Origin of the sequence: Paraburkholderia sp. ZP32-5 (genome assembly GCF_021390495.1) — a bacterium.
Classification (GTDB): Bacteria; Pseudomonadota; Gammaproteobacteria; order Burkholderiales; family Burkholderiaceae; genus Paraburkholderia.
The window spans coordinates 1-57,671 of record NZ_JAJEJP010000001.1 but is presented as its reverse complement, the minus strand read 5'-3'; the positions used below and the strand labels follow the sequence as shown (position 1 = coordinate 57,671).

The following is a 57,671-nucleotide window of genomic DNA, read 5'->3' as shown; positions in this document are numbered from 1 at the left end:
GAAGGGCTCCGGCGCGACATTCGTAATCTGCAGCTTGAACACGACCTGTTGAAGAAGGCGAATGAACTCCTAAAAAAAGACCAGGGCGTCAACCTGCCACTCCTGAGCAACCGGGAGAAGACGACGCTGGTTGACGCCCTGAGAGAAGAATACAGTCTGGCTGAACTGCTTGCGCGGTTGGACCTAGCGCGCAGCACCTATTTCTACCATCGGTCGCCCATACGGGTTGCCGACAAATATGCAGAAGTCCGTCGTACCGTTGCAGAGATCTTCGAGGACAATCACCGATCCTACGGCTATCGTCGGGTGCAGGCAGCGCTCGGCCGACAACGTGTGTTTCTATCGGAGAAAGTCGTGCGTCGCCTCATGAAACAAGGCGGCCTCCATGCAGCCAGGCCCAGGCGGCGCCGATACCGTTCTTATATCGGGGAGATTAGCCCTGCCCCTGATAACGTCATCAATCGCGATTTCCGTGCTGACGCGCCCAACGAAAAGTGGGTGACCGATATCTCCGAGTTCCAGATTCCTGCAGGTAAGGTATATCTGTCGCCCATGATCGACTGCTTCGATGGCATGGTAGTCAGCTGGTCGATTGGCACGAGCCCTGACGCAGAGCTCGTGAACACCATGTTAGATGCGGCTATTGAGACCGTGACTGAAGAAGATAAAACGCCGATCGTGCATTCCGATCGGGGTGGCCACTACCGTTGGCCTGGCTGGCTATCGCGGGTTGCAAAGGCTAAGCTGATTCGATCCATATCGCGGAAAGCCTGTTCCCCAGACAATGCAGCGTGTGAGGGATTCTTCGGCAGGCTGAAAACCGAGATGTTCTATCCAGGAGACTGGCGTTCGACAACCATCGCGGAGTTCGTTGAGGTACTGAACGCCTACGTCCGCTGGTACAACGAGAAACGGATCAAGGGCTCCCTTGGCTATCTCAGCCCCATCGAGTGCCGTGAAAGCCTGGGGCTAACGACGTAAACCAGTCCAAGAAAATAGCCGCATCCCCGATGGGTCAATTCTGCGTGGACATCAACAGTCTGGAACCTGGAGCCAGGCGAATGACGGTTTATCCGGGCCCGACATCGACAAGCGCACCGTCAACAAGTGCGTAAGTGGGCACGCTGGGCGAGGCGCTTGGCGTCGACGAGATGGCATGCCAGGGTAATATTTCGGCTCCCTATAATCCTTGGCGCCTGCTCGACATGTTCGATCTCCCGATTGGTAAGCTAGTGTCTGCGTACACACGGCTGGCAACTTTGGGTCAGTATATTGGGTCTCTTCAGCCAACCATGCACCTAGGCCTCGCGGAGCGAGAGTACGTCGACCTATTGCAGCTCACTCGCGATTTCAGTGCAGCCTCCGAGGCAGTTGGGCTGACCACCACAAGTGTGCCCGCACGCGATCTGATCTTAGAGCTAGAGAGAAATCCGCTTGAGCCTGACGGATTGCATCACTACCGAGGCTCCGATCAAGCTCGAGTGAAAGGCTACATCGATCGGATTGTGCATTGCTTCCAAGCCGAAGCCACTTTGAAAGTTGCGCTAATGCTTCCGCACGGAAAGGAAAAGTACTTCTCCCCGGAAAACCCGTTATTCGGGGATGAAGTTCATGAAAAATTTTGTAGCGCGCGATATGACATTGCGGAAGCCGGAAAATGCCTAGCAGTAGGCCGTAGCACGGCAACCGTGTTTCACTTGATGAGAGTTCTGGAAGTCGCTTTGCGATCCGTTTACAAGTGTTTAGGCATTGAGGTAGAGCTAGTGGGCAACGCTCGAAACTGGGGCATTGTGCTGAATCGCATAAGGGATGAAAGGCTGACGCGTGAAAGAGCGGGCTGGCCGGAGGGGGATTTCTTCCAATCGGTATATGCCAGACTGGATGCAATCAAGGACGCGTGGAGAAACCGTACGATGCACGTCGAGAGCGTCTATACCGAGGAAGAAGCAACGACCTTATTCGACAATACGCGCACGTTCATGCAAAAGCTCTCAGCAAGGATGGACGAGCACGGACTTCCTCTAGCGTAAATCCCGCTGCACATCCGATTTAGAGGTGGCGCGCGGGACTCGAGGCTACCGTGGGTAACGCGGAAACCGAGAGGATACGGCGTTGCTTATGCTGTAACCGGGCCCTTCTTGTGCCGACCTTCACTTAAGGGGTTGCCATGCTGGGCACAATGGCACAATCGCCCAGCGCTACACAGTGATGCGCTCACCTACAATCACTGAGTTGTCGTGAATCCGGCGTGCACAGTCCACTGACCATCCATGGATCGCGAGCGCCCGACGATCAAGCGCAACGATCATCTCGGACGTGGGCGCTATGCAAGAGCCATATCACGACCCATATCTGCCGTCGCCTTGCTTCGAAGCGGACCTTCTAGTCGCACGGAATCGGCGGCCTTGCTATTTGTCGCCCGAGTCTAGATTCTCTCAGGGTTCACACATCCGTATCTTGCCCCTGTTCCCAGTCTTTGCCGTGTTTCTCACGCGTTTTCTTCTCTATCGTCCCTGACAACTTCTTCATCGCGCTCAGAGATGCTTCGAAATAATCCTTCTTGACCTTTAGTCGAACGCCTATGTCTCCGCGTGACAACGCTCCAGCCTTTTTCTTGTAGAGATCATTCACCACCAAAGAATTGTGAACGATGAGATCTCTGGTCGCCTTGATTTCGAAGAACTGACGGAAAGACTCCTCAGGTATTTCTAGTTCAGATATCGCGTTGAAATAAGCGCAGTATTCCTTCGGCTCTGCATAGAAGATGGCTTGGATTCGCTGTTCGATTAGTCCCTCGTACAACCCTTCGAGATTTTCAGCGTCGATTACCATCTGCAATGGCACGGATTTGCTGGAGTCACCACCCTTCGGACCGCGTAGCAGCTTTTCCGGTGCCATCCGAAGGAACAAGCCGAGCACATCAACGAGGTAGAACTCGAAGCGCGATACAGCGGTCACAAGGAGATTTGCAAAAAGCTCTTCATTCGCGAAACGCTTGAGCAAGCTGCTCAACTCGGTGGCGTTTCGCCGCGCTATTGCAGGTCGCCCATGCTTTCCCGGCACGGAGAGTTTAATGTCTTCGTCAGGATCAATGAACTCACCTTTATGTTCCTCGGCCGCTGCCTTCAGCAGCGGCGATGTGCGAGAAGCGAAGATATGAAGGTCATTGACTTCTCGGAACAGTCGGATGTGACGCCGGTAGATTTCTTCGACTATCGTACGATTACCTTTTTTCGCCATTCCCAAGGCCCTGAAGCTATTTGAGGGAGTCCTGCTAGCGATTGTGGCCGATCTGGGTTGCGATGTCGAATTGCCACTCCTGGCCGAGGCAGTTAAAAACATCCAGACCGGCCGGCCAGTAGAGAACCCGAAGGAGCGCGTTTGCGTGGCGCCGAGGCGCTAAAGGATTTCCGGTGTGCTGAAGTATCCACGGTCTGCCAGCGCCTTGATCTTCCTCTTGCCCATGGCATCGCGCGTGGCCTTCGCCATCGGGCTCAACTGCGTCCGGTCACTGCCAATGTTCGTGACTTCATGGGTCAAGACGAGATGGTGTCGGGTAGCCGTCGTCCGAACGTCCAAACGATGCAACGGACGAACGGCGGTTCATGGCCCGGCCAGCGCCCGACGACCGAGCGCGACGATCGTCTCGGGCAGGCGCTCGATGCAAAAAGCATTAAGCGATCCTAGCTGCAAACCATACTGTGCCGGAATCGTGACATGCCGCGTCTGGGCACCCCATGTCGAGGGTTGGATGAGATTGGGAAGCACTGGGGCAAGCCGCAGCAAGTATTTGATTAACAAAGAATTTAAATCAACCAGTCCAGTCTCTTAATCCGTAGGTCGAGTGTTCGAGTCACTCACGCCCCACCAAAGAATTCAAGCACTTAGCCCAGTCCTCGTGACTGGGCTTTTTGCTTTCTGGATTCCGTGTAGCGCATGGTGTCGGCGTTTTGGGCCCGTATCGGTCAATGCCGATCCATCTTCTCGGCGGTTCCCGTGTAACCCGACGCAATCCGTTTTGCGACAAGTCCGTTCCGTCCATTAGCTTCGCGAGTCGAATTCCGCCATGAGCGGGATGTCATTGCCATCGCTAAGGACGGAAGGTGATGCGCCTGCATGTCGCGAGATTTCATCCACCGTATCAGGAAGTGCGCTCACGGTTGAAACCTCCAAACAGAACGGTTATGCTTCCTCCGTTCAACGTTCGAGCACCGCGCGCAAAAAACTTCGCGTGCGTGCCTCCATGGGATCTTTCAGCACCTGCGCGGGCGGACCGTCCTCGATAATCCTCCCGTTGTCGAACATCAGCACCCGATCCGCGATGTCCGCGGCAAACTGGATCTCGTGCGTAACCATCAGCATCGTCATGTCGCTCGCGTGTGCGAGTTCACGCACGATGCGTAACACTTCGCTGACCAGCTCCGGATCGAGCGCCGACGTCACTTCGTCGAACAGCATCACCTTCGGGCGTAACGCGAGCGAACGCGCAATCGCCACGCGTTGCTGCTGACCGCCGGATAACTGCGCCGGGCGCTTGCTCAGATGAGCTTTCAAACCAACCTGCGTGAGCAGATCGATCGCGCGCGCGTCGCTTTCGTCGCGCGACAGGCCGAGTACGTGCACGAGCGGCTCGCGCACGTTGGCTAGCGCCGTCATATGCGGAAACAGATTGAAGTGCTGGAACACGATGCCGATCCGGCGCCGCACACGCCGCGCCTGTCGCTCGCCCGCATCAACGAGCGCGCCGTTTGCGTCACGCGTATGCCAGAGGTGACTGCCGTCGATCTCGATGGTACCCGCATCCGGTTTGATCAGGCCGATGGCAAGACGCAGGATCGTCGTCTTGCCCGAACCGCTCGGCCCGATCAACGCGATTCTCTGGCGGGGTGCGACGCGCAGATCGATGGCGTCGAGAATGCGGCGCTCGCCGTAGCTCTTGGATACGCCGCTCATCGCGACGATCGCTTGATCCACGTTCACGTTCGTGCTCATGTTGGTATTCGCGCACGACGCATCGTGCGCCGCGGCCACTGCTTCAAGCATTGACATGACCGACCTCCAGCCGGCGAAGACCCTTCGCCGAAACGTAGCTGATGACGAAATACAGTGCGCCCGCAAGCGTCAGCGGCTCGACGTAGCGATACTGGATCGAACCGATGTTGGTCGCCTGCGCGAGCATTTCCATCACGGTGATGGTTGACAGCAGCGAGGTCTCCTTGAACATCGCGACGACCTGATTGCCGAGCACCGGCAGCACAGCGCGCATCGCCTGCGGCAGGATCACGCCGCTCCACACGCGGCGGATCGGCAGGCCGAGTGTCAACGCGGCCTCCCACTGACCGGGCGCGACGCCTTCGATCCCCGCGCGATACACCTCGGACGTGGACGCGCTGTAATAGACGCCGAGGCCCACGACACCCGTCACGAACGCCGACGTTGACACGCCCCATTTCGGCAGGACGTAGAACAGCACGTACAACTGCACCAGCAGCGGCGTGCCGCGCACGAACGACACGAATGCATTGACGATCAGCGTCAGCGGCGCGTGACGCGTCATCCGCAACAGTGTCAACGCGAGTCCGAGCACGAACGCGAGCGCCGAGCCGAGCAGTGTCGCCAGCACGGTCAGCCGGAAACCAACCAGCAACGCCGGCAGCGTCGACAATGCGAAGCTCCAGTTCCAGCCGATCGCATTCATGATTTCGCTCCGATCGCCCATTGCGGCACGTTCACGCGCGCGGACAGACGAAAGCCCTTCGACGGACGTTCGAAGCGCACATCGACGGTGGCCTCCAACTGCCTGGCGAGAGCGCTCAGCATCAATGCGAGCGCGTAGTAGATCACCATCACGACGCCGAACACGGCGGCCGATTCGCCGAGCGAAGTCGCGATCAGACTTGCGCGGAACGACAGATCCCGGATCGTCACCAGCGAGACCAGCGACGAGAACTTCAGCATCACGATCAGCGCATTGCCGAACGGCGGAATCATGACCGGCAGCGCTTGCGGCAGCGTCACGCGAAAGAAGCGATAGCACGGCGAGAAACCGAGCGTTAGCGACGCTTCACGCTGCCCGTCGGGCACGCTCGCGAAACCCGCGCGAAACACTTCCGACAGGTAACTGCCCTCGTTCAGGCCGAGCACCAGCACTCCCGCGACGAGCGCCGGCAGATCGATGCCGAAAAACGGCAGCACATAGAACGCCCAGAACAGTTGCACCAGCGAAGAACTGCCACGAAACAGTTCGATCACGAAGCCCGCCGGCCATCGCAACCACGCGTGCGGCGCGCTGCGCCCGAGCGCGAGTATGAGCGCGACCGCCAGCGCGAGCGCCATCGACAGCACGGTAACTTCCAGCGTCACCGGAATTCCCATCAACAGGAACGGCAGGTAATCGACCAGCGTTTTGCTTGCGTCCATCGGACTCTCCGTTTTCGGCGTATCGATACGTGGCTCAGATCGCGGCTGCACACAATTGCTCGACGGTCACGTCGCGCAATTCGGGCGGCGTGTCGAAGTCGAATCGCTTGAGGATCGTCGCGAGTTCGCCCGATGCTTTCATCGCGCGAAGCTGCGCGTTGTACGCCGTGTGCAGATCGGTGTCCTGCATGCGGAACGCGCACGATGCACCGCGTGCGGGCGCATCCTCGACCGGATAGGTGGTCTTCAGCTTCAGACTGCGCTGCTTCGACAGCGTGTTGACCGGGTTCAGCGACATGATCGCGAAACGCACGCGTCTGGCGAGCAGCGCGTCGATTTCGAGCGACTCGTTGCCGAACTGGCGCAGACGTTCGGCGGGAATGCCCGCGGCGAGCGCGGTTTTCAGATCGACGCCGCCAGCCAGCACGGCGATGTCATCGCTGCCCCTGGCAAGCTCGCTCAGGCGTTTGGGCATCGCACCGCTGTAGTCGTCGAGCGCGACGATCACGTCGCCGCCGAACACGATCGGATCGGCGAAACGCACCTGCTCGCAGCGCGCCTTCGAGATCGTCAGCGCCGCCGACGTGATGTCCCAGCGGCCCGCCATCATGCCGGGGATCAGCTCGCCGTAGGTCGCGACATAGCCTTCGACCTCCGGAATGCCGAGCCGCGTCATGATCGCTTTCGTGATGGTCGGTGCCACGCCGTTGAGCGAGCCGTCCGGACCGAGCGTCGAAAACGGATAGTCGACGGCGACGCCGACACGCACCTTCCCGGCGCTTTTCAGACGCGCGAGCAGCCCGTTGCCAGGCGTAATCGCCGTGCCTTGTGCGAACGCCGGCGCACACGCGATCGAAAGCGCGACCGATCCCGCTTGCTGCATAAAACATCGTCTGGTTGTCGATTTCATTGGATCCGTCCTGCCGTGAGAGTGGTTGAGCGCATCGCCGCGCGCGCGTGTGCGCCAGGCGATGCATCGGCGATGTTGTGGTCAGTCGGGCTACGCGTAATACCAGCGGCGCATCGCTTCATACGTGGTCGGCTGATAGAGCGCTGGACGTTCTGCGCTCACGCAGGTCGGCACACAGTCGATCAGCGCATCGCCGGACGGGCCGAAGAAGAACGGGATCGAGTAACGGTCGACGTCGTTGGTGTTGATCACGCGATGCTTGGTCGACAGATACTCGTTATTGGTCCAGTGAACGATCGTATTGCCGGTGTTGACGAGGAGCGTGCCCGGCACGATCTCGACGAGACGCCAGTGACCGGACGGCATGCGCACGGCCAGACCCGGCACGTTCGCCTGCGCGAGAAACGTCATCATGCTGTTGTCGGTGTGCGGCGCGATGCCGTACTGCTTTTCGCCGACCTCCTTTTGCGGCGGATAGTGCGACAACACCAGCGACGCGTGCGGCGTCGCGAACGCTTCGTCGAAGTAATCGGGCGGCAGGTCGAGGCCCTTTGACCACAGCGGCAGAAACTGCATCGCGAGCGCGAGAATGCGCGTGTGATAGTCCTGCACCGCCTCCTTGAATCCGGGCAGTTCGTCGGGCCAGACGTTGACCGGCGCGCCCGGCGCCGGGACGTTCGCGCCGCCCGAGCCGCCTTCGCGATTGACGGTGAAACGCGAATAGGTGTTCGGCTTCGCGCCGGTAATGATGTTGACGTTCGAATACGCGCGCGTTTCGCGCGGAGCCGGCTGATAGCCGGATTTCAGCGTGCCGACGTCGATGCACGGCAACGGGTCTTTCAGCGCGGCCGGTTGCGAATGAAATCGCCGCGAGGCGTCGAATACGCGGTCGATCACGTCTTGCGGAATGCCGTGCCCTTTCAAATAGAAGAAGCCGACCGTGCGCGAGATGTCGCGCAGATGCGCGGCGACATGTTCGAGGCCGTCGGGCGTGCCATCGAGATACGGCGCGAGATCGAGCGTCGGAATCTCTTCGGTCGAATCGGGGTGATCCATCAGATAGAGCGCTTCGGCGTCTTCCTTCATTTCGCCGCGTACGTCGATGGTTTGGGGATGATTCATGGCGAACTCCAGGTAGCAGATGATGGGGGTCAGGCAGAAGCGGCGCTTCGCGTGCGCGCGCTTGTCAGAAGCGATGTGTAATACCGAAGATCAGCGCGACCTGACTTGCTGACGACGACGGCGACGACTGGAAGAAGTCGCCGATCGTCGGTGTCGCGCGAATGATGCTGGTGCCGTTGGTGCCGAGCGTATTGCCGTTGGCGCGCTGATACGCCTCGAAGCCGTACAGCGTGGTGCGCTTGGACAGCGCGTACAACTGCGTCAGATGAAACTGGTGATACGACGCGGCATCGGTGATGCGGTTGGCTTCGGTGGCGCGCGTGTACGAGTAGCCCGCGGCGATGTCGAATGCGGCGCTCGCCTTCCAGTGCAGCACGACGCCTTCGGTATTGAAGATCGCCGTATCGCGGTAGTTCGAGCCGACGCCAGGGATGTACTGCACGTTCGAGTAGCTGAGGTTGACGTCCCAGTTCCTGTTGAAGCGGTATGTGCCGACCAGCGCGAAGCGGTTTTGCGCCTGCGCGGTCTGATAGCCGTTGGTCAGCGACGACACCAGCGTCTGACCGCCCGACGTCGCCGTCGAATCTGCGCCGAACGCACCGCCGCCCACCGTCGAGTTGTTCACGCGCAGAAAGCCTGCCGCCACGCCAACCGGTCCGGCCGCATATTGCAGCGCGCCGCTCCACGTCGATCCGCGGTTCACCGTCCCGGGAATGCCCGCCAGCGCGTACATGCCGCCGAACGTGAAGCCGTAGAGCTTCGGCGAGATATAAGCAATCGAGTTGTTGCTGCGCACCGTGAAATCGAATGCGTCGACGTCGCCCGGATGCATGCCGAGCCACTCGATCGGCGAATACGGAGCGAGCAGCGTAAAGTACGGCGTGTACTGGCGCCCGAAAGTCAGCAGCCCGTATTGCGCGCTATCGAAGCCGACGAACGCGCGCCGCCCGAACACGAGGCCGCCTTGGCCGAGCGTGCCGGTATTGACGTTGAAGCCGTTTTCGAGCTGGAATACCGCCTTCAGTCCGCCGCCGAGATCTTCCGTGCCGCGAAAACCGAAGCGGCTGCCCGACCATGCACCCGAATAGAGCTGTACGTTCGACTTGCCGCCGCTCGTCGTGCCGAGTTTGGTGCTGCTGCTCTGATACGCGATGGCGTCGTCGACGACTCCGTAAAGCGTGACGCTGCTTTGCGCCCAGACGGGCGCCGATGTCATCCACGAGATGCCGAATATCAGTGCGGTTTTCAGTTTGCGGTGTGCCATGTTGCGCCCTTCGTTTGTTGGAAAATGTCTGAAATCGATACGAATCGCCGCGCTGCTTTTTCACGTCGCTAATACGATTACCGCGCGCATCGACGACCGGTGCGCGAACGCGGACAAGCCGCGTCCATGCCGGCGTCATGGAGCTTTGTGAGGCTCCATACGCAGCAAGCGTTGCAATACACTCATGCCTGTTTCGCCAAGGATGGCGGCCTCGTCACTGGCGCTGTCCTGGGAACTGCCCGGTTAATCGATCGATTGAACGATCGATATTTATTGGAAATTTCCCGCCGATTTTTTGGAGATTTTCAACAGCGATCGCTGAATACCGAACGAGGCCCCTTGCGGGGCAATATTCTCAGCGAGCGACAACGTGATGTTTCTGGGTTCCCAAACCCGTAATCGCCATGTCGATCACATCGCCGCCGCGCAGGAAAACGGGCGGTTTCATGCCCATGCCAACCCCGGCGGGCGTGCCTGTGATGATTACGTCGCCCGCGTGCAGCGTCTGGAAACTGCTGACATAGCTGACGATCGTGCTCACAGGAAAAATCATGTCTTCCGTGTTGCCGTTCTGACGTTGCACACCGTTCACGCTGAGCGTCAACGCCAGATTTTTCGCATAGTCCACTTCGTCCGGCGTCACGAGCCACGGGCCGAGCGGCGTGAACGTATCGAAGCTCTTGCCCTTGCCCCACTGGCCGTTGCGTTCGAGCTGCCACGAACGTTCCGACACGTCGTTCACCAGGCAGAATCCGGCGATGGCCGAATGTGCTTCCTCCTGCGACAGGTTCGATGCAGTGCTGCCCATGACGATGGCAAGCTCCACTTCCCAGTCCGTCTTCTCCGACCGCGCGGGCAGAAGGAGGTCGTCGTTCGGGCCGGCAAGCGACGACGTCGCCTTGCTGAACACGACGGGCTCCGTCGGAATGGCCATGTTCGCTTCGCGGGCGTGATCCGTGTAGTTCAGACCGATCGCGGTGATACCGCGCACGTTCGACAACGGCACGCCGATACGCGTGTCGGCGGGCACTTCCGGCAACCGGGTCGCATCGAGTGCGCGCAGGAAATTCAGGCCGTCGGGCGACAGGATCGTGTCGTCGATTTCGCGAACGACAGGGTATAGCGAGCGCATCGCGCCGTTCGCGTCGATGATCCCTGGGCGTTCCTGCCCAGCCGGGCCGTATCGGAAAAGCTTCACATTCGTTCCTGTTTGAAATCGGATTCAGGCGCCAATCACGCCGTCAAAAGCAACATGGAGCGCCGCGCGCACTTTCGCGGTCTGCTCGAGCGACGGCGCGTGCGCGCATGCGTCGACCACGATCAGATTGCAGTGCGGAATCTTTTGCGCGAGCGTCGCCGACGTCGAGTCCGGCGGACATGCCATGTCGTTTCTGCCGTGCAGCAACGTGCACGGCACCTTGATCGCTGCGAGTTCCCGGTCGGTGAGCGTCCAGTCTCGGATCAGTTGTGTGGGGGTCGACAGCATCTGCGTGAAGTAATCGCCGTAATCGCCTTCGGACAGCGTTTTCCAGCGGCTTTCGATCTGCTCGTCCGGAATGGCGCCCACGTCGTGGATCAGGCTCGCGAGTCCGGCCTTGAGTTCTTCCGCGCTCTTCGGAAAGGTCCACAGGCGCTTCAGATGGTCGTTCAGTTCGAATGTCGTGCCCGCGGCGCCCGTCGTGAAGACGGCAGCGACGCGCGGGTCCGTCGCCGCCAACCGTAATGCGACGGCCGCCGACATCGAATGCCCGAACAGGTAGACCTTTTCGCCCGGCATCCTGGCCATCAACGCGCGCGCCTGGCGGACCCAGAAACTGAAGTCCGCAAAGGGTTTCTCGCGCTTTCGATCGGAACCGCCGAAGCCGATCCAGTCCATCGCGAACACGTGGAAGTGCTCGTTCAGGAAAGGAAGAAGCGGACGAAACGCGTTCATGATGGAGGCGCCGGGTCCGACGCCGTGCATCAACAACAAAGGCGGCTTTGTCGAGTTGCCCCCTTCGAATGCATTGACCTTATGAGCTTCGAAATCGAAGTCGAATTGCGTCAGCATGATGATGTCTTCCCTTGACGTCAGGCGATTGCCTTGCCTTCGCGGCGCAATTGCTTCCATTTCGCGATACTCGGCAGGAAGACGAGCGCGGCGGCCACCGCCAGAATCTGAGGGATGATCATGATGACCACGCAGGCGGTTTGCCAGTTCGTCACCGTCGAGACCCAGCCATGAATCGGCCCGGCAAACCCCGCAATGAGGTAGCCCATTGCGCCCGCAATGCCCGTGGCAATCGGCACGCGGTAATTCGGCACGCCGTCCTGCGCGAGGGTATAGCCCATGAAATAGACCGAGTTCACGCCGACGCCCACGACGAATGCGAGGAGTGTCGTCACCCACTGCCCCATCGGATGGAAAATCAGCAGGTACAGCGCGACGATGTCGGCGGTTCCGAGGATCAGCACGACCAGCCGGCGCCCGAACCTGTCCGCCAGGAGGCCGAAGACAGGCGATACCGCGCTCGTGAGGCCGAATCCGAGTCCGAATACCGCGCCGATGAAGAGCACGTCGCGGTGCTGGTGCTGCGCCATGATCGACGGCATGCCGCCAATGAAGTCCCACATCGTGAACAGATTCAACGCGTGAATCGCCAACCCCTTCCACAGCGACTTTCTGCTCAATACGTCCTTGAGCACCTCCGTCACGCTTTCGGACGGCAGATCGCTCTGCTGCTGCACGGTCTGCATCGGAGCCGATGAACGGGTTCGGTAAAGCAGAATCGTCATCACGCTGAAGATCACCACGCCGATAACGATGCTGACTGCGCCGAACACCGACAGGCCGAAGCGCCAGCCGGTATCCGCAGGCGCGGCCGCGAGTATCTGGCTGAATACCCACGGCCCCAGCATGGCGCCCGCGGCGTAGAAGAAGCCGAGGCACATGTTGACGAATGCGCGGCGCTCGGGCAAAGCGGAACCGGCAAACGAATAGACGCTGATGTTGAACATGCCCTCGAAGATGCCGAACAGGATCCGGTACGTGAGGGTGAGCGGGAAATTCAATGCGAGGTACGCCAGCACCAGGGACATGACACCCGTTCCCACGGTGCCGATCAGCATGATCGTATTCGTGCGGTACGTGATCCCGCGCTTTCCGTTCGTGTTGTTCCAGAAACCTGCAGGAATGCCAATGATGCCTTGCCCGACCAGAAAGATCGTCCCCAGCGTGCTCATCTCGATGACGCTAAACCCGAGAGAAACCGAGATGTTTTTCAACCCGATCGGGAATGCAGTTCTGTTGAACGTGTACAGCAGATACCCGAGGCCGACCGCGAGAAACTGAACCAGAAACAAGGTTCTGGGCAACTTCCCGTCATGGGAAACTGACTTCCCGCTCTCCACAAGAACTGCGCTCATGCTTTTTCTCCATCCTTGTCGTTTGCGCTGCGCGCATTCCGTTACGCGCAGCGGCTACCGTTGTTAAAACGGCTGCGTCAGCATCGGAAAACTGGCCTCGCAGTTGGTCAGTTCGACGCGCTTCTGGACGATGAGAAAGCTGTCTCCCCGAACCCGCAGCGTATGGATATAGTTGCCCCCGAACGTGCGACGCTCCGCACCGCGACGATCTTCCAGCATGATGAATTTCGAGCGAACCCTGTAATCTCCGGAGTCCGCCGCCCGTGACATCACGCGCAGACCGGAAAGCACGCGCACGCACGCCGAGGGCGGCTCCTGGCAGTGGATCATGCTGTGTTTCAGACGCTCGATGCGCGTCTTCATCGTGTGCCTGTCGTCGAAGTACAGCGACACGGTGTTGTTCCAGTCCTGCTGACCGGGCTGCGACGGCGCCCAGTACACGCCATCGTCGGCGTACAGTTCCTGCCATTCGTCGTAGCGTCGTTCGTCGAGCAGTGCGGCCTCGTCTTCAACGAAGGTACGCAGCTTGTCGAGCGTGGCGGCATCCAGCGTTGCGTTGTCCATTTAATCTCCTTGTTGCGAAAATTCTGTTCAGGCGCCCATCAGGTCTCGCCACGCAAAGTGCTTTGCGCGCTGCCCCACCTCGCTGGAACGTGCGCCGAACAGCACTCCGTTGCCTTCGTCCACTTCGCTGCCGATGCCGCGCGCCACGAGGATATATTCGCCACCCGTCTGCATGCCGCGCTGACAACGTTCGAACGCTTCCATGTCGTCCGTCTGGATGAACGACGACGCCGAGTGGGTGATGTTCACGAACCGGACGATATCCGTGGAGATCACTTCGGGCGCACCCTTCAATTTCACCGGCCAGATTTCGACCTCGGTTAAATCGACGGCAATCGGCTTGACCACACGCACCGACGTCTGCGCGATCAGTATGTCGAGCGTCGGAAAGAGCGTCAGGCTATGGCGGACGTTCTTCAGGATCTCGACGGTGCGCGCTTCGCCGTAAGCCGCCACCATCTGTGCGCGGTATTCGTCCCAGTGGCCACCCTTCTGCTCCTTGTCGAACAGCGACTGCTCGGAGCTATGGCCGTTTGCGTAACCGCGCACGCCAAGCTGCGACACGATTGCTTCGCCGTTTTCGGCGAAGAAAGGCGCCCTGCCGCCCTCGGCGCCCGCCCGGCGCTGGAACTGGCGACCATCCGGGCCCACCGTGGAACCGTGGCACGCCGCCGGGTGGTAGGTGTCGGCCATGTTGTCCATTTGCAGCTTCCAGTTGCCCTTGAAGTAGTAACGGTGGCAACCCGAACCGAACTCCACTTCGCCGACCGGCGAGCGATTCACGAGTTCGTCGATCCCGCCGCGTGCTTCGCCGAGGAAGTCCAGCAACGGCATCACCTCTTCGTTGAACGACGCGAAGACGAAACCGCGATACGACTCCACGCGCGGCACACGCAACATGCCCGACTCGGGTTCTTCCAGGCACTGCTGCGGAAAGTCCTGCTTCATCGGCACGCCGGCCAGATCGCCATTCAGGCGGAAACCCCAGCCGTGGTACATACAGAGAAACGCGCGCGTATTGCCTCGCTCTTTCGCGACGACCTGGGCGCCACGGTGGCCGCAGCGGTTTTGCAGAACGTAGACCTTGCCATCGGTGTGACGCGACAGCACGACGGGTTGACCGGCCATCGTGGTGCTGTAGTAATCGCCCTCCTTCGGTACGAGACTTTCGTGGCCGACATACACCCAGACCTTGCCGAAAATCTTTTCCTTTTCGATTTCGAAAATCCGCGGGTCGATGTAGTAATCGCGATGGACACGATCGCTCCTGATCAGCCCTGCCAGATGTTCCTTCGAGTACTTTTCCATGTTGTGTTTCCTGAATGCGAAAGTGACATGCCTTACGCCAGAAGGCGTCCCGTCCCAGTGTCCTGATCGTATTGATACAAACCGTTGAGAAAGATCTTGTGCTTCTCGTAGTGCATCACCCGGCGCGGCTGCGCCGGCGTGCGGTCCACGGGCTTGCCGCCCTTGAAAATAAAGTCGAACCTCGAAGGCTTTTGCAGCACGGTGATGTCCACGGTCGGATCGCCGTCGATCACCAGCAGGTCCGCATAGCGGCCCGCTTCCAGCTTGCCCACCTCGTGACCGAAGCGGCGCAACATGCGAGTGGCGCCCAGCGTGCCGGCGTGGATCGCTTCCAGCGTCGAGAAACCGAAATCCTTCACGAAGATTTCCATCTCCCGCGCGTGCCAGTGACCGTACGGAATCGGCGACCAGCCGCTTTCGGATCCCTGTACGAACGGGATTCCCGCGCGGTACGCGCGCGGCAGATTCGTTCGCGCGGCTTCGTACTCGCGCTGCAACGCATCCATCAGACCACTCTGCTTTCCGTCGCAGGCTTCCAGAATGTTGGTCAGCAGCGGCAGCGTCGGACAGATGATCGAGCCGCTTTTCAGGCACGCTTCGATACCCTCTTCGTCGATGTACGACGCGTGGTAGATCACGTCGAATCCGGCTTTCGCCGCCGCGATAATGGCATCGCGTGAGCGTGCGTGAACGTTGCACATCCTGCCGAGCCGGTGGGCCTCTTTCGCGATCAAGACGAACTCTTCATCCGTGAACGCCGCACCGTCGAGCGAATCCGGCGTAATGAGCGAGTCGTTCGAACCGGACACCTTGATCGCATCCACCCCGTCTTTCACCTGATAGCGAATCATCTTCACGATGTCGGACGCGCTGCCCACCAGCACGCCCGCTTGCCCGGGCGGAAACTCCATCCCGTTCGGAAACGAGTCTTCCAGCCCCTGGTGCGATGTAAGTTGCTTGCCGCTCACCGCAAAACGTGGCCCCTCGTACATACCGCTGTCGATCGCATCGCGCACTGACTGGGCGATGTTGTACGTCGTGGCTGCGTCGAAGGCGCTCGTCACGCCAGCCTGCAACACCTTCCGCGCGTTCCACGCCGCCTTGAGCGTGCGGAACTCCACCGGCGTGTATAGCGCGAGTTCTTCTTCGGATCGCGCTTCGCCGAACGAGATGTGCGTATGGCCGTCGATCAGGCCCGGCATGACCGTGCGGCCGGGCAGATCGATGCGCTCCCAGTCTGGGCCCGCATACTGCTGCGGCAGCGCATCGCGCGATCCGACCCAGGCAATGCGCTCGCCTTCCGTCACGACGCATCCGCGTTCCAGCGGCGCGTCGAGCGAGCCGAACACCAGCTTGCCTTCGAGAACGCGTCCTTTGGTTTGTTCCATACCGCCTTCCCTTATTTCACCGCGATCGCCTGCACCTCGAGGCGAAGCGTATCGACCACGAGACGCTGGATGATCAGCAGCGTATTGGTCGGGTAGTCGCCACTCGGGAACAGATCCTTGAACCTGCGTTCACGCCATGCCTTGTAGGGTGCGATGTCGTCGGCGCTCACCAGGTAGGAGGTGAATTGCGCGACGTTCGACCAGTTCGCGCCCGCATGACTCAGCGCCGTTTCGATGTTCGTGTAGACCTGCTCGCACTGGGCCTCGAAATCATCGACACCGGCAATCGAACTGTCTTCGCGCGTCGCGACCTGGCCGGCGACGAACACGATTTCCTGCGCCGCTTTCGCTCGTGCGATCTGTGAATAAGGCGCGAAAACGGTACCCAGTTCACGCGGCGATATGAATTGCAGATCCATTGCTTCCTCTCCGTGCTTTTCAACTTCCGAATCCGGATATTCCCTAAATCAGGGCTTGCCTCCCCAATCGCGGGCTGGCTTCACCATACCGGGGCAGTTCAGGGAAATCCCTTGGCGAAATAAGGGTTCCTGATTTGGTTGAAAGGATGCTATCGGCACAGAATTCGACCGTCACCGGATATAACTTGCGATGCAAGTTGAGAAAAAGTAAAGTGACTCACATTCAGATCACCTTGTGCGGCGCAGGAAAAGCATGCAACGGATACCGAACCCCTCGCTGAATTCGCTCAAGGCGTTCGAGTCGGCCGCACGGCTTCTGAGCATCAAGAAAGCAGCGGCAGAGTTGAACGTGACGTCCGCCGCAGTCAGCCATCAGATTCAGCAGTTGGAGGAAAATCTTGGGGCAGCCCTTTTCTACCGGCGCTATCGCTCGATCGAAATGACCGAATTAGGGCAGATGTTTTTCATGCATCTGCGAGACGGCTTCGAAAAAATTTCTCAAGCGGTCGAGATAGTCAACAGCCACCGTGGGCATGGCGTTTTATCGGTCGACGTACCGCCGTCGTTTTCCTCGCAATGGCTAATGCCGAGACTCCATAGTTTCGTCATGGAGCACCCGGAAATCGATGTCCGGGTTTCAACGCGAATGCGGCAATTCACGAATTTAACGCGCGGATATCGCGGCGACGTTCAGACCGTTCTCAATTGGGCGAGCGAATCGGATATCGTGATCACATTCGGTACCGGAAACTACCCGGGAATGAATGTCACGAAATTGATGCCGCTGTATGTGACACCTCTGTGCACGCCGCAGCTTTGTGACACGCTGCAGAAGGTGGAAGATGTTGCAAATCACACGCTGCTGCACGATGAACGCGGTCTGCTCTACGAAAATGAATCGTTCTGGCGCATGTGGCTACGTCAAGCAAAGGTGGACGGCATCAACGACGGGGACGGCCCCCACTTCACTCACGCGGCGCTCGCGATCGAAGCGGCCGTCGCAGGTCGCGGAATCGTCGTGACCACGCCGATGCTCGCATCCAGCGCGATCAAGTCCGGCCAGCTCGTCGAGCCTTTTAAAGTGCGCGTACCGTTGTCAGGGACCTATTGTGTGGTGAGCCGTCCTGAAGTTTCGCGTCGCCCTATCGTCATGCAATTTCGCGAATGGATTCGCAAGGAGGGCGAGCAGCAGGCCGACGCTGACTCGGTCCCATCTGCCCACGAACGACACCATCGTGCCTGAGGACGTTCATCGTGTCTTAGACGTCGAGGCTCCGGCGTCGGCAGACTGCGATCGAGCGTGATCCGCCTCGCCACTGTGGGCATTTCCAGGACGGGTAGCGCTGAACATCGCAGTACGGGAAACCCGCTAGCGGCACGGCCCTCGACGCGGTCGGTGCCGTATAGGTTCCGATATGAGTGTCGAGCTGTTCTGGCCACGTCGACCCATCGGAAATGTCTGCGCCAACTAATCGAACGTCTGACACTCGACGACGTTAACCCAGACGCATTTGGCTGCCGCGGCTCGGAGGAAAGCCCGTACATCCGGCAGCAAACCGCTCGCGGAGCGCGCCATCCAGTGCAGCCCGGCGGGGAATGGAATTGCATGGCTCAGCCCGTCAGTGCGTATGCCCGTCGTTACGGTTTCCCTTGTTAAATCAAGGAATGTCCTCCAGTAACCTACGGGGCGCTTGGTTTAACTCTTAATCCGTAGGTCGAGTGTTCGAGTCACTCACACCCCACCAAAAAATTCAAAGGGTTGCACGCGAAAGCGCCGCAACCCTTTTTTCACTTCCGCGCACAAAATCAAAAAAGAAAGAGACCGCCAGCAACCCACCTTCACCCCACCCCCATCTGCGCAACCACATTCCTCCCCCGCGCCTTCGCCGAATACAACGCCTCATCCGCGGCCCGAATCACCACGCTGACGTCCGTCTCCATATCCGGCCACCAGGTCGTCGCGCCGATGCTGACCGTCACGCGACCGAACTCGCAGCCCACGTGCGTGATACCCAACCCGCCAATCGCGACCCGGATGTTCTCGGCGACCACCGCAGCCCCCGCCGTATCGGTGTCCGGCAGCACGACGATGAATTCCTCGCCACCGTAGCGGCCGACGCAATCGGCCGGTCGCAGGATCACTTTCCTGATGCAGCACGCGACCTCGATTAGCGCGACGTCGCCGGCCTGATGGCCATAGGTATCGTTGTATGCCTTGAAGTGATCGATATCGACGAACAGCAGCGACAGCACGCTGCCCGTGCGTCGCGCGCGCAACCATTCGCGGTCGAGCGTTTCGCACAACGCGCGACGATTGGGCAGATTGGTGAGTCCGTCGGTGCCGGCGAGCCGTTCCAGTTCCAGCTCCACTCGCTGCCGGCGCCGCAGCTCGGCGGCCAGCCACGCCGACAGCACCACGACGCCGATGCCGAAAATGAACGTCAGCGAACCGATCACGACCGCGCGTTCCCACCAGCTCGCGTAGATATCCGCGGTGGACTCGGCGATCAACACGATCAGCGGCAATCCCTGAATCCGTCTGAACGAGTAAAGCCGCTCGGTGCCATCGAGCGGCGAGTCCGCGACAAAACTACCCTCGTCCTGCGCGAGCAGTTTGTGGAAAAACTGCGTGTTGTTGATGTTGCGCCCGCTCAGATTCTGACCGTCCGGCCGGCGCACGATGATCGTGCCATCCGTTCTGATGACCGATACCGAGCCATGCTGCCCGAGCCTCAGATCGGCGAACAGGCTCGTGAAATAGCCTTCGTCGATGCCCAGCGCGACGATGCCCGCGAACGAACCGTCGGCGCGCGACAATCGCCGGCTCAACGCGATGCTGCGCGAACCCGGTCTGAGCCGCGAAGTGTAGGGCGCGCTCACATCGAGCCCGAAGTCAGGATCGTCGCGATGAATCCTGAAGTACGGGCGATCCGACAGATTGCCGCCAAGCCCGGCGTCGTTTTCCGAATCCATCACGACGTTGCCGCCCGCGTCGATCACGACCATCGCGCCCACGTACTGTCCGGTCGCCGCGCGATCGAACAGGATTTCGCGCCGCAGCCGCGGCGAATCGAGCACGCCCGGCCGCGCGAGTCCGTCGGCGACGGCCTGCAGCGACAGCGCGTACAACTCGAAATTGCGCGCGATGTCGCGTTCGGTGATCGTCGCGACATCGCGCGACGAATCGAGCGCGCGCGACATCGCATCGTTGCGGCTCTGGTACAGCGAATAGCCGCATAAGCCGAGCATCGCCAGCACCACGCAGCATCCCGCGTAGACGATGCCGTGGCGCGGCATCCGCAGCCTGCGCGCCCGTGCCATTAGCACACGGCGGATGCCCGTTGTCTTCGCGCTCATGTGCTGTGCGTATCCCACGCCGGACTCAGTTTGTCGAAGTGCGCACTATTGCCGCCTGTTGGGACAGAAGACTCAGCAAATAGCGGATCGTATTGCTATCTTCGTCGGACAGGTCTTCGAGATGCCAGCATTCGAGATCGAGCAGATTGTCGTGCAGACGATTGAATGCCGACGGCGTCGCGTCGATAAGCGGCCAGCCGTGCATCAAATAGGCGAGCGGAATCACGCATCTACGCTCGCACCAACCGTCGAATAACTCGAGACACAGCTCGTTCAATTCGTCCGCGACCTTCTGCCTGCTTGGATCGGCAACCACATGTGCTCCCGTTCATCCATTCAACCGGTCGTTTTTCTAAAAAAATCGCGCCGGCAAATTTACGCTGATGCAGAACCATTCGATGCAGATTCGACGCCACTGTGCGCTCACCCGCGTCTGAGCGCCCGCCGCGGTCATCATCCGGGGAGATACACTAACAGAAAGCTCCCCCGATCTGTTTAACGGTCAAATTAATTATCACCTTTATAGGGGCATTTCATAGGTTTCTTCTGCGCGCATTTAATAGATAATCTAAAGGAGCTTGAACCGATAACGTTTGCGCGAATACCACGTCCAGATTGCGTTAATGGTCAAGGGCTTATTCAGTTAATTTTTTGTGAATAACACGCGCGGATTTTTCGGTTTGCCGCATGCGTGCTTCGCTGAGCAATTTCCTTCAATACATCGTCCGTCGGTCTCGCTACCGTTGAGTCTCGCAATCCTGTTGCGCTCACACGTACCGAGGCACCCGATGACCGCATTACTTTCGATGGCAGCCTTCGCGCTTGCCTGTTCGATTTCCCCTGGACCGGTGAACGTCGTCGCGCTCAGCGCCGGCGCGCAGCACGGGCTCGCCGCGAGCCTGCGGCATGTGACCGGCGCGACCGTCGGCTTCACCGTGCTGCTTTTGCTGATTGGTCTGGGTTTGCATGCATTGCTCACGCGTTTTCCGAATCTGATCGATATCGTCAAATGGGCGGGCGTCGGCTTTCTGCTTTATATGGCCTGCAAACTCGCGGTCGATAACGGCCAGCTCGGTGCGGACAAGCCGGCTCGCGGACCGTCGTTCGCGCATGGCGCGGCGATGCAATGGCTCAATCCGAAAGCATGGCTCGCGTCGCTGGCGGGCATGGGCGCGTATGCGGCCAATGGCGACGGCAAGCTCGTCTGGCAATTCGCGGCGCTCTACTTCGTGATCTGCTATCTATCGATCGCGAGTTGGGCGTATGCCGGCACCTTTCTGCGCAAGTATTTGCGCGACGCGAAGCGGGTCAGGCTGTTCAATCGCGTGATGGCGGCGCTGCTCGCGGCGAGCGCGCTGTATCTGCTGGTGGAGTGAGGCGGGAGGAAGAATGCACTGGGGTGTTGCCAGGCGTCCGTCGCGCGAACCTTCAACGGACTGATTCCCGCGCGGCGGCTATGCGCCGCGGCAAGCGCCGCGTGCTCAGTTGCGATACTGCCCCGGCGTCGCCGCGACGAGCCGCTTGAAGGTCCGCTGCAGATGCGCCTGATCGGCGAAACCGGCGTCGAGCGCGACATCGGCAATCAGCCGGCCGCGCCGCAACTGCGCGCGACTGTACTGGATGCGTCGATTGATCAGATACGCGTGCGGCGTCATCCCGTAGCGTTGCTTGAACGCGCGAATCAGATGCGACGCGGACAAGCCGGCCGCCTCGCATACGTCGTCGAGTTTCAACGCGCGCGTGCAATTTTCAGCGATGAATTCAGCGGCGCGCGCAAGCTGGGTACTCGCATCGCGCTCGGGCACGCGCGCTGGATTGAGCTTTTGCTGCAAGTCGGAGAAGAACGTGATCACCGCGCTTTCCCGGCGCAATGTGCCGGTTTGAGCGTCTGCATTTTCGTCGGCAAGGATTGCGCACAGCCGGTTCACGCCGTCGAACAATGCCGCATCGAGCGTCATGATCTGCGAGAACGCGCGAAACGCGTGATTCTCGCTGAAGCCAAGTTCGTGCTGCAGCTTCGTCAACCACGCGACGTCAACATGCAGCATCCGATACGACCAGCGCTCGCCGGCCACTGGATTGCACGCGTGGACGTCATCGGGGTTCATCAGCACAACCACGCCGGCGCCGATCCATTCCTTCGCGTGGCGATTCAGATAGACGCTGCGGCCGCCGGTGACAGCGCCGATCGAAAAGGTTTCGTGCGAGTGTTTGGCGTAGCAGACGTTGCGGCCATCGTCGATGGAACGCGCTTCGATGAACGGCAGTGCGTCGCTACGCCAGAAGCGCGGCGCGGCTGCGTTTTTTGCTTCGCTTTTCGTTTCGCTTGCCGCCTCGGTGCTCCTGCTCATGCGCCCTCTCCGGTGGATCCGCCGGCTTCGACGTCGTGCCTCGCTCGCGAAGCTTCTGTATCGTAGCCGTCAGCCGGATGCGCAACAAGCGAACGAGCGGTGCGGTCCGGTTACTTCGCGCTGACGTCGATATTGCCGAGATACTTTGCGGCCAGCGCCTTCACGGTGCCATCGGCCTGCACTTTCGCGATCGCGGCATTCAACTGATCGCGCAGCGCGGTATCGCCCTTGCGGATGCCGTACGCGATGCCGCTGCCGAGAATCTTGTCGTCACGCACCGGCTGGCCGACGAATGCATAGTCCTTGCCTTCAGGCTTCGATAGAAAACCGGTCTGCCCCGCAGGCGCGAGCACCAGCGTGCCATCGAGACGCCCCGCCGTCAGATCCGCATACACCTGATTCTGGTCCTGATACGGCATCACGCTGACGCCGGCCGGCTCCCAATGCACCTTCGCGAAGGTCTCCTGAATCGAGCCCTGCAACACGCCGACGTGTTTGCCCTTCAGCGACTCCGGTGTCGGCAGCAGACCGCTGTCGCGCCGCGCGATCAGTTGCGTCGGCACACGATAGACGACCGTCGTGAAATCGATCGCCTGGCGGCGCTGCTCGGTCGCGTTCATCGCCGAATTGATCGCGTCGAACTTGCGACCTTGCAATGCGGGAATCAGGCCGTCGAACGACGTTTCGACCCACTTGCACTGCATGTGCGCGGCCGCGCAGACCGCGTTGCCGACGTCGATATCGAGCCCTTGTAGCTGGCCGCCCGGGCCTTTCGATTCGAACGGCGGATACTGCGCTTCGAGTCCGAAACGCAGCGTCGCGGGCTCGGCGGCGCTGGCGGAAAACGATGCCGCGAGCGACGTGCATGCGCAGGCGAGCGCCAGCAGAGACTTGAGCAGCTTCATAACAGATCCCTTCTCTCGGTTCGAATGCTTTGGTGACTTCGCTTCGGTTGGCCTCAGTGGGCCTCAGTCGGCTTCAGTTTGTTTCGATGACGTCGAATGCCCTGTCACGCGCGACGATCCGTCACGCATAACGACGCGACGATCATACTGCGTCCAACCGTGAAGCTTTAACAGGGCTTACACGGATGCACGCTCAGATCTCGCACAAACGCCGCGCGCCTTCGAGCAGCGTCGCGTCGTCCTTCGAAAAGCACAGGCGGATCAGCCCGGAATCCGTGCCGTCTGTATAGAACGCCGACAGCGGAATCGTCGCGACGCGTGCATCGCGAATCAGGCGGAGCACGAAATCGCTGTCGCTTTCAGCGGAGAAACCGCGGAAGCGCGCAAGCATGAAGAAGCTGCCTTCGCTCGGCAACAGCTCGAAGCGCGATTCGCGCAGCGCATGCGCGAGCAGATCGCGTTTCTGTTGATAGAAGCCCGAGAGGCCGAGATAGCTTTCGCGATTCGCGAGTGCTTCGGCGAACGCGTACTGCATCGGCGTATCGGCGGAAAACACCATGAACTGATGGACCTTGCGGATCTCGTCCATCAGCGCGGCGGGCGCGAGGCAGTAGCCGACACGCCAGCCGGTCACGTGATACGACTTGCCGAACGACGACACGATCACGCTGCGCTCAGCCAGCTCCGCATGGCACGCCATGCTCTGATGCTTCTCGCCGTCGAACACCACGTGCTCGTAGACCTCGTCGGCCAGAATCACGATATCGGTGTTGCGCGTCAACGCTTTCAGCCGCTCGATATCGGCGTCGCTGAAAATCGTCGCGGTCGGGTTGTGCGGCGTGTTGATGATGATCATCCGCGTCTTCGGCGTGATCGCGGCGGCCACTTCGTCCCAGTTCACGCGGAAGTCGGCGAGCGACAGCTTGATCGCGACCGGCGTCGCGCCCTGCAAGCGCACGATCGGACCGTAGCTATCGAACGACGGCTCGAAGTAAATCACTTCGTCACCGGGATGCACGAGCGCGCTGATCGTCGAATAGAGCCCTTCGCTCGCGCTGCCCATCACGGTCACTTCGCTGGCCGGGTCGTAGCGCGTGCCGTACAGCGTTTCGACCTTCTCCGCGAGCGCGTCGCGCAGCGGGGCGATGCCGGCCATCGGCGCGTACTGATTGTGGCCGGCGCGCATCGCCCGCGTGACGCCGTCGACGAGCTTCGGGTCCGGCGCAAAATTCGGCGCGCCTTGCGACAGGTTTAGTGCATCGTATTGCGCGGCCAGTTGGCCGATCACGGTAAAAATGGTGGTGCCGACGTCCGGCAGTTTCGAGCGGGCTTGCATGGCGCTCTGCATAAGACTTTCTCCGTTTCTTCAGCCGGCAACGGCCGCGCGAACGGCGGCTGCGGGCGGGTCCTTCCAGTCTGGTGATTAAGCATCAGCCGAAGAACCGCTACAAACGAATCTTTGTCATGCGTGTCATGCGTTTTCGTCATGGCTTGCTCGAAGCCACCTGGCGGCGGGCGCAGCCGGTCCGGTCACGGCTTTAGCGGACGCGAAGGCCGGCCTGACGAATGCAGAAAACGGCAGAGGTATGACGGAATGTGATGCGGGGCGCGCGGATGTGGAAACGGCCGCGAGTGCGGCCGTTTTGCTAGTTATCGGAGTTCGCGAAGCTCTGGCTTCAGGGTCCTTAAAGTTGTAGCTCGACAAACAGACGGAGAATTAACGACGCTTCGGTCATGACGCCAGGACGCAAGCGCCTCCAACCCTTAGGCATGGTCCTTTCCGCCTTTGCCGCTTTTGCGCCGGCTACTGATTTGCTTCTCCACCTGCTCCAGTTCGCGCATCTCCGCGCGATCCGCCTCAAGCGCTTCATCCTTGCGCCGTGCCGCATCAAAGGTCTCATAACGCTCATGCGCGATGGTAGTCATGGCTTGATGGCTCATGCGACCGGGCCCTTGCAGCACGGCCTGTTCATTGAAGGTCATGAAGCTGTCCACATAGACCCGCCAGTCGGCCATGCGGAGGTCCTTACGTTGCATCGCCCGCAGTTCGGCAAAGTCGAGAAACATGCTGACGATGCGGTTGAGATGATCCAGCTCTTCAGCATTGAGGTAGTTCTTGGCCACCGTCACGTCACCTTTGCGCACGCGCCCGCCTTTCCATGAGGTGAGTGCCATGTTGGGTTGGGTGGGATCGGCGCGCCGAACGATCAGTTCGGCTGCTGTCTCTCCTGTCACGGCGAAGAACATCTTGTTCTGAACTTCGGCGAAAAAGAGGCCGGTGGCGTGCGCATCGTCGGCATAGTCCACCGAAAGGGCCAGCAGGTCGCGCACCTTTTGGTAGAAACGCTTTTCGGACGAGCGTATGTCGCGGATACGTTGCAGCAGCTCGTCAAAGTAGTCCCAGCGGTCGCCGTTCTTGAGGCGCTCGTCATCCATGACGAAGCCCTTGACCAGGTACTCTTTCAGATTGGCTGTTGCCCACTGGCGGAACTGCGTGCCGCGCGGCGACTTTACCCGGAAGCCGATGGCCAGGATCATGTCGAGGTTATAGAGCTTGACCGTTCGACGCACCTGCCGGGAGCCCTCCGTTTGAACTATTAAGTCATTTTTAATAGTTCGATTTTCGGTCAACTCCTGCTCATCGAGCACGTTCTTGATGTGAATATTGATGTTCGCGACAGAAGTCTGGAACAGTTCGGCCAGTTCCGCCTGACTCAGCCAGACGCTGCCATCCTCGGCTCGAAGGAAAAACTGAGCCGCCCCATCCTCGGTCGCATACAGCACCAATTCCGCACGAGGCCTGGATTCACTCATAGCCAGGTTCCTTCGGATAGCCCGCCATCTTTTCCTCCAGCACGGCCAACTCTGCCTTGAATTTCAGACGCTCCTCCCGCATCGCTTTCAGATCGATGGCCTCTATCTCTTCGAACGTATCCACGTAGCGTGGGATGTTCAGGTTGAAGTCGTTGTTCGCCAGTTCGGCCACGCTGGTAGAGCGCACCTTTGGCTGGATAGTCTGCTGGCGTCGCCTGGTGCGCGCTTACGAGCAACGCACCGACCTGTCCGAAGCAAGGATTCATGTCGCTATGGGAAGCCTCTTGCTACATAGAACGCCCATCCGTGATTTTTCAAATGGGCTCTTAGGGTCCTCATAGGATCCTTAGGACCGGTCAGAGATCGTCCATCAAACGCACCTTGACCTTGCGGCCCTTCAGCTTGCCCGCGCTGAGCCGGCGCACCGCCTCGCGCGCGATGCTGCGCTCGACCGCCACATAGGTCGACATATCGGTCACGTTGATCTTGCCGATCTGCGAGCCTTCGAAACCGGCGTCGCCAGTCAGCGCGCCGAGCACATCGCCGGGACGGATCTTGTCCTTACGGCCGCCGAGGATTTGCAGCGTTTCCATCGGCGGCAACAGCGGCCCGTCGCTCGTCGACTTCAGTTCGGCAAGCTTGTGCCATTCGACGTCGCGTTTCTGCGCCTGTTCGATCCCGCCGACCCGGCCCATTTCGTCCATGCTCGCGAGGCTCAGCGCCCAGCCGTCCTGATCCGCGCGGCCGGTGCGGCCGATGCGGTGCACGTGGACTTCCGGATCCGGCGTCACGTCGACGTTGATCACCGCTTCCAGTTGCGCGATATCGAGACCGCGCGCGGCAACATCGGTCGCGACCAGCACCGAGCAGCTGCGGTTCGCGAACTGGATCAGCACCTGATCGCGCTCGCGCTGATCGAGTTCGCCATGAAGCGCGAGCGCGTGAAAGCCCTGCGCGCGCAGCACGTCGAGCAGATCGCGGCACTGCTGCTTGGTGTTGCAGAACGCGATCGTGCTGACCGGCCGGTAGTGGTTCAACAGCAAGCCGACCGAATGCAGACGCTCGTCTTCGGTCACTTCATAGAAGCGCTGACGGATCTTGCTGTCGTCGTGCCGCTCGGCCAGCTTGATCTCCTTCGGGTTGCGCAGGAATTGCTGGCTCAGCTTCGCGATGCCTTCGGGGTAGGTCGCGGAAAACAACAGCGTTTGCCGCTCTTTCGGGCATTGCCTTGCGACTTTCGCGATGTCGTCGAAGAAACCCATGTCGAGCATGCGGTCCGCTTCGTCGAGCACCAGCGTGTTCAGCGAGCGCAACACGAGCGTGCCGCGTTCGAGGTGATCCATGATGCGGCCCGGCGTGCCGACCACGATATGCGCGCCGTGTTCGAGGCTCGCCGTCTGCGGACGCATCGGCGTGCCGCCGCATAACGTCAGCACCTTGATGTTTTCTTCGGCGCGCGCGAGGCGGCGGATTTCCTGCGTGACCTGATCGGCGAGTTCGCGCGTCGGACACAGCACCATCGCCTGGGTGTCGAAGTTGCGCGAATCGAGGCGCGCCAGCAGCGCCAGCGAAAACGCCGCGGTTTTGCCGCTGCCGGTTTTCGCCTGAGCGATCAGATCCTGGCCGGCGAGCGCGACCGGCAGGCTCGCGGCCTGGATCGGCGTCATCTCGACGTAGCCGAGTTGGGTGAGGTTCGCGAGCGTGGCGGGCGGCAGCGGCAGTGTGCTGAACGCGGCGCCAGCGGGGGTCGGACCGGTGGAGGGACTATTCATGGGGTTGTCTTGGGAAACGCGGTCGGGGAGCTCGATCGGGAAGCTCGGTTACTCAGCCATCGGGCCTTGTTCGGGGCGGCCGGGCAGTTGTTCGTACAGCACGGCGCCGTCGTCGTCTTCGAAACGCTCGACATAGTTGCGCGCGCCGCACAGCGGGCAGCGGAACAGCAGCCCCTGGCCTTCGTTCTTGATGACGACGTCGGATTGCTCCCACTGCGAGCCGCAGGACTGGTTTCTACAGGTGAACACGTTGATTCTCCAACTGGAATGCTTTCGATGATCGGGTGGCAAGGTCGCACGCGCGGCCTTGCCATGTAGGGGTAATTGTTGCTTGCTGCACGTCGACCTGCGACTGCTTCGTTTTAGCTGCGAGTAGCGGCGCCTGACCACCAACCGCTTGCGACGCGCCGGCCGCCGTCGCGTCAGCCGAGATGCGTATGTCGCGGACGCGGCACCGCCACATCCATATCGGTCAGGCCGTGGACGATTCCGCAGTCCTCGACCGGATGCTCGCCGTGGCATTGATCGCGCAGCGTGGTCAGTTGCGCTTTCAGCTGTTGCAGCTCCTCGATGCGCATGTCGACGTGCGCGATGTGCTCGTCGATCAACGCGTTGATGGCGCCGCAGCCGTTCTCCGGCGCGTCGGTCAGACGCAGCAATGCGCGAATTTCGTCGTGAGTCATATCGAGCGCGCGACAGTTGCGGATGAAACGCAGGCGCTCGACGTGCTTGGCCGTGTAACTGCGGTAATTGGCTTCGGTGCGCTCCGCCTCGGGCAGCAGACGCTCTTTTTCGTAGAAACGGATGGTTTCGGTCGTGCAATGGGCGATTTTCGCCAATTCACCGATTTTCATGGACCCTCCCTCCACTTGGCCTTGACCTTGTAGTGGCTTCAAGGTGTTTACTAGACCACAAATCGTACGAGGAAGCCACTATGCCTGATGTTCGCGGACCGGAAGTTGATCGTTTGGAGACGGGGGAAAGTCGCGCGCCGGGGGATGAGGGCGGGCGTGCTCATGAACCCGGCTGCGCACATGAACACGGCGCCGGCCATGACGACCACGGTCGCCCGGATCACGCGCATGGGCTCGACGACTCGCAAGGACACGGCTGCTGCCACGGGGGCGACCACAGTCGCCCGGATCATGCGAGCGCGCTGGACGACGCGCACGAACACAGCCACGGCAACCACGAACACGCATCCGGCGACGGGGAAAAGCACGGCCACGATCACAGCCCCTCGGTCCACGACCATGCTCAAGACGCCTGCTGCGGCGCCTCTGCCGCCGCACCGATCCCACTCGCGCTGCCGCGCTCCGAAGCCGTCGGCGGCGACCTGCGCACCGCGATCCGCATCATGCAGATGGACTGTCCGACCGAGGAAGCGCTGATCCGCAAGAAGCTCGGCCGCATGCCCGCAGTGCGCAGCATGGATTTCAACCTGATGCAGCGGGTGCTGACCGTGGTCCACGCACCCGACGCGCTGGAACCGGTGCTCGCCGCGCTGCGCTCGCTCGACTTCACGCCAGAGCTGGCCTCTGACGGCGCCGATGCAAACCGGCCCGGCGCATCCACAGCCGCCAGCGCGCCGCCGAAGCCGTGGTGGCCCTTGATCGTCGCCGCCGTTGTCGCAGCGACATCAGAAGCCGCTAGCTGGCTCGGCGCTTCCACCTGGCTGGTCGCGGCTCTGGCGATCGCCGCGATCGCCACCTGCGGGCTCACGACCTATCGCAAGGGATGGCTCGCGCTGCGCAATCTGAACCTGAACATCAACGCGCTGATGAGCATCGCGGTCACCGGCGCGGCGCTACTCGGCCAGTGGCCCGAAGCGGCGATGGTGATGGTGCTGTTCACGATCGCCGAGTTGATCGAAGCGAAATCGCTCGATCGCGCGCGCAATGCGATCGAGGGGCTGATGCAACTGACGCCCGAACAGGCGAGCGTGCAGCAGCCCGACGGCACGTGGCTGCCCGCGCGCGTCGACACGATCGCGCCCGGCGCGCTGGTGCGCGTGAAACCGGGCGAGCGGATCGCGCTCGACGGCGAGATCGTCGCGGGTCGCTCGAGCGTCGATCAGGCGCCGATCACCGGCGAAAGCCTGCCGATCGATAAAGCCGTCGGCGACGCCGTGTTCGCCGGCACGATCAATCAAAGCGGCTCGTTCGACTATCGCGTGACGGCCGCGGCGGGCAATACGACGCTCGCGCGCATCATTCACGCGGTCGAGGAAGCGCAGGGCTCGAAGGCGCCGACGCAGCGCTTCGTCGATCAATTCGCGCGCGTCTATACGCCGATCGTGTTTGCGATTGCGCTCGCCGTCGCGGTCGTGCCGCCGCTTTTTGGCGGTGCGTGGCATGAGTGGATCTACAAGGCGCTGGTGCTGCTGGTGATCGCGTGTCCTTGTGCGCTTGTCATTTCGACGCCGGTGACGATCGTCAGCGGGCTCGCGGCTGCCGCGCGCAAGGGGATTCTGATCAAGGGCGGCGTCTATCTTGAACAGGGCCGCAAGCTCAGCCGGCTTGCGCTCGATAAGACCGGGACGATTACGCATGGGAAGCCGGTGCTGGTGGGGTTTGAGGTAGTTGCCGATGCGGTTGGTGTTGTTGCTGGTGTGGGTGCGGATGTGGGGGGTGGCTCTGTCGATAGCGGTGGCGGTGCTGCTGCCGGTGCCGGTGCCGTCGGCGGTGTCAGCGACTTGCGCGTTCGCGACAGTATTCGCGGCGAACGCGTCGTAGGCAACGCGAGTACCGACAAGGCCAATGCCCTGCACTACCGCACGCTCGCGGCCAGCCTCGCGGGCCGCTCCGATCATCCGGTGTCGATGGCGATTGCCACTGCCGCTAACAACGACAGCATCCAGCACATGCAAGTCGACACCTTCGAAGCATTAGCCGGCCGCGGCGTACGCGGCGACATCGACGGCGCCGCCTACTGGCTCGGCAATCACCGTCTGATCGAAGAACTCGGCCGTTGCTCGCCGCAACTCGAAGCGCGCCTCGACGCACTGGAAACGCAGGGCCAAACCGTCGTGATGCTCGCCGACGCGCAACGCGTGCTGGCGCTGTTCGCGGTCGCCGACACGGTGAAGGACACGAGCCGCGCCGCCGTCGCCGAATTGCGGCGGCTCGGCGTCGGCACCGCGATGCTGACCGGCGACAACCGCCACACCGCCGAGGCGATCGCGCGCCAGGTCGGCGTCGATGAAGCGCGCGGCGATCAGTTGCCCGAGGACAAGCTCGACGCGGTCACGCAATGGTCAGCGGCTGGCGCGACGGTCGGGATGGTCGGCGACGGCATCAACGACGCGCCCGCGCTCGCGCGCGCCGACATCGGCTTCGCGATGGGCGCGATGGGCACCGACACCGCGATCGAAACCGCCGACGTCGCGTTGATGGACGACGACCTGCGCAAGATTCCGGCGTTCATCCGGCTCTCGAAGGCGACGCATGCGGTGCTGGTGCAGAACATCGCGCTCGCGCTGGGGATCAAAAGCGTGTTTCTCGTGCTGACGCTGATGGGCCTCGGCACGATGTGGATGGCGGTGTTCGCGGATGTCGGCGCGAGTTTGCTGGTGGTCGGGAATGGGTTGCGGTTGTTGCGGAAGTAGACGCGCCGGCGAGCCGATTCAGGTCGGCGCCGCGCTGGAATCCGAGTCGTCGCTCACCGACGGATGATGCGCCGATGTGCTTTCCAACAGCGCCTCGCTATCGTCTTTCAACCCGACACCAGTCAAACCAAGCTTGCGCGCCTGCGTCAGCAGATAGTGCAGCTTGTGCGCGGCCAACGGATAGTCGAGCCCTTCGGGGCGCACGTTCGAAATGCAGTTGCGCTGTGCGTCGCTGCAACCCGTTTTCGGCGCGTACGTGATGTAGATGCCGAGGCTATCCGGCGAGCTCAAACCCGGCCGCTCGCCGATCAGCATCACGACGATTTTCGCGTTCAGCACCTCGCCGATTTCATCGCCAAGCGCGACGCGCGCCTGACGTGCGACTATCGCCGGGCCGATGTTCCAATCCTCGAGTTCGAGTTTGGGTCTCACTGCCTGCAGCAGCGGAACCGCCTGCTTCGACGCAGCGAACGCCGACAGACCATCACCGATAACGAACACCACATCGACAGCTCGTGCGGGCTTTTGCCTTTGCGCGAGCGCTCGACGGCTCTCATCCGACAGCCGCCGCCCCATATCAGGCCGCCGCAAATAATGCTCGCGATCCGGCGCCGCGCTATGCACGTCGATCGATTCAATGCCTTGCGCACGTAACGCGTCGTGCAGCGCCTGCGCATCGAGCGGATGATGCACCGCGTCGCGCGCCTGCGCATGCGCGAGATTGAACGCGAGCAACGGCGCGGTCGGCAGACTATTGCCCGCGCGTCCCAATGCAATACGAGCCTGGGTGAACTGGCGCAGCGCGTTCCACGGATCTTTATCGAGCGAGTCGTTCATGCGATCCCCATCCAGTCGCGCGCGCCTTCGAGCAGCGGTTGCCGCGCGGATGCGCCGAGCAACGCGCCGCGTGCATCGATGATCTGCATCGACTCCAGCCATTCCTCGAACTCGGGCGCGCGGCGCAAGCCGAGCACGTCGCGCACGTACAGCGCGTCATGGAACGACGTGCTTTGATAGTTGAGCATCACGTCGTCGGCGCCCGGCACGCCCATGATGAAATTGATGCCCGCGACGCCGAGCAGCGTCAGCAGATTGTCCATGTCGTCCTGATCGGCTTCCGCGTGGTTCGTGTAGCAGATGTCGCAGCCCATCGGCACGCCGAGCAGCTTGCCGCAGAAGTGATCCTCGAGACCCGCGCGGGTGATCTGCTTGCCGTCGTACAGATACTCGGGGCCGATGAAACCGACCACCGTGTTCACCAGGAACGGCTCGAACTTGCGCGCGACCGCATAGGCGCGCGCCTCGCAGGTCTGCTGATCGACGCCGAAATGCGCATCCGCCGACAACGCGCTGCCCTGCCCCGTTTCGAAATACATCAGATTGCCGCCGACGGTGCCGCGTTTGAGCGAGCGCCCCGCGTCGTACGCTTCCTTCAGCAGCGCGAGCGAAATGCCGAAGCTCGCGTTCGCTTTCTCGGTGCCCGCGATCGACTGAAACACCAGATCGACCGGCGCGCCTTTTTCGATCGCGGCGAGCGTGCTGGTGACGTGCGTGAGCACGCACGATTGCGTCGGCACCTGATAGCGCTGGCGGAATTCGTCGATCATCAGCAACAGCTTCGTGATCGCGGCGAGATTGTCGCTGGCCGGATTGATGCCGATCATCGCGTCGCCGCAGCCGTACAGCAGGCCGTCGAGCATCGACGCGGCGATGCCTTTGACGTCGTCGGTCGGATGATTCGGCTGCAGACGCACCGACATGCGGCCCGGCAAACCGACCGTGTTGCGAAAGCGCGTGATCACCGGACGTTTACGCGCGACCGCGATCAGGTCCTGGTTGCGCATCAGCTTCGAGACTGCGGCGACCATTTCGGGCGTGAGGCCGTTTTTGATGCGTTCTAGTGCGGCCGTATCGGTCGTGCTGTTCAGTAGCCAGTTGCGGAAGTCGCCGACCGTCAGATGCGCGATTTCGGCGAAGGCCTGCGCGGAGTGATCGTCGATGATCAGGCGGGTGACTTCGTCGCTCTCGTAGGGGATCAGCACTTCGTTCAGGAAGGTGCGCAGCGGGACCTCGGCGAGCGCCATCTTCGCGGCAACGCGTTCCTCTTCGCTCGCTGCAGCGAGGCCCGCGAGCTGATCGCCGGAACGCGGCGGACTGGCTTTGGCCAGCAGGGTTTTCAGATCGGCGAAGCGGTAGGTGCGGCTGCCGATCGACTCGGTGTAGGTCATGGGTGCGGCTCCATTGCTTCGCTTGAGGCGGGGAGGAATGGGAACGGCGGGGTGGTTGTTGCCTGGGTTGCTGGGGTTGCTTTTGCGATTGGTGTGGGTCACACGATAGCGCCAAATGGCGGGGGTGTCATGGGGAGTCGGGTTTGGGGTTTTGTCGGGTTATTGGTTGGTTGATGTCGGGTGCTGGCTGTTCGCTGTTGGCTGTTGGCTGGTGGTTGATGGGCGCGGTTGATTGCGGTGGCGGTTTACCGATGTGGGGTGTTGTCGGTGCCGTGCTTGCTGGGTTCGGCGTGTTTGGTGTGTTCGGTGCTGTCGGCGCGTTCGCGTTGTGAGGATTTAGCGGGGTAGCTGGATCAGCGGGCGCTTAATTCGTTTTGTTTGTTTGCCGTATGGTGAGCCGGATCGCCAGATTCGCAGAAATTGGTAAACGGCGGTCCGGCTCCTGCGTGCTACTTTGTTTGCATGCTTACGCGGCAATTTCCTTCTCGGTCCCGTCATGAACGAATCGGCTCATCGGACTCGCTACGAAACGCGGCTGGCTCGCGTGCTCGACCATATCTACGATCACCTGGACGAACCGCTCGACATTGGACGGCTGGCGGAGATTGCGTGTCTGTCGCCGTATCACTGGCACCGGATTTATCAGGCGATGTATGGCGAGACGGTCGCGACGACGGTGCGGCGTTTACGGCTGCATCGCGCGGCGGGGTATCTCGCGAATAGTTCGATGTCGATTGCCGAGATCGCCGAGCGCTCGGGCTACAGCAGTTTGCAGTCTTTTTCGCGGACGTTTCGCGCGGTGTTCGGCGTGCCGCCGGCGCTGTATCGCCGACAAGGCACGCATAGCCGGTTCCGGCCGGCGCTTTCAGGAGACGATCAAATGTCGATGATGCGTGAAGTGACGATTCGTTCCGTGGAGCCGATGGAGGTGGTGTCGGCCGATCACGTCGGGCCTTATATGCAGATCGGCAAGGCGTTCGATGCGTTGTTCGGGTGGCTTGGGAAACACAATCTGCTGGCTGGTGAGATGCGGATGATTGGGGTTTATTTCGATGATCCGGGGGTGGTTGAAGAGGAGGCTTTGCGGTCGAAGGCGGCGGTGTTGTTGCCGGGGCGGGTGATGGATGAGGTGCGGTCGGCTATTGCTGTTAACGCTCGCGATGGGGTTTCTTTCACGCCTGTACGCGGTGGGGAGTATGCGGTGTTGCGGCATGTCGGGCCGTATAGCGATATGCGGGCGGCTTATGAGTGGTTGTATGGGACGTGGCTCGTGCAGTCTGGACGGGAGGCGGCGGATGCGCCGGTGGTTGAGGAGTATTTGAATAGCCCGAAGGAGACGGTGCCGGCGGAGTTAGTTACGGAGATTTGGTTGCCGTTGGGGTGACGCAGTTGGCGGTGCTTGGTTTGCCTGGTTGCTTTGGGTTTGGCTTTTGGTTCGTTCGTTGTTGCTGGTGCGCTGGTGCTTTGTGCGTATACGTTGCGCTGGTAGTTAACGCTGGTTCTGGTTTTTATATTCTTTGTATATGTATACGTAGTAATAGTTAACAAGGCGGCCTGTTCGCTGTGGATAACTTCGAAGTTCGTTTACGGATCAATGGGCTGCCGAATCGATAACCTTTGGGAGCACTCGCGGATAGAGGAACGGAGCCTGGGAGAATTTTGGGACGGTCGGTATACGGGCCGGCTTTATTAAGATTTCGCCCACAGTGAGTTGGTCCTGTTTTACACGGGTTGTCCAGAGGAGGATGTGGATAAGTTGGATTCGGCCGAAGGGTAGGTACCGCGATGGTTGGATGGTGAATTCGGACAGTGCGGGCGGTCGTCCTTTGGTCATTAACTTTAATTTTAACCCTTGAAAATAGGCATTTTTGCGATACCCAGGGTGGTATTCTATTGATTCGATACGTCGATTTTTGAGGCACAGTTAAGCGAACGATGGGCCGCTTTGGGCAAGGTGTGCGGTGTGATAGGACCGGTTCTAACCGATGCTATTGGTCTCGCCGTTTCGCAAATTCAACTCCATGAAACCTTGTCGTCGCGGCGTCCGCGCGAAGGAATTCGCTGACCGGCGACGACGCTTGTTGTTGGTCCTGAAGCGCGAGACTTTGACTTGGATGAACGCAGGTCTCGTAAGACGAGGACGCATTAGTTGCAGACTGTGTCTGCAGATGCCAGAGCAACAGCAGCTTGTGTGCACGAAGTGCTTGCTGCGTTGATTTTTGGAATCGGATGACTGTTGGTATTGGACGCGTTGTTCTTGAACAAAAGCAGCCGTGCAGGTCGCGTGAGGAACTTAGATAACAGGAGAGTTCGACAGGTAAACGAAGCGCGGGCGATGAGTGTTGGCGCACTCACCACCCGCTGACCACAACCAACTCAGACTAGGAGTTGACTATGGCTAAGGCCAATCTTAAACCGCGCCGCGTGCGCGGAGAACAACTAACGGGTGTTTCTGTTGAACTGAAGCGGGCCAGCGAGACAGATAGCCCCGAAGACCAGCGCCGACGAGTCGCATTTCCGTGGATGCCGGTTGTCGATGCGCTGCTTGAGCATGCGGGATTCCTTCCCGGTCAGCGCGTTTACTTCAGCGTCGATTACAGGTCGGGGCAAATCACGATTGCGCCGGATCGCGACTACACGATAGCTGGCAGGCAAATGACGCCAGAGGAAATCAATCGGCGCAGCAGTACTAAGATCGATTAACGCGAATTGGGCGTTGAAACTCAGGGCCACTTTGCAGCGTTTATCTGGTCTTTTATCGCAAGAATGACCCGCCCCCTGAAATAACGCCCCCCAATGCCGGCTTTTTGGTTGGGGAGTAACGAGACCAATTGTGCGAAAGAGGATCGAACAATCTGGCAAAGAGGTGTGCAATAAGCCGAAAATCTTTTACGACAGTAGAAAATAACCCATTAGGGAACTTCACGTATACATATGCTCAACGTGCCGTCAAACTCCGGACTCTGCGACATCTGGACGACGGACTTTCTTAAAAGATCTCATACAACTCGGTAACGCTCCTGAGACGGGTTGCCAAGTCCCGTCTGGAGTAGCCCCCTGAAAAGCCAATCGATGCGTGGGCTTTCAAGGGGCGCCCAAACTACGAATTAGTATCTTTGCGCAGTCCGCGTCTGATCGAGGAAACGAGATAATTGGTCGGTAGGTTGACGTCGCGCGAGGTATTCTGGATTCCATTCCATGGCCGCTCGTCATGCGGCGCGCGGCGCCGCTGACCACTCGTCCAAGCGGTGTATCCCCTCAAGCAGCTTGAGACCAGCCTCAGATTCTGCTCGGGTCGTCGCACCCTTACTGGATAGAGAAATTTCAAAACGAACTCCATGGCGACTACGCAAGCGCTGTGACACAAGCGGAACAACTTCGGGCTCGTACCAATCTATTCGCTCTTAATGACAATCGCTACGACCTCAAAGAAGGCATTCACAAATTCATGCGCTCGAGCCTCAAGTTCGCCATCCACGATCAGTTGCCAGTGTGGCTTCGACGCACTAGGAAGATACGAGTTTGCCGCTATCAGTGAGGGGGGCGTTGGCAGCGCGCACGTCGTGGATAATTGCACACCGCGACATCAATAATTTTTAGATTCGCGCACGAGATTAGATTTAACATGTTCGGCGTTAGCGGATTGCCCTTCGTCAATTGTTCGGAAGCACCTACACACTCCCAAAATGCATAAGATAACGATCGTACATCTTTCCGACCTTCATCTAATGGATGCGTCCATGCCCGACCAGCGGGTTGTCTTAGACGCCCTATTTAAAGACATCGAACTTGAAAGAAAGAGCGTTGGATCGATCGACGCCGTATTTTTTACAGGCGATCTAGTTGGCAAGGGCAAGTATTCATCCGAGACGCACAACGTTGTCTCTGACAGATTTATTCGGCCACTGTTGAAGGCATCTGAAATCGCCAGTGATAGATTTTTCATGGTCCCTGGAAATCACGACGTTGAACAAACAAGACTGCCAGACGCTCTGCGTCCAGTTTTCGGTAATCTCCAAAACACCGAAGCAGTTAACGGGCTTCTTGATCAAATTAATTCGATGCCGTACTTGTGGGCTGGGCTAGAAAATTTTAATAAGCTCCGTGAAAAATTCGTAGCCTCGCCTCGTATCGTAACAAATCCGTTATTCGAATCCTACCGGGTCACAATCGCGGGAAGAAGCGTTGGTATATGTGCAATAAATTCTGCATGGCGAGCCAGTGGAAAAGCAAATGATTTTGATTACGGAGAATTGCTAATAGGTCAGCGACAACTCGACATTCTTAGCCAAAGTGTATCTGATTGCGATTTTAAAATTGCGTTGCTACATCATCCAATTAGCTGGCTTGTTCAATTTGATCAATCGGTCACCTATCGGCATTTGTATTCAAATTTTAACGCTGTGTTCTTCGGTCATAATCACATGGCCGATCTTGCTGCCATGGCCCGCCCCTCCGGAAAAACATTTTTAAGCAATGCTGGATGCCTATATCAAGGGCGCAACTATTTTAATGGATACACTTTGGCCACCTACGACTTTGACAGCGACAAGTGGGATGTCAAAGTCAGGGAATATTATGAAGAAAGAGGAGTATTTTCCGCAAGTGAGCGATTCGCTCCTGGTGGAACTGCAACGTTTAACTTAGGTGGAGCATCTGCGCAGGCTGCTGAACTTCTCTTGCCAACTCAAGAATTTCTAGAGACTATTACCGAGACGATCAATTCACAATTATTGTCAAGTACAATATCGGATATAGCGCCACGAAATTTGAAGCAGCTCTTTGTTGCCCCACAATTATGCACAATATCAGAAAAAAAGGTCGGAAATAATGGCGGTGGCGAGAAAATAGAATATTGTGACCTACTTGAAATTATAAAAAAGTCCGAGCCAGTTCTTTTCGTTGGGCCGAAAGAATCTGGAAAGACAACCATTCTCAATTATATTTGCGCAAATGCCAATGAATTTCCCGACGCTAACGGGGTAATTATTGGTTGTTACGTAAACCTGCATACGCTTCCTAGGCACACTCGCGCAGCCTTTCTTGAGGCGATGACGTCTTTCGCGGGAGGCACATATTCTAGGGCGCAACTTCTTGAGTTGTTGAAGCTCGGGAGGCTGGCTGTCTGTCTGGATAATTTTGACCCCCAAAATTCCAAATTAACCAGTTTGATTAAAGATTTTTTTAATGAATTTAGTGGTAACAAGGTTTATATTTCGACCGTCGAAGACGTGCAGGCATCACTCAATGAGGCGACAGTTACTAAGTTTTTTGACTCACAACAAACGGTTTATATTCACTCCTTCGGCCGGCGACAGACTAGAGAATTAATGAAACGATGGTTCAATGAAGATGCAGAAATCTCGTCCGACCAAGTGGATGGAATCCTTGAATCATTGAAGCGTCTCAACATCCCGCGCACACCGTTTTTGGTTTCAGTATTTCTTTGGGTTCGAGAAAAGAGAATCGCCTTTGATCCCGTAAATCACGCGGAAATCATAGACACACTGATTGATGGAATGCTTGACAAGTTCAGCGAAGCGAAATCGAGAACCCGGCTTGACTCGACGGTCAAGCGCCATTTTTTGACGGACTTAGCGCATCATCTTTATCAGGAAAATAGAGATCGACTTACACACAATGAACTCGATCTATTTACTGCTGAATATTTCAAGAAAAAGCTCCTCACATCCGCGTCAGGTCCATTTATTGAAGAATTGAAGCAAAAAGGGATATTCCTTGATTTAGGCGAAGAGATTTGTTTCAAATTTGATTGTCTGAGAGCTTTCTTTCTGTCCATTCGCTTGCAAGAGTCGTCGTCGTTCTTTGAACTGGCACTCACTCCGTCAGAATTCTTAAAATTAGGTGAAGAATTAGATTACTTCACGGGAAAGCAACGTGGAAGGCAAGATGCTTTAGAGCGTTCCTTGGAGCTTTTGGACAAATTCTTCGAACCTATTGCCTTAAATATAGACTTGGCATTGTTTGATGAAGTGACTTTCACGGAATTTCCTATAAGTGACGAAGATCGAAAAGAAATTGGGAAAGAGCTATATCCACCGCGCCCATCAGAGGCCGAACGTGAAGCTATTCTCGATGAAATAGATGTGCATGAAGCCAAACACACAATCATCGTGACAAACGGGCAGAAACCAAAACTTCATGGAGCCGTGCCCGATTTTGTGGCCGCACTTCAAATTACTTCGAAAATCCTAAGAAATTCGGAGTTGATTGATAATGCGCAATTGAAAATCCACGCTTATCGAAAGATAATTCGATACTGGTCGCAAATTTTGCTTGTCGTCTTACTAGCAATCGAATTACGTGACGAAGCGGAGGAGTTGAAGGTACTCAAAGAGCTGGAGAAATCGCTGCCTGCGACAGGGCTGGATATAGGCGTTCTCTTCAAACTCTTCGCTCCTCGCTCGATCTTTGGGTTAACTCTAGATTCACTCGGAACCAATCAATTGGAGATCGTCATAAAAGAGCATGCTAATACAGCGGATCACTGCATCGAGCAGCTGTTAAGCACTATCTTGCAAATTGATCTTTCTTTGAACGATTATCTGGATTCGGTTGATAAGTTTTTAAAAAGAAACGAAAAACAACGCTTTTCTGCTGCGCTCATCATGCTGAAATTAATCGAGATTTACACGCTTAAGCCGATGTCAGATGCAAGCGCGTCGAGGATGCAAAAGACACTTAGTTCGCTACAGTCAATGATCGTGGCAGATGGAAATCTTAAGCTAGCGCAACGAAATGCGAACAAAATGCTGTTTCTCGAATCAATCAAGAAACGAAGGTCAGACGGCATGAAAAAAGCAAATGATTAAGGCTTCAATTTTTCGTAAGCGAGTCCGTAGCACCGTCTGGAACTGATCGTTGAGTTTGGCTACTTTGGTGTCCACCAAACTATGGTGGACACAACCGCGGACAGACCAGCACAACCCAAACTTCTCGGCGGAGTTCAAACGGCAGATTGTCGAGGCGACGCTACAGCTGGGTACGTCAGCCGCACTGATTGCACGCAAGCATGCCGTCAACGCCACGTAGTCACTATCTGGCTGGCGATTACGGCATGCCCCGCGCCGGTGACACCCGAACCGGCTAGCTGTGTAGTAGTTGCACAAGAACGATCGACAGGTATTTCTGTTGAACTGAAGCAGGCTCGCGAGACGGAGAGCCCGGAGGACCAGCGTCGCCGAGTCGCATTACTGTCCTTGCGCCATTTGAGCTTGGAGCGGGCGTAATGCGCTCGGTCTGTGTCTCGGTAATGGCCAAATTGTCGCCTGCCCCGGTCTCTTTTAGCTTCAATTGCGCCAACGGGGGTTGCGATTAACGAACAGCACGTAGTCGGCAGGGCCGGTGTCAGTGGAGTATTCGCGGACAGCCACACCGGTACCATTTGACAGATTGATTTGCCTGACTTCCTGCACAATTCGTAAGCGTGTAGCCAGTGACGTCTTGACGCGACGTTGGAGTTACCGAGTACTGGGCATCAGTGCTCTTTATAGTGGCGAAGGTCACCCAACGCAAAATACAGATGCCTCGGCGAAGACAGCGACAACAAATATGCGTATCGCACATTCTGATAGCTACCACTTCTACCAAGTCCTCCTAGCGTGTCACTGACACACAAGAATCGATCTCGCCCTTCACTCAACAACCACCACGCTGCCAAATTTGGATTGATCTCGACCGGCTCGTCTTTCCCGGCTAGCAATCGAGTCGCTGCGCTCGTTCGATAGAGAACCCCGTCGTATATCAGCGCATTTGACGCGGTGCCCTGTGCATATCCTATGTCCTTTCCCTTGTATTGAAAAAACGTCGCTTTATAACCAGGTTTGTAGTCATCCTCGTCAATGCTCTCGTTCGTCGGTATGAGCGTCAGGCGAATTTCTCGCGACATTGGACTCGCGCTCATGCAGCTATAGATCAGTGCATCCGATGGCTTTGCGGAATATGCCGCGCTGACTATGAACAAGCCGGGTAGAAGGAACATCCCTTTCATAGATATTCCTTTGAATGGGTGAACTTGACGTAATCGGGATTGAACTTCCAGAAAATGGTGCCGCCGTAAGCTGCAGTCGACTCATAAACGTGATCGTAGCGATAGAGCTCGGTTTTTTCGATGGTGATTTTTCCAGCGACCTTCTTTTTCGTGAACTTGTATTTGATTACCAGCTTCGTCGATTCCTTGATGTCGTAGATGTTGTGCGAGGGATCGGTGAATTTGATTCCAACCGCGACCTTCGGATGTGTGGAGTAATGTGACTTGATGTCGGCTCCGTCCCAGAAATAGGCGCCGTTCGACTTGTCCTGACCGTAAGCCAGTGCGTTTCGTGCTGCGGCGATGGCGGTCTTCATCCCGCGATCCTTCTCGATCTGAGCCTCCGTTGCCTTCATCAGTTGCGTATATCGGGGATTCCCGTCGCTTACCACAAACGAAAAGGATCTTTCTGACGAAACGAAGGTACTCATGTCCGAGTACCCTCTCGCATCACGCTGCCGCACTAGTACGCTGGCTAGAGCGAATATCTCATCAGCGTTGTTATCAGGTGATGACTCGCCATACGCCATCGCCGCGAGTCGTCGCGTCTGTGCATCGAGCGTCGCTTTCTTGTCTTTCATATTTTCGCCACCGAGTCACGCGCGAGCCACATGACGGTGCGCAGATTTGCGTCGCCCGCGACGACAGAGCTTTTCCCGCTGTCAAAGCTCGCAGCCTGTGTGTGCATTTCGCCGTCCTTGAGCAGGTCGTATTTATAGCCTTTCACAGGGTTCCCATGCTCGTCTTCCAGGCCGAACCACTGTTCGATCACTTGTTCCTCGTGATCGCCCCCTTCTGGCGGCCCAGACGTGAGGAGGTCAGAGCTCGAAGGACTCCCTCCGGATACAAGCTCAACTAGATCCAGATGCTGTGAAGCGATCAGAACGGCCCCACACGACGTCTTCATCCCTTCAAGCGCGATCGGTGTTCCTTTAAATGAGAAGCTGGCCACACCTTCGACGATCTGGTGATGGCCAGAGCACTTTGGACAGGTCACTGCATGGCCAAGGCCGGCGATCGGTTTGCCATAGCACTGCATCTCGGGAAAGCCTTCGATCACGGTACCACCGTGAGAGGTCTTGTCGCCTACGCGAATTTTTGCTCGTGCAACCATGCGCCATTTCCTCATATGAGACGTGAGAAAACTAGCAGAGGCGGTCCCTTCGCGCAACAATGACCGAGGTGCCCGGGTCGCGGAGCACCCCGTCAATCGCGTGGACGAACTCACGCCGTGGCGCGTTGCTGATCAGCTTCGCGTACACCGGTAACTCCAACGTCAGGTCAAGACGTCACTGGCTACACGCTTACCTTCGCGCCGGCTCTTTGCAAAATGCAATCCAATTCCCGACCACTTCGCAAGCCCAGCCGACGCACCAGATGGTATGAGACATAGGCATAGTTCAGGCAGCGATCTTGAGCAATTCCGGATGTGCCAAAAGATCATTTACCAACAGGCACAGCGCCTTTGGTGCCTGCTTTTCGACACACGCCTTTGCAACGGACGAGAACTCCTGATCCTCCGAGCACAGTTGCGCGAGGGCTCGTGCAGCCACTAGGCGTAGTGCCTCTTGTGTCTGTAGAAGCGCGTGTGAATCTGCATCTTCAAACTCCTTAATTCGCTCAAGACATTTGTCCCAAGTCTCGGCCCGGTTCTTGTTGAGCAAACGCAAGCGATTTAGGCCCAACACCTCGATAGTGAGCGTTACTCGATCCTCGTTCTGCTGTGACAGACCGGGGCTAGGCGTTGCTACGCACTCGCCATCGTCGAAGCGCTCAAACGACACAAACCACGCCTCATTTGCAAGCGGATCAATTAGCAGAGACCCTTCTGCCAGAAGAGTCGGCAAGACGGCTGGCAGGGCGACACCTGGTATCTGCACGGGGAAGAGATCCCGCTTCTTGACGTTAAGAAGCTGTCCAGCCAGGCGATAATTTTTCCAATCGAAGGTCAGCCACCAGTAGCCAGATCTTTGAGTTCCGTCCATCTGTGCCGCACGCCCTTTGGGTCGAAAATGATCGACGTGGTACGACGACACGGATTCTTTCGCTTCGCTGTACCAGCACTTGCGGTGATGGACGTCTGTCAGCCAATTCAAAAGTCTTGGATCGCGCCAAAGCTTTCTATGTGCGAATGCCAAGGCAATGCGCGTTTTGTCATCGGGCGCATTCCTGAGTTGCTCTGTTAGCGCCGCGGCTTCGTCTAGCCAGTCTTGCGGAGGCGAACTCCCAGGAGGAATGCGAACTGGCCTCATGCCTCACCCTCCTTCGTCGGTCTCAAAGCTTTTGCAAGCGACTCCATTTCACTCAAGCGCTTATCCGCAACCATGGCTTTGGCAATCTGCTGAGCTAACTGGTCTTGATGTGTCTGCTGCTCCTGTGTCAGCAACTGCGCCATTGGCAGACTGCGCGCCTCATACATCTTCTGGATAAACAATTGATAAAGCGGATCTCGGTACTCGCGCGAAAAGCCGAGATCAGTTAGATAGGCTTTCAGGCGCTCTAACTCAGTTCTCTCACCTGGAACAAGCTCGTTCCTTGCCTCCTTAGCGAGCAACTCGTTTCGTCGATCCAAATCTTCGATCGTGCGCTGGTCCAATGTAGAACTCAAACCGAACAGTTCGCTCTTTAGCAGCCCGGCTACGCCCATGCCACGAGGATTTTCATCTGGGACATCCACCACAGTCCTATCGGGGCCTTTGCGCAGTATATGTACTTGCTCACGTTGTAGGCTTCCAAGCAAGATCGGGTCATGTGTGGTCAGCAACACCTGAGACTCCCCCGACGCGCCTAAACCAGCCTCGTTCGCCATCGCATCCTTGATGTCATCGAACAGACGCAATTTCCACAGCGGGTTCAGATGGGTGTCCGGCTCGTCGAGCAGAAACAGGCAATGGTCTTCCCGCGTGATACGCATCAGGCCAAGCACCGTGAGCATCTGCATCTCGCCTTCGGAAAGCTGGGCGAAGCTTACTTTGCCGCCATGCTCGTCAACCTTTTTGACCGTGATGCGTACCTCGTCGATCAAGTCGCCGATGTAGGCACCTTCTGCGTAGCGAAAAAAACTGTCCGTGCCGGCAACCAGATCGCCCAATTTCTTCAGATCGGTCTGGCTAGGCACAAACAAGTAGAGCTGCTTCTGCTTCTCGGTGCGGCCGCGAAAATCGAGTTGTTTGAAGGTTTCCTGCTCGATGGGCGCCCAAGCCACCTGCCATAGTTTGTCCAGGAACTCACTCACAACGTTGCCCCGCGCGTACCAGAAGCGTGGATCCCCTTCGTTCAATTCGTTCTCGTCAAACTTCCCTTCACGGCGTTTGGTACGCAATCGATGCGGTTCCTTCAGCACGAACAGCGCAGACTCCAGCGATTCGATGTGCAGATTCCTCAGCACCTTCTGGAAAACCGGGTCGTCCGACAGCAAACATGCCAGCAGAACCAACTGGCTGTGGCCGCCGCGACAATAGAACAGTCGACGCAGACGATCGTCGCCGGCCTGTTTCAGCCGAGCCTCTCGCCGACGCTTGGCTTCATCCACTGCCCGGATGTCCGCATCGCTTGCAGCGAAGTTAGCAAGCAGCTGCTCAGGCAGCACCTCGTCCGTTGTGATTTCTTGGCGCTGGTTGAAGCGGCGCTGATGCTCCTGAAACAAGGCTTCGATGCGCTCGTTGCGGCCCGAGTAGTAAGCGAAGACATGGGTCGGCAACAAGCGCGGTCCGCGTCTCTCATCGCGCGGAGTCTTCTCGGGCGGGTCGTTTTTATTCAAATAGTCCTGGGTAACACGATCACCATCCACCCAAACATAGGGCCGCTTTTGCCTTGCAGTGTCGGCCTGAATTCGCACGATATGACCACGAATCTCGTACTCCAGCGTGTAGTCAAACGCAGCGTCTTGATTGAGATCCACGTCGCGAAAGATGGTGACCAGCGCCTCAATCAGGTTGGACTTGCCGGTACCGTTCTGACCGATCAAGGCATGGCTCCGAATGACCTTCGGCGTAGCATCGGTGGCCGCGCCCGGTATGGGCGATAGCTCCGTCGCGAAATCGATCGCTACCTCGCGCAGATTGCGAAAATGTGGAATGACCAAGTGTCGCAACTGCATACTCAGGCTCCCGCCGCGTCGGCGGCCTTCTCTCGAACCCCGGCCACCGAAGGCGTGGCAATCCAACCGTGTGCGACTTCGACCTTTAGTTGCGCGTAGAAGGCGTCGATCTCCCCGCCGAAGCGCTGCCAAAGATCGCGGGCCTGCATCTCGCCGTTGTGGCGGACCAGAAGGGTGGCCAGAGGGGCCTGAGCTTTCACGTCGGGCGGAGTTCCCAGCCGCAACGGAGCGATCAGTTCGGTTTGTGGGGTTTTCACGGGGGCGTCCACTTTTCGTTCGATGGTGATGCCAGTGAGGGTGGCGACTGCAGCAGTACACAGTTTTTCTGCAACATCGTTCATGGCATTGAGTTGCTCCACCAAGGCATCGCAAAGTTGCAGATGCCGGCGCAAGGTTGTCAATATGTCGGGAAGAACGTGCGCAGGCGGAACGGGAATTGGGACACTACCTACTTGGACAAGATTCAGGCCGGGCTTGTCTCCATAGATGTATCGTTCTAAGAACGCTCGGCCACCAAAAGCGTTGACCATCCAGAAGTGAATGAATTCGGACAGGCTCGGCTTTTGCAGTCTAATCAGAGCCACGTGCTGGCTAACATAAGCACTGTTTGGTAGATCAGGAACCACTGCACATCTGCCGACATTCCCGCCCGTGATCGTAAGCAAAAGGTCGCCTTGGCGAACTAAGGTTCTCTTGCCTTCAACTCGCTCCGGCAAAGTGACGAAGGCGGGATTATCGAAGATCAGCTCATCCTGTCGAATATCTTGGGAGCGAATGAAAGAATCACCCGCGCTAGCCATGTAGGCTTTCCAACCTCGCGATCCACTGGTGATGTATTCGGAAAGATCGGCTAGCGTTTTCCACTCCCATCCCTCAGGAAGCGGGCTACGGTCCTCGTTCGAAGAATCGTCGCTTGCAGTCAGTTTTGACTGCGCCAAAAGGATGCCCCGGAGAGCCAGATCGAACAGCATATCGCGGAGAAGCCGGACATCCGCTGGCACGCTGAACAGGGACTCGAAGTTAGCGTGCAAGCGTTGCCAGCTTTCTTGCAGTTCGTGCGGACTTTGGGCGCTGGTGATGGCTTGCAAGGTTGACTGGCGTAGGGCGTTTTGCACCTTGCGGCGATCGTGCTGCTGCGCTTCCAACTGGTCGCACAACGCCATCAGCTCATCGACTTTGGCGATGATGCGCGATTGTTCCCGTTGAGGAGGAAATGGAAACAGGGCCTCACGTGCAGAATCGGTGCCAAGCCGAGGGAGGTTCATTCCATAGGTAGAACCGTCGGCATAGGAGATGAAGTACGGCGACTTCAGATACCAACGCAAATATCCGGCCTCAATGTTTTCGAAGAACGAAATAGGACTGATCTCAGTTGTACAGACGCCAGGATATTCGGCTATCAGCACCTTGTCGAGGTAAGGGCGCAGCTTTCCGTACAGTACGGCTCCAGCAGGAAAGCCATTCTTTGTGCTTTTGAATTTCCGATCACGTGCCAGTACCTTGGACAAAAGTTTCGAAGTGCCTTTCTCGATGTCTTCGAGCTCAAGTACCCACGTTTCCTCGCTAACATCTTCGAACTCAATCTTGGGAGAATCCCCGTAGTTTGTAACATAGCCAAGGCGAGTCCACGTCCAATCGTCTGGCAAGACCCACGGCTGATCGCCTTCGACAACCTGCTTTGGATCGGGTTGTCGCTTGAGTGCCTTTTGGGCAACCAATGTCCGTTGACGCTTCCTGTTGAGTTCGATCAAGGCGCGTGCCGACGTGTCACCTGGGACACGTTCCGAGAGTCGACCAGAAATACCCAGCTGCAGCACCAATTCCCGCAACCGCGCCACGCCCCCCGGCGCTTCGGCGAAATGCCCAAACTCTGCCAAAAACTGCTGCGCATCCATCAAGCGTCCTCGCTGAGGAAGTGGTGCACCAGTGCGGCGGCGAGCTCGCTCTTCAGGCTATTTTCGGTTTCTTCGATCTGGCCAAGCAGGGACTTGTATTTCTCCAGCAGCACGTCGGGGTCGTGGCTCTCTTCTTCCGGCGCATTGGGATTCTTCAGGTCTAGGTTATAGATGGGCCAATACAGACGATCGCCAGCGACCTGGGCATCGCGGGCTTGCAGGCGCAGCCCTTCGACTTGCGGGCGCAGCATCTCAATCTCGTTTTCGACCGACCGGCGTTGTTTGGCATTGCTCACGCGCTTGATGGAATCTTTCAGATCACGGATCCGATTGTCCAGCACGCCGGCTTCATTGCTCAGTTGCTCGGCACGGTCCCAATGTGGTTGCGCCGCGGCCTCGGCCTCCTCGCGCTTGGTCTTAAAATCCACCTTCCAAGCGAATTCATTCTCTGCGCGCTCGGCAAAGTCGTTGGCCTCATTACCCCACCAATCCTGCTCCCGCTTGAACTCTTCGAACCGGATGGGTTTGGTCTTGCTGTAGCTCTTGTAGCCGGGCGGGTACGGGTGCTCGTAGTACCAGATCGTCTCGGTGTGGAAGTGCTCGGTGCCGTCGTCCACGGTCGCGCGCCTGGTGAAGAACAGCAAGTTGGTCTTAATGGTGGTATAGGGTGCGAACACACCTTTAGGCAGGCGAACGATGGTGTGTAGATTGCAATCGCGCAGCAGCAGCTTCTTTAGCGCGGCTTTGATACCGTCGCCAAACAAGAAGCCATCGGGCAGGACCACTGCGGCGCGGCCGTTTTCCTTCAGCAGCTTCTTGACGATCAGAGCCATAAACATGTCGGCCGTCTCGCGGGTACGAAGGTCGGATGGGTAGTCGCTGCCGACGCCGTCATCTTCATAGCCGCCGAAGGGCGGATTGGTGATGACACAGTCCACCTTGTCGTTGGCGCTCCATTCGTTCCAGCCGATGCCAAGGGTGTTCTTGTGCTCGATCTGACTAGGTACGTCGATGCCATGCAGCAGCATGTTAGTGGTGCACAGCAGGTGCGGCAGCTGTTTTTTCTCGATGCCGCGAATGGCTTCCTCGATGGCTTTTTGCTCTTTTGCGCCTGACTTGGTGGTTCGTTGATTTCGCAAATAGTTGATGGCGGCTGTAAGGAAGCCACCGGTCCCACACGCTGGGTCCAGAACAACGTCCCTACTTTTCAATCGCGGATCGACGCGATCTACCATGAACTGCGTGATGGCGCGCGGCGTGTAGAACTCACCGGCGTTGCCGGCGCCACGCAGATCGTTAAGCAATTGCTCGTATACGTCGCCTAAGTTGGCGCGCGTCTTGAAGTCGTGGAAGTCGATGGATTCTTCCAGCTTCTCGATCACTGCCAGCAGCTGGGTGCCAGACTTCATATAGTTGTTGGCATCCTCGAAGACGCTGCGGATCACCTTGTGCTGCCCACTCACATTGGCATCAAGTTCTTTAAGCGTGGGGAACAACTCGTTGTTGACGAAGCTGATAATCTCGCTGGCAGCTTTTTGGGGTGCCTTCTTGCCATCCGAGCCCGCGACATAGGCGGCCCAGTTACGCCAACGCGTGCGTTCAGGCAACGGGGACTGGTACTTTGGGTTGTCGTCTTCCCACTCTTCTTCACGCTGATCGAAGACCTTGAGGAAGAGCATCCAGGTTAGCTGCCCTAGGCGCTGGGCATCGCCGTCGACACCGTCGTCCTTGCGCATGATGTCCTGGATAGATTTAATGGTGCTGCTGAGGTTCATTCCGTTGTTCTCGTATCACGAGGCCTGAGATAGTTCAGGCCTGTTTCCGTTCGCTCTGGTCATACAGCGCTTGTTCGAGAGCTTGTACGGCCTGGGTGTATTGTTCGATGCTACCGAAAATGCCGCGCCGAATTTGCGTCTTGCTACCGAACTGGTCGAAAGGCGGTAATTCCAGCACCTTTGCGTCTTCGATGTCCTGTACTCCGTGGTCGGCAAACTTCTCGAGCAGTGCCTCGAGCACGGCGCGGGCTTGTTCGCCGTACTTGCCAAACACATCACGCCTCTTGACGTTGTTGGCGCGCTCGCGACGAGTCAGCGGCTTCTGATCGAAGGCGACGTGGGCAACGAGATCGAAGACGTCGAGCTCGGCGCCGTTGGGCACGGCCTGTTGCAGGACCTCTAGCGGCACTCCGTGTGCGGCCAATTCTTCCAGCACGACCTGCTTGCGCTCGGCGCTGTTCCAGCGGCGCAGGAAATCGGTGAGATCGCCAAACTCGGCTTGCAATGCTTTTTTTATATCGTCCTTCAGGAGGACGCGGTAATCCTCTGTGATGAGCTTACCGTCGGCATCGAGGTACTGCGAACGCTCGACGGCAACGCGGACGTTCACGTCATCGATTACATACTTAACCCGACCATTTCCGCCACTATTACCCGCTTTGCGACCGGGTAGTGTGCCGTCGCGGCCTGCAGTATCGGAGCTAAAGGGCGGTGGCTCGGGATCGACTCCGCTGGGTCCTTCAATGACTTCCGGCGGAACCACCGGGTCATCGGGCTTGGGTTCATAAATCACCACCGGTTCGCCGTCGAAGTCTGGGTCGGCGAACAGGCGCGTAGCACCCTTGAAATCCATGATGGTGAAATAGAGTTTCTGGTAATCCTCGCGTAGCCGTGTGCCGCGTCCGATAATCTGCTTGAACTCAGTCATCGAGTTGATATTTTGGTCCAGCACGATGAGCTTGCAAGTCTTCGCATCCACCCCAGTAGTGAGCAGCTTGGACGTGGTGGCAATGACCGGATAGGGCTCGTCGTTGTCGATGAAGTAGGAGAGCTGGGCCTTGCCTTCGTTGTCGTCACCGGTGATGCGCATCACATAGCGTCGGTTGCTGGCAGCGGCTGGGATGATTTTCACCAGCTCTTGACGCATGCGCTCGGCGTGGTCCTGATCGTCACAGAAGATAATCGTCTTGGCCATTGAGCCTGTGGCTCTTAGGTATTCCCAGACCTTGCTGGCCACCAAGCGGGTACGCTTTTCCAACACCAGGTTGCGGTCGAAATCTTTGGTGTTGTAAAGGCGTTGGTCGACTATCTGGCCGAGCTTGTCGACCTTGCCCTTTTCAGGCGTGTAGCCCACGGCATCGACATCGGTAGCAATGCGGATGACCTTGTAGGGCGCAAGAAAGCCATCCTCGATGCCCTGCTTGAGCGAGTAGGTATAGATCGAGTCACCAAAGTAGGTAAAGTTGCTGGCCTCCTTGGTTTCCTTAGGCGTAGCGGTCAGACCGAGGTGAGTGGCGCTGCTGAAATAGTCGAGCACATCGCGCCAGGCGGAATCATCGGCCGCGCTGCCACGGTGGCATTCATCAATCACCACGAGGTCGAAAAAATCCGCGGGGAATTGTCGGTAGATCTGCTTCCATTCATCCCTGCCCGTCACGGCTTGGTAGAGCGCCAGGTAGATCTCGTAGTTCTTCTTGACCTCGCGATTGGTGACCTTGTGCATCACCTCGCCAAACGGGGCGAAGTCCTGCTGCATGGTCTGGTCGACGAGAATGTTACGATCGGCCAAGAATAGGATACGCTTCTTGGCCTTGGCCTTCCACAGGCGCCAGATGATCTGGAAGGCGGTGTACGTTTTACCGGTGCCGGTGGCCATGACCAGCAGTACTCGTTGCTGGCCTTTGGCGATGGCTTCGATGGCGCGGTTGATCGCGACACGCTGGTAGTAGCGCGGTTCCCTACCGCTGCCATCGGTGTAGAAGGGCTGTTCGACCAGATTGACCGCGTCGGCGTCGGCAAGGCCTTTCCATTGCTGGTAAAGCGGCCACAAGTCGTTCGGCGACGGAAATTCTGTGAGCAAGAGTTCGCGCTCAACAGGGTGCGTTAGGCCTGTACGGTCATGCAGCAGGAAGCCATCGCCATTACTGCTAATGGCAAAGGGCGCATCCAACATCTCAGCATAAGCCAAGGCTTGCTGCATTCCATGCCCCAAAGAATATTTAGCCTGCTTGGCCTCAACTATGGCAATGGGGACGTTGGCACGGGCGTAGAGAACGAAATCGGCGCGCTTGGGGCCACCTTTAGCGTCGGGGTTTTTGACGCGCGCTGCGAGTTTGCCACGCACCATCACGCGGCCATCGGTGAGTTTCACTTCCTCGCGAAACTGGTCCTGCTTCCACCCGGCCGCCTGAATAGCGGGGGTAATGAACTTGGTGCAGATATCTCGTTCGCTCAACTCATTCTTATCCACCCCTGGCCCTCCCCTTGTTCCGCCGTTGACTCCCTGCTGGCAGCGAAAATACCTCGATCAATCATTTACCGCAGCGGCGTCTTCATCGGGTGCGTATTCCAGAAGATCGGCGACATTGCACTGGTAGTGCCTACAGATGGCATTGAGAGTCTCAAGGTCAATGCGCGCCGGAGTCTCTCGATAGAGACTGGTCACCGTGTTACGCGACAAGCCAGTGGTGGAGCGGAGGAGGATCGAACTCAGGACCTTTAAATCACGAATTCGAAGTTACTTTCCGCCATCAGTTAACCATGGCGCGCTCAACAGGGGGGCGCGTTCGACCGACCTTGCGGGGCGCAGTCTCTTTGGCGCAATGTAGGCCAGTAGCACTGATTTTGTCGCTCAGTAGCAAACTTGTGGCGCCAGTAGCAATTACTCTGGCGCCCCACGTCTGCAACCGTCATCAAACATCAATATTCCCCGCCCGCAACGCATTAGATTCGATGAAAGCCCTCCGCGGCTCCACATCATCCCCCATAAGCGTAGTAAAGATGCCGTCCGCAGCAATAGCATCCTCAATCTGCACTCGCAGCAATCTACGCACGGTGGGATCCATAGTCGTCTCCCAAAGCTGCCCAGGATTCATCTCACCCAAGCCCTTATACCGCTGCTTCGACATATTCCGCTCAGCATCAGCCAGCAACCACTTCATCGCACTCTTGAAGTCAGTAACCGCCATACTCCGCTCGCCCCGCTTGATCACCGCGCCTGCCTGAATCAGCCCCTTAAACGTATTAGCCGTATTAACAAGCTGCTGATAATCCGCGGTCAGCTGAAACTCTTCATCGATCACCGAAATCTTCTGATTCCCATGATGCGTGCGCGCGACGCGCAGCGAGCGCAGCTCCCGCACCGGGTCATACATCGTCGTAACGTAAACCTCGGGCTTCAGCGCATCGTCGCGCAGCTTCGCCTCGAGCGCGCGAGCCGAAGCCTCGGCCGCCTGCTCGCTGGAAAGGTCGATAGCGACACCATCCATCACCGCCTCGAGCGCACCCGCGTCATACAGCCGGCTCAACCGGTCCACCACCGCCTGCGCCAGCAGATAAGCCCGCGCGAGCTCACCCAACGCATCGCCGGTAATCGGCGTCGCCCCTTCACCCGACACCAGCTCCGAGCCCTGCAGCGCCAGCCGCAGAATATGCGCATTCACCTCCGACTCATCCTTCAGATACCGCTCGTCCTTACCCGCCTTGATCTTGTACAGCGGCGGCTGCGCGATATAGATGTAGCCGCGCTCGATCATCTCCGGCATCTGCCGGTAGAAGAACGTCAGCAACAGCGTGCGGATGTGCGCGCCGTCGACGTCAGCATCGGTCATGATGATGATGCGGTGATAGCGCAGCTTGTCGAGGTTGTAGTCCTCTTTGCCGATACCGCAGCCCAGCGCGGTAATCAGCGTGACGATCTGCTCGGAAGAAAGCAGCTTGTCGTAGCGCGCCTTCTCGACGTTCAGCACCTTGCCGCGCAGCGGCAAAATCGCCTGAAACTTCCGGTCACGCCCCTGCTTCGCCGAGCCACCCGCCGAGTCGCCCTCGACGATATAAATCTCCGACTTCGCCGGATCCTTCTCCTGGCAGTCCGCGAGCTTGCCCGGCAGGCCGACGCCGTCGAGCACGCCCTTGCGGCGCGTCATCTCGCGCGCCTTGCGGGCCGCGTCGCGCGCCCGCGCCGCATCGACGATCTTGCCGCAGATGATCTTCGCGTCGTTCGGCGTTTCGAGCAGGAATTCCTCGAGCGCCTTCGCGACCACTTCTTCCACCGGCGCGCGCACTTCCGACGACACGAGTTTGTCTTTCGTCTGCGAGCTGAACTTCGGCTCCGGCACCTTCACCGACAGCACGCACGACAGCCCTTCACGCATGTCGTCGCCCGAGGTCTCGACCTTCGCCTTCTTCGCGACTTCGTGATCGGCGATGTACTTGTTCAGCACGCGCGTCATCGCCGCGCGCAGACCCGTGAGGTGCGTGCCGCCGTCGCGCTGCGGAATGTTGTTGGTGAAGCACAGCACGTTTTCGTTGTAGCTGTCGTTCCACTGCATCGCGACTTCCACGCCGACGCCGTCCTTCTCGCCAATGATGTGGAAAATCGTCGGGTGCAGCACGGACTTGTTCTTGTTGATGTACTCGACAAAGCCCTTCACGCCGCCGACGAACGCGAAATCTTCTTCCTTGCCCGAGCGCTGATCGAGCAGGCGAATCCGCACGCCGTTATTGAGGAACGACAGTTCGCGAATGCGCTTGGCGAGAATGTCGTAGTGGTATTCGACGTTGCCGAAAATTGTCTCGTCGGCCATGAAATGCACTTCGGTGCCGCGGTTTTCGGTGTCGCCGGTCACCAGCATCGGCGAGGTCATCACGCCGTCGATTTCTTCGAGCACGCGGTTTTGCGGCACGCCACGGTGAAATTCCATGAAGTGCTTCTTGCCGTCGCGGCGCACCGTGAGGCGCAGCCACGCGGAGAGCGCGTTCACGCACGACACGCCCACGCCGTGCAGGCCGCCCGACACCTTGTAGCTGTTCTGGTCGAACTTGCCGCCGGCGTGCAGCTCGGTCATCACGATTTCGGCGGCGCTGCGCTTCGGATCGTGCTTGTCGTCCATCTTCAGGCCGGTCGGTACGCCGCGGCCGTTGTCGGTGATCGAGATCGAGTTGTCGGCGTGGATGATCACCTGGATGTCGTTGCAATGCCCGGCGAGCGCTTCGTCGATCGAGTTGTCGAGCACTTCGAACACGAGGTGGTGCAAACCGGTGCCATCCGATGTATCCCCGATGTACATCCCAGGACGCTTGCGCACGGCCTCCAGACCTTCGAGGATCTGAATGGACGAGGCGCCGTAGCTGTTATCGGGCTGCGTATTGTTCGTTTCAGTCATGGATTTTTTCCGGTTCTGCGTTGCTGCTTGGTTGCTGCTCTGGACTTTTCAAAACACCATAAAAACGCCAAAGGGGCGCTGCGCCCCTTGGTGTGTTCTTGGTGTTGGACGTATCAGATGCGCATCGGCATCACTACGTATTTGAATTCGTCGTTCTCGGGAATCGTGATCAACGCGCTGGAGCTGGCGTCGCCCAGACTCACTTGCAGCATGTCCACCTTCAGGTTCGCGAGCACGTCGAGCAGATACGTGACGTTGAACCCGATATCGACGCTATCGCCGTCGTATGCGATTTCCAGTTCTTCCTGCGCCTCTTCCTGATCGGCGTTGGTCGACATGATCTTCAACTGGCCCGGCTCGACGATGCAGCGCACGCCCTTGAATTTGTCGGAGGTCAGGATCGCCGCGCGTTGCAGCGAGCGCTGCAGTTCTTCGCGGCCAATCTGGAATTTGTTCTTGTGCGACTTTGGAATCACGCGCTGGAAGTCGGGGAACTTGCCTTCCACGAGCTTCGACACGAGTTCGACCTGGCCGAACGTGAACTTGACCTGCGTTTGCGCGATGTCGATCTTCAGCGTGTCGTCGATGTCTTCGAGCAGACGCTGCAGTTCGAGAATCGTCTTGCGCGGAATGATCACTTCCTGGCGCGCGAACGAACCTTCGATCTTCATCGACGAGAACGCGAGGCGGTGGCCGTCGGTCGCGACCGCCATCAGCTGGTCGCCGTCGACCACCAGCAGCATGCCGTTCAGGTAGTAGCGGATATCCTGCTGGGCCATCGAGAAATGGACCATGCCGAGCAACTGGCGGAAGGTTTTCTGCGGAACCACGAGGCTTGCGCCGTAGTCTTTAGCCTGAGCGACGGTCGGGAATTCGTCGGCGGCGAGCGTTTGCAGCGCAAAGCGGCTCTTGCCGGATTGCACGGTCAGACGCTTGTCGTTCAACGTGAGCGTGACCTGGCCGTCGGGCATCGCACGCAGAATGTCGAGGAGCTTGCGTGCTGCCACCGTGGTCGCGACCGAATCGTTGCCCACGCCAAAATCGGCGCGCGTGGTGATCTGCAACTCGAGGTCGGTCGACAGGAACGAGACGTCCGGACCGTTCTTGGTGATCAGCAAATTGGCGAGGATCGGCAACGTATGGCGGCGTTCGACGATGCCGCTCACGGTTTGCAGCGGCCTGAGGAGGTTATCGCGTTCGGTCTTGACCAGTTGCATAGGGTTCCTTCGTTGATATAACGGCCTGCACGCCTTACAGGACAGGCTTCTCCGGCATGCAGCCGCGGCTCCCCGCCGGCGCCACGGGAGCGCCCGACACGGCGTGAAATCCGCCCGTGGCCGCCGGGCGGTTAAACCTGTATTGTGCCTGAAAACGGGACCGCCTCACTAAATTGGGGGCGAGTTCGGGAATAAACAGGTCGATTTTCCCGGGTGTTTTCCGGATTGCTCGCGGGTTTTTGCTTCGGTCCGCTGGGCGGCTCATTTGGTGGGAAGTTTGCCGGGCCGGTTTCCGGCCAGCGTCGGTCCGCTTTCACCTCGTTTCGCCGCCTTTTTCTGCCTTCGCTCTCCACGGTTGCCACGCCCGGCGGTCTCTGCACGTTCCGCAGACCGCTTTTTAGCTTTCCGCCTTTCGCCTTTTCGCCGCTGACGTGGCCGTTGCCCTATCCGCGGTGCTTTCAGCCGTTTTCGGCCACCGCACTTAGCCCTTCAGCGTCTGCTCCAGCACGTGCAGTTCATGGTTCAGTTGCGCGTCCTTGCTGCGCTCGTCGGCGATCTTGCGCACCGCGTGCAGCACCGTCGTATGGTCGCGCCCGCCGAACAGCTCGCCGATTTCCGGCAGGCTCTTCTGCGTCAGCTCCTTGGCCAGATACATCGCGATCTGTCGCGGCCGCGCGATATTCGCCGGACGCTTCTTCGAATACATATCCGCGACCTTGATGCTGTAGAAATCAGCGACGGTCTTCTGGATGTTCTCCACCGAAATCTGCCGATTCTGCACCGTCAGCAGGTCTTTCAGCGCTTCTTTCGTCAGCTCGATCGTGATTTCGCGACCGTGGAACTTCGAATACGCGAGGATCTTGCGCAGCGCGCCTTCCAGCTCACGCACGTTCGAGCGCAAGTGCTTCGCGACGAAGAACGCGACGTCCTCGTTCAGGCTCACGAACTCCGATTGCGCCTTGCGCATCAGAATCGCGACGCGCATTTCGAGCTCGGGCGGCTCGATCGCGACGGTGAGGCCGGAGTCGAAGCGCGAGATCAGGCGATCGTCGATACCCGATATCTCTTTCGGGTAGGTATCGCTGGTGATAATGACCTGCGCCTTGTTCGCAACCAGCGCCTCGAACGCGTAGAAGAATTCCTCTTGCGTGCGCGACTTGCCGGAAAAGAACTGAATATCGTCGATCAGCAGCAGATCGAGCGAGTGGTAGTAGCGCTTGAAGTCGTCGAACGCCTTGCGCTGGTAGGCCTTTACCACGTCGGACACATATTGTTCCGCGTGGATATAGCGGATCCGCGCGCCGGCCTTGTCCATCAGCAGCTGGTTGCCGATCGCGTGAATCAGGTGGGTCTTGCCCAGACCGACGCCGCCATACAGGAACAGCGGGTTATACGAGATGCCGGGGTTGTCCGCGAC

Annotated in this window: 46 protein-coding genes, 1 tRNA gene and 1 pseudogene (1 of these 48 running past the window's edge); 9 read left to right on the top strand and 39 right to left on the bottom strand. The window is 58.5% G+C overall.

Annotated features, from left to right (window positions below; all coding sequences use genetic code 11):
- Together L0U82_RS00240 and L0U82_RS00235 are read left to right on the top strand one after the other, a co-directional pair.
- Positions 1–981 carry the 3' portion of an IS3 family transposase gene (locus tag L0U82_RS00240; RefSeq protein WP_233827677.1) on the top strand. Its footprint begins 558 nt before the window's first position, so only the last 981 of its 1,539 coding nucleotides appear in the window; the start codon falls outside the window, past its left edge; the stop codon is at positions 979–981.
- Between the two features lie 134 nt (positions 982–1,115).
- Positions 1,116–2,030, top strand: coding sequence for a hypothetical protein (locus tag L0U82_RS00235; RefSeq protein WP_233827675.1), 915 nt, complete (start codon positions 1,116–1,118; stop codon positions 2,028–2,030).
- A gap of 412 nt (positions 2,031–2,442) precedes the next feature.
- Here the strand turns inward: L0U82_RS00235 and L0U82_RS00230 are convergent, their stop codons facing one another.
- Both L0U82_RS00230 and L0U82_RS00225 read right to left on the bottom strand, forming a co-directional pair.
- Positions 2,443–3,240, bottom strand: a complete 798-nt coding sequence (locus tag L0U82_RS00230; protein WP_233827673.1) for a hypothetical protein — start codon at positions 3,238–3,240, stop codon at positions 2,443–2,445.
- A gap of 162 nt (positions 3,241–3,402) precedes the next feature.
- Positions 3,403–3,555: pseudogene (locus L0U82_RS00225) on the bottom strand (IS5/IS1182 family transposase); the annotation flags it as partial.
- 189 nt (positions 3,556–3,744) lie between these two features.
- Between L0U82_RS00225 and L0U82_RS00220 the strand changes: the two are divergent.
- A tRNA-Ile gene (locus tag L0U82_RS00220) sits at positions 3,745–3,870 on the top strand.
- A 327-nt stretch (positions 3,871–4,197) separates the two neighbouring features.
- On the opposite strand, the gene L0U82_RS00215 is transcribed toward L0U82_RS00220, so the two are convergent.
- From L0U82_RS00215 to L0U82_RS00155, 13 genes are all read right to left on the bottom strand, one after another.
- A complete protein-coding gene (locus L0U82_RS00215) occupies positions 4,198–5,049 on the bottom strand; it encodes an amino acid ABC transporter ATP-binding protein (RefSeq protein WP_233827671.1) in 852 nt (283 codons plus the stop codon).
- Positions 5,036–5,698, bottom strand: coding sequence for an ectoine/hydroxyectoine ABC transporter permease subunit EhuD (ehuD, locus tag L0U82_RS00210; RefSeq protein ID WP_233827669.1), 663 nt, complete (start codon positions 5,696–5,698; stop codon positions 5,036–5,038). Before ehuD ends, L0U82_RS00215 begins: the two co-directional genes overlap by 14 nt.
- Positions 5,695–6,420: an ectoine/hydroxyectoine ABC transporter permease subunit EhuC gene (gene ehuC / locus L0U82_RS00205; protein ID WP_233827667.1), complete on the bottom strand. Its 726-nt coding sequence runs from the start codon at positions 6,418–6,420 to the stop codon at positions 5,695–5,697. Before ehuC ends, ehuD begins: the two co-directional genes overlap by 4 nt.
- A gap of 34 nt (positions 6,421–6,454) precedes the next feature.
- The gene (locus L0U82_RS00200) at positions 6,455–7,303 is read right to left on the bottom strand and encodes a transporter substrate-binding domain-containing protein (RefSeq protein ID WP_233827666.1); all 849 of its coding nucleotides are present in this window, start codon (positions 7,301–7,303) and stop codon (positions 6,455–6,457) included.
- A gap of 117 nt (positions 7,304–7,420) precedes the next feature.
- On the bottom strand, positions 7,421–8,452 hold the full coding sequence (locus L0U82_RS00195) for an isopenicillin N synthase family dioxygenase (protein WP_233827665.1): 1,032 nt from the start codon (positions 8,450–8,452) through the stop codon (positions 7,421–7,423).
- A 64-nt stretch (positions 8,453–8,516) separates the two neighbouring features.
- Positions 8,517–9,716 carry a porin gene (locus L0U82_RS00190; RefSeq protein ID WP_233827664.1) on the bottom strand — a complete coding sequence of 400 codons (1,200 nt, stop codon included), beginning with the start codon at positions 9,714–9,716 and terminating at the stop codon, positions 8,517–8,519.
- Between the two features lie 355 nt (positions 9,717–10,071).
- Entirely contained in the window at positions 10,072–10,914 is an 843-nt protein-coding gene (locus L0U82_RS00185) for a fumarylacetoacetate hydrolase family protein (protein WP_233827663.1), read from the bottom strand.
- 24 nt (positions 10,915–10,938) lie between these two features.
- Positions 10,939–11,766, bottom strand: coding sequence for an alpha/beta fold hydrolase (locus L0U82_RS00180; RefSeq protein ID WP_233827662.1), 828 nt, complete (start codon positions 11,764–11,766; stop codon positions 10,939–10,941).
- A 20-nt stretch (positions 11,767–11,786) separates the two neighbouring features.
- Entirely contained in the window at positions 11,787–13,121 is a 1,335-nt protein-coding gene (locus L0U82_RS00175; protein ID WP_233827661.1) for an MFS transporter, read from the bottom strand.
- Positions 13,122–13,184: 63 nt separating this feature from the next.
- Positions 13,185–13,685: an aromatic-ring-hydroxylating dioxygenase subunit beta gene (locus L0U82_RS00170; RefSeq protein WP_233827660.1), complete on the bottom strand. Its 501-nt coding sequence runs from the start codon at positions 13,683–13,685 to the stop codon at positions 13,185–13,187.
- A 27-nt stretch (positions 13,686–13,712) separates the two neighbouring features.
- Positions 13,713–14,993, bottom strand: coding sequence for an aromatic ring-hydroxylating oxygenase subunit alpha (locus tag L0U82_RS00165; protein WP_233827658.1), 1,281 nt, complete (start codon positions 14,991–14,993; stop codon positions 13,713–13,715).
- A 32-nt stretch (positions 14,994–15,025) separates the two neighbouring features.
- On the bottom strand, positions 15,026–16,381 hold the full coding sequence (locus L0U82_RS00160; RefSeq protein WP_233827656.1) for a metal-dependent hydrolase family protein: 1,356 nt from the start codon (positions 16,379–16,381) through the stop codon (positions 15,026–15,028).
- A gap of 11 nt (positions 16,382–16,392) precedes the next feature.
- A complete protein-coding gene (locus L0U82_RS00155; RefSeq protein WP_233827654.1) occupies positions 16,393–16,800 on the bottom strand; it encodes a RidA family protein in 408 nt (135 codons plus the stop codon).
- Between the two features lie 253 nt (positions 16,801–17,053).
- On the opposite strand from L0U82_RS00155, the gene L0U82_RS00150 reads away from it, so the two are divergent.
- The gene (locus L0U82_RS00150) at positions 17,054–18,043 is read left to right on the top strand and encodes a LysR substrate-binding domain-containing protein (RefSeq protein WP_233827652.1); all 990 of its coding nucleotides are present in this window, start codon (positions 17,054–17,056) and stop codon (positions 18,041–18,043) included.
- Positions 18,044–18,639: 596 nt separating this feature from the next.
- On the opposite strand, the gene L0U82_RS00145 is transcribed toward L0U82_RS00150, so the two are convergent.
- Together L0U82_RS00145 and L0U82_RS00140 are read right to left on the bottom strand one after the other, a co-directional pair.
- Entirely contained in the window at positions 18,640–20,157 is a 1,518-nt protein-coding gene (locus L0U82_RS00145) for a sensor domain-containing diguanylate cyclase (protein ID WP_233827650.1), read from the bottom strand.
- A 25-nt stretch (positions 20,158–20,182) separates the two neighbouring features.
- Positions 20,183–20,473 carry a hypothetical protein gene (locus tag L0U82_RS00140; RefSeq protein ID WP_233827649.1) on the bottom strand — a complete coding sequence of 97 codons (291 nt, stop codon included), beginning with the start codon at positions 20,471–20,473 and terminating at the stop codon, positions 20,183–20,185.
- A gap of 472 nt (positions 20,474–20,945) precedes the next feature.
- Here L0U82_RS00140 and L0U82_RS00135 point away from each other — a divergent pair, with 472 nt between their 5' ends.
- Positions 20,946–21,533 carry a LysE family translocator gene (locus L0U82_RS00135; RefSeq protein WP_233827648.1) on the top strand — a complete coding sequence of 196 codons (588 nt, stop codon included), beginning with the start codon at positions 20,946–20,948 and terminating at the stop codon, positions 21,531–21,533.
- Between the two features lie 105 nt (positions 21,534–21,638).
- On the opposite strand, the gene L0U82_RS00130 is transcribed toward L0U82_RS00135, so the two are convergent.
- The 8 genes from L0U82_RS00130 to cadR form a co-directional block, all read right to left on the bottom strand.
- The gene (locus L0U82_RS00130) at positions 21,639–22,508 is read right to left on the bottom strand and encodes an AraC family transcriptional regulator (RefSeq protein WP_233827647.1); all 870 of its coding nucleotides are present in this window, start codon (positions 22,506–22,508) and stop codon (positions 21,639–21,641) included.
- 110 nt (positions 22,509–22,618) lie between these two features.
- Positions 22,619–23,413, bottom strand: a complete 795-nt coding sequence (locus L0U82_RS00125) for an ABC transporter substrate-binding protein (RefSeq protein WP_233827646.1) — start codon at positions 23,411–23,413, stop codon at positions 22,619–22,621.
- Between the two features lie 193 nt (positions 23,414–23,606).
- The gene (locus tag L0U82_RS00120) at positions 23,607–24,761 is read right to left on the bottom strand and encodes a pyridoxal phosphate-dependent aminotransferase (protein WP_233827645.1); all 1,155 of its coding nucleotides are present in this window, start codon (positions 24,759–24,761) and stop codon (positions 23,607–23,609) included.
- A gap of 416 nt (positions 24,762–25,177) precedes the next feature.
- On the bottom strand, positions 25,178–26,227 hold the full coding sequence (locus L0U82_RS00115) for a virulence RhuM family protein (protein WP_233827644.1): 1,050 nt from the start codon (positions 26,225–26,227) through the stop codon (positions 25,178–25,180).
- Positions 26,220–26,414 (bottom strand): hypothetical protein, encoded by a 195-nt coding sequence (locus L0U82_RS00110; protein WP_233833356.1) that lies wholly within the window; start codon positions 26,412–26,414, stop codon positions 26,220–26,222. Before L0U82_RS00110 ends, L0U82_RS00115 begins: the two co-directional genes overlap by 8 nt.
- A 169-nt stretch (positions 26,415–26,583) precedes the next feature.
- Positions 26,584–27,999 carry an ATP-dependent RNA helicase DbpA gene (gene dbpA / locus L0U82_RS00105; RefSeq protein WP_233827643.1) on the bottom strand — a complete coding sequence of 472 codons (1,416 nt, stop codon included), beginning with the start codon at positions 27,997–27,999 and terminating at the stop codon, positions 26,584–26,586.
- Positions 28,000–28,047: 48 nt separating this feature from the next.
- Positions 28,048–28,248 carry a hypothetical protein gene (locus L0U82_RS00100; RefSeq protein WP_233827641.1) on the bottom strand — a complete coding sequence of 67 codons (201 nt, stop codon included), beginning with the start codon at positions 28,246–28,248 and terminating at the stop codon, positions 28,048–28,050.
- A 173-nt stretch (positions 28,249–28,421) separates the two neighbouring features.
- Positions 28,422–28,853, bottom strand: coding sequence for a Cd(II)/Pb(II)-responsive transcriptional regulator (cadR, locus tag L0U82_RS00095; RefSeq protein ID WP_233827639.1), 432 nt, complete (start codon positions 28,851–28,853; stop codon positions 28,422–28,424).
- 80 nt (positions 28,854–28,933) lie between these two features.
- Between cadR and L0U82_RS00090 the strand changes: the two genes are divergently transcribed.
- Positions 28,934–31,606 (top strand): HAD-IC family P-type ATPase, encoded by a 2,673-nt coding sequence (locus tag L0U82_RS00090; RefSeq protein WP_442793589.1) that lies wholly within the window; start codon positions 28,934–28,936, stop codon positions 31,604–31,606.
- Positions 31,607–31,624: 18 nt separating this feature from the next.
- On the opposite strand, the gene eutC is transcribed toward L0U82_RS00090, so the two are convergent.
- Positions 31,625–32,443, bottom strand: a complete 819-nt coding sequence (gene eutC / locus L0U82_RS00085; RefSeq protein ID WP_233827638.1) for an ethanolamine ammonia-lyase subunit EutC — start codon at positions 32,441–32,443, stop codon at positions 31,625–31,627.
- A complete protein-coding gene (locus L0U82_RS00080) occupies positions 32,440–33,834 on the bottom strand; it encodes an ethanolamine ammonia-lyase subunit EutB (protein ID WP_233827637.1) in 1,395 nt (464 codons plus the stop codon). Before L0U82_RS00080 ends, eutC begins: the two co-directional genes overlap by 4 nt.
- 496 nt (positions 33,835–34,330) lie before the next feature.
- On the opposite strand from L0U82_RS00080, the gene L0U82_RS00075 reads away from it, so the two are divergent.
- The 3 genes from L0U82_RS00075 to L0U82_RS00065 all read left to right on the top strand — a co-directional run bounded on the left by L0U82_RS00075 (position 34,331) and on the right by L0U82_RS00065 (position 40,667).
- Positions 34,331–35,218 carry an AraC family transcriptional regulator gene (locus L0U82_RS00075; protein WP_233827636.1) on the top strand — a complete coding sequence of 296 codons (888 nt, stop codon included), beginning with the start codon at positions 34,331–34,333 and terminating at the stop codon, positions 35,216–35,218.
- Positions 35,219–36,228: 1,010 nt separating this feature from the next.
- Positions 36,229–36,537, top strand: coding sequence for a hypothetical protein (locus tag L0U82_RS00070; RefSeq protein WP_233827635.1), 309 nt, complete (start codon positions 36,229–36,231; stop codon positions 36,535–36,537).
- Positions 36,538–37,520: 983 nt separating this feature from the next.
- The gene (locus tag L0U82_RS00065; protein ID WP_267929287.1) at positions 37,521–40,667 is read left to right on the top strand and encodes a metallophosphoesterase; all 3,147 of its coding nucleotides are present in this window, start codon (positions 37,521–37,523) and stop codon (positions 40,665–40,667) included.
- A 665-nt stretch (positions 40,668–41,332) separates the two neighbouring features.
- On the opposite strand, the gene L0U82_RS00060 is transcribed toward L0U82_RS00065, so the two are convergent.
- The 12 genes from L0U82_RS00060 to dnaA all read right to left on the bottom strand — a co-directional run.
- On the bottom strand, positions 41,333–41,845 hold the full coding sequence (locus tag L0U82_RS00060; RefSeq protein ID WP_233827633.1) for a hypothetical protein: 513 nt from the start codon (positions 41,843–41,845) through the stop codon (positions 41,333–41,335).
- Positions 41,842–42,465 carry a hypothetical protein gene (locus tag L0U82_RS00055; protein WP_233827631.1) on the bottom strand — a complete coding sequence of 208 codons (624 nt, stop codon included), beginning with the start codon at positions 42,463–42,465 and terminating at the stop codon, positions 41,842–41,844. Before L0U82_RS00055 ends, L0U82_RS00060 begins: the two co-directional genes overlap by 4 nt.
- Positions 42,462–42,998: a PAAR domain-containing protein gene (locus tag L0U82_RS00050; protein WP_233827629.1), complete on the bottom strand. Its 537-nt coding sequence runs from the start codon at positions 42,996–42,998 to the stop codon at positions 42,462–42,464. Before L0U82_RS00050 ends, L0U82_RS00055 begins: the two co-directional genes overlap by 4 nt.
- Before the next feature lie 286 nt (positions 42,999–43,284).
- Positions 43,285–44,136 (bottom strand): hypothetical protein, encoded by an 852-nt coding sequence (locus L0U82_RS00045; protein WP_233827628.1) that lies wholly within the window; start codon positions 44,134–44,136, stop codon positions 43,285–43,287.
- A complete protein-coding gene (locus tag L0U82_RS00040; protein ID WP_233827627.1) occupies positions 44,133–45,983 on the bottom strand; it encodes an AAA family ATPase in 1,851 nt (616 codons plus the stop codon). Before L0U82_RS00040 ends, L0U82_RS00045 begins: the two co-directional genes overlap by 4 nt.
- 2 nt (positions 45,984–45,985) lie before the next feature.
- Entirely contained in the window at positions 45,986–47,881 is a 1,896-nt protein-coding gene (locus tag L0U82_RS00035; RefSeq protein WP_233827626.1) for a restriction endonuclease subunit S, read from the bottom strand.
- Positions 47,878–49,653, bottom strand: coding sequence for a class I SAM-dependent DNA methyltransferase (locus tag L0U82_RS00030; protein ID WP_233827625.1), 1,776 nt, complete (start codon positions 49,651–49,653; stop codon positions 47,878–47,880). The genes L0U82_RS00035 and L0U82_RS00030 overlap by 4 nt, the downstream gene beginning before the upstream one ends.
- A gap of 34 nt (positions 49,654–49,687) precedes the next feature.
- Positions 49,688–52,123, bottom strand: a complete 2,436-nt coding sequence (gene hsdR / locus L0U82_RS00025) for an EcoAI/FtnUII family type I restriction enzme subunit R (RefSeq protein ID WP_233827624.1) — start codon at positions 52,121–52,123, stop codon at positions 49,688–49,690.
- 57 nt (positions 52,124–52,180) lie between these two features.
- A complete protein-coding gene (locus L0U82_RS00020; protein ID WP_326489738.1) occupies positions 52,181–52,357 on the bottom strand; it encodes a helix-turn-helix domain-containing protein in 177 nt (58 codons plus the stop codon).
- Positions 52,358–52,565: 208 nt separating this feature from the next.
- Entirely contained in the window at positions 52,566–55,037 is a 2,472-nt protein-coding gene (gene gyrB / locus L0U82_RS00015) for a DNA topoisomerase (ATP-hydrolyzing) subunit B (protein ID WP_233827621.1), read from the bottom strand.
- Positions 55,038–55,150: 113 nt separating this feature from the next.
- Positions 55,151–56,254, bottom strand: a complete 1,104-nt coding sequence (gene dnaN / locus L0U82_RS00010; protein ID WP_233827619.1) for a DNA polymerase III subunit beta — start codon at positions 56,252–56,254, stop codon at positions 55,151–55,153.
- 481 nt (positions 56,255–56,735) lie between these two features.
- The coding region (dnaA, locus tag L0U82_RS00005; protein WP_233827617.1) for a chromosomal replication initiator protein DnaA at positions 56,736–57,671 on the bottom strand (936 nt) is incomplete at its 5' end.

Excerpts from the sequence above, each read along its gene's own strand:
- L0U82_RS00230 (WP_233827673.1), bottom strand. The coding sequence starts at position 3,240 with ATGGCGAAAAAAGGTAATCGTACGATAGTCGAAGAAATCTACCGGCGT.
- L0U82_RS00075 (WP_233827636.1), top strand. The coding sequence starts at position 34,331 with ATGAACGAATCGGCTCATCGGACTCGCTACGAAACGCGGCTGGCTCGC.
- L0U82_RS00040 (WP_233827627.1), bottom strand. The coding sequence starts at position 45,983 with ATGCAGTTGCGACACTTGGTCATTCCACATTTTCGCAATCTGCGCGAG.
- L0U82_RS00145 (WP_233827650.1), bottom strand. The coding sequence starts at position 20,157 with ATGAGCGCGAAGACAACGGGCATCCGCCGTGTGCTAATGGCACGGGCG.
- L0U82_RS00170 (WP_233827660.1), bottom strand. The coding sequence starts at position 13,685 with ATGGACAACGCAACGCTGGATGCCGCCACGCTCGACAAGCTGCGTACC.
- ehuC (WP_233827667.1), bottom strand. The coding sequence starts at position 6,420 with ATGGACGCAAGCAAAACGCTGGTCGATTACCTGCCGTTCCTGTTGATG.
- gyrB (WP_233827621.1), bottom strand. The coding sequence starts at position 55,037 with ATGACTGAAACGAACAATACGCAGCCCGATAACAGCTACGGCGCCTCG.
- dbpA (WP_233827643.1), bottom strand. The coding sequence starts at position 27,999 with ATGAATAGTCCCTCCACCGGTCCGACCCCCGCTGGCGCCGCGTTCAGC.
- L0U82_RS00195 (WP_233827665.1), bottom strand. The coding sequence starts at position 8,452 with ATGAATCATCCCCAAACCATCGACGTACGCGGCGAAATGAAGGAAGAC.
- L0U82_RS00165 (WP_233827658.1), bottom strand. The coding sequence starts at position 14,993 with ATGGAAAAGTACTCGAAGGAACATCTGGCAGGGCTGATCAGGAGCGAT.
- L0U82_RS00160 (WP_233827656.1), bottom strand. The coding sequence starts at position 16,381 with ATGGAACAAACCAAAGGACGCGTTCTCGAAGGCAAGCTGGTGTTCGGC.
- L0U82_RS00115 (WP_233827644.1), bottom strand. The coding sequence starts at position 26,227 with ATGAGTGAATCCAGGCCTCGTGCGGAATTGGTGCTGTATGCGACCGAG.
- cadR (WP_233827639.1), bottom strand. The coding sequence starts at position 28,853 with ATGAAAATCGGTGAATTGGCGAAAATCGCCCATTGCACGACCGAAACC.
- L0U82_RS00045 (WP_233827628.1), bottom strand. The coding sequence starts at position 44,136 with ATGAGGCCAGTTCGCATTCCTCCTGGGAGTTCGCCTCCGCAAGACTGG.
- L0U82_RS00125 (WP_233827646.1), bottom strand. The coding sequence starts at position 23,413 with ATGAAGCTGCTCAAGTCTCTGCTGGCGCTCGCCTGCGCATGCACGTCG.
- L0U82_RS00190 (WP_233827664.1), bottom strand. The coding sequence starts at position 9,716 with ATGGCACACCGCAAACTGAAAACCGCACTGATATTCGGCATCTCGTGG.
- L0U82_RS00130 (WP_233827647.1), bottom strand. The coding sequence starts at position 22,508 with ATGAGCAGGAGCACCGAGGCGGCAAGCGAAACGAAAAGCGAAGCAAAA.
- eutC (WP_233827638.1), bottom strand. The coding sequence starts at position 32,443 with ATGAACGACTCGCTCGATAAAGATCCGTGGAACGCGCTGCGCCAGTTC.
- L0U82_RS00050 (WP_233827629.1), bottom strand. The coding sequence starts at position 42,998 with ATGGTTGCACGAGCAAAAATTCGCGTAGGCGACAAGACCTCTCACGGT.
- L0U82_RS00155 (WP_233827654.1), bottom strand. The coding sequence starts at position 16,800 with ATGGATCTGCAATTCATATCGCCGCGTGAACTGGGTACCGTTTTCGCG.
- L0U82_RS00060 (WP_233827633.1), bottom strand. The coding sequence starts at position 41,845 with ATGAAAGGGATGTTCCTTCTACCCGGCTTGTTCATAGTCAGCGCGGCA.
- L0U82_RS00030 (WP_233827625.1), bottom strand. The coding sequence starts at position 49,653 with ATGAACCTCAGCAGCACCATTAAATCTATCCAGGACATCATGCGCAAG.
- L0U82_RS00080 (WP_233827637.1), bottom strand. The coding sequence starts at position 33,834 with ATGACCTACACCGAGTCGATCGGCAGCCGCACCTACCGCTTCGCCGAT.
- L0U82_RS00180 (WP_233827662.1), bottom strand. The coding sequence starts at position 11,766 with ATGCTGACGCAATTCGACTTCGATTTCGAAGCTCATAAGGTCAATGCA.
- L0U82_RS00065 (WP_267929287.1), top strand. The coding sequence starts at position 37,521 with ATGCATAAGATAACGATCGTACATCTTTCCGACCTTCATCTAATGGAT.
- L0U82_RS00175 (WP_233827661.1), bottom strand. The coding sequence starts at position 13,121 with ATGAGCGCAGTTCTTGTGGAGAGCGGGAAGTCAGTTTCCCATGACGGG.
- L0U82_RS00120 (WP_233827645.1), bottom strand. The coding sequence starts at position 24,761 with ATGCAGAGCGCCATGCAAGCCCGCTCGAAACTGCCGGACGTCGGCACC.
- L0U82_RS00090 (WP_442793589.1), top strand. The coding sequence starts at position 28,934 with ATGCCTGATGTTCGCGGACCGGAAGTTGATCGTTTGGAGACGGGGGAA.
- L0U82_RS00055 (WP_233827631.1), bottom strand. The coding sequence starts at position 42,465 with ATGAAAGACAAGAAAGCGACGCTCGATGCACAGACGCGACGACTCGCG.
- dnaN (WP_233827619.1), bottom strand. The coding sequence starts at position 56,254 with ATGCAACTGGTCAAGACCGAACGCGATAACCTCCTCAGGCCGCTGCAA.
- L0U82_RS00070 (WP_233827635.1), top strand. The coding sequence starts at position 36,229 with ATGGCTAAGGCCAATCTTAAACCGCGCCGCGTGCGCGGAGAACAACTA.
- L0U82_RS00150 (WP_233827652.1), top strand. The coding sequence starts at position 17,054 with ATGCAACGGATACCGAACCCCTCGCTGAATTCGCTCAAGGCGTTCGAG.
- ehuD (WP_233827669.1), bottom strand. The coding sequence starts at position 5,698 with ATGAATGCGATCGGCTGGAACTGGAGCTTCGCATTGTCGACGCTGCCG.
- L0U82_RS00135 (WP_233827648.1), top strand. The coding sequence starts at position 20,946 with ATGACCGCATTACTTTCGATGGCAGCCTTCGCGCTTGCCTGTTCGATT.
- L0U82_RS00200 (WP_233827666.1), bottom strand. The coding sequence starts at position 7,303 with ATGCAGCAAGCGGGATCGGTCGCGCTTTCGATCGCGTGTGCGCCGGCG.
- L0U82_RS00215 (WP_233827671.1), bottom strand. The coding sequence starts at position 5,049 with ATGTCAATGCTTGAAGCAGTGGCCGCGGCGCACGATGCGTCGTGCGCG.